41 protein-coding genes and 1 tRNA gene (1 of these 42 cut by a window edge) are annotated in these 46,092 nt (G+C 64.6%); 18 read left to right on the forward strand and 24 right to left on the reverse strand.

Annotated features, from left to right (window positions below; all coding sequences use genetic code 11):
* The 3 genes from ACN0YF_RS07505 to ACN0YF_RS07515 all read left to right on the forward strand — a co-directional run.
* Positions 1 to 1,140, forward strand: the 3' portion of a protein-coding gene (locus ACN0YF_RS07505) for a YfcC family protein (protein WP_417493901.1). It extends 252 nt beyond the left edge of the window; only the last 1,140 of its 1,392 coding nucleotides appear in the window; its start codon lies beyond the left edge, outside the window; it ends in the stop codon at positions 1,138 to 1,140.
* Positions 1,141 to 1,215: 75 nt separating this feature from the next.
* On the forward strand, positions 1,216 to 2,544 hold the full coding sequence (locus tag ACN0YF_RS07510) for a M20/M25/M40 family metallo-hydrolase (protein WP_417493902.1): 1,329 nt from the start codon (positions 1,216 to 1,218) through the stop codon (positions 2,542 to 2,544).
* 183 nt (positions 2,545 to 2,727) lie between these two features.
* Positions 2,728 to 3,609 (forward strand): LysR family transcriptional regulator, encoded by an 882-nt coding sequence (locus tag ACN0YF_RS07515; RefSeq protein ID WP_417482511.1) that lies wholly within the window; start codon positions 2,728 to 2,730, stop codon positions 3,607 to 3,609.
* Positions 3,610 to 3,694: 85 nt separating this feature from the next.
* Here the strand turns inward: ACN0YF_RS07515 and ACN0YF_RS07520 are convergent.
* Positions 3,695 to 3,770, reverse strand: a tRNA-Lys gene (locus tag ACN0YF_RS07520).
* 116 nt (positions 3,771 to 3,886) lie between these two features.
* Between ACN0YF_RS07520 and ACN0YF_RS07525 the strand changes: the two genes are divergently transcribed.
* A complete protein-coding gene (locus tag ACN0YF_RS07525) occupies positions 3,887 to 4,501 on the forward strand; it encodes a hypothetical protein (RefSeq protein ID WP_417482512.1) in 615 nt (204 codons plus the stop codon).
* Here ACN0YF_RS07525 and ACN0YF_RS07530 read toward each other — a convergent pair.
* From ACN0YF_RS07530 to queA, 4 genes are read right to left on the reverse strand one after another with little or no spacing between them, the layout of a single operon-like run.
* Positions 4,474 to 5,040 (reverse strand): GNAT family N-acetyltransferase, encoded by a 567-nt coding sequence (locus ACN0YF_RS07530; protein ID WP_417493903.1) that lies wholly within the window; start codon positions 5,038 to 5,040, stop codon positions 4,474 to 4,476. The genes ACN0YF_RS07525 and ACN0YF_RS07530 overlap by 28 nt on opposite strands.
* A 31-nt stretch (positions 5,041 to 5,071) precedes the next feature.
* Positions 5,072 to 5,611: a hypothetical protein gene (locus tag ACN0YF_RS07535; RefSeq protein ID WP_417493904.1), complete on the reverse strand. Its 540-nt coding sequence runs from the start codon at positions 5,609 to 5,611 to the stop codon at positions 5,072 to 5,074.
* Positions 5,592 to 6,737 (reverse strand): tRNA guanosine(34) transglycosylase Tgt, encoded by a 1,146-nt coding sequence (gene tgt, locus ACN0YF_RS07540; protein WP_417493905.1) that lies wholly within the window; start codon positions 6,735 to 6,737, stop codon positions 5,592 to 5,594. Before tgt ends, ACN0YF_RS07535 begins: the two co-directional genes overlap by 20 nt.
* Complete coding sequence (gene queA, locus ACN0YF_RS07545) at positions 6,734 to 7,792, reverse strand: tRNA preQ1(34) S-adenosylmethionine ribosyltransferase-isomerase QueA (RefSeq protein WP_417493906.1); 1,059 nt, start codon at positions 7,790 to 7,792, stop codon at positions 6,734 to 6,736. The genes tgt and queA overlap by 4 nt, the downstream gene beginning before the upstream one ends.
* Positions 7,793 to 7,928: 136 nt before the next feature.
* Between queA and ACN0YF_RS07550 the strand changes: the two genes are divergently transcribed.
* Positions 7,929 to 8,933 (forward strand): endonuclease/exonuclease/phosphatase family protein, encoded by a 1,005-nt coding sequence (locus tag ACN0YF_RS07550; RefSeq protein ID WP_417493907.1) that lies wholly within the window; start codon positions 7,929 to 7,931, stop codon positions 8,931 to 8,933.
* A 446-nt stretch (positions 8,934 to 9,379) separates the two neighbouring features.
* Here ACN0YF_RS07550 and ACN0YF_RS07555 read toward each other — a convergent pair whose 3' ends face one another.
* Entirely contained in the window at positions 9,380 to 10,609 is a 1,230-nt protein-coding gene (locus ACN0YF_RS07555; RefSeq protein ID WP_417493908.1) for a cytochrome C, read from the reverse strand.
* Between the two features lie 456 nt (positions 10,610 to 11,065).
* Here ACN0YF_RS07555 and ACN0YF_RS07560 point away from each other — a divergent pair, with 456 nt between their 5' ends.
* Positions 11,066 to 12,064: an endonuclease/exonuclease/phosphatase family protein gene (locus tag ACN0YF_RS07560; RefSeq protein ID WP_417493909.1), complete on the forward strand. Its 999-nt coding sequence runs from the start codon at positions 11,066 to 11,068 to the stop codon at positions 12,062 to 12,064.
* Positions 12,065 to 12,373: 309 nt separating this feature from the next.
* Here the strand turns inward: ACN0YF_RS07560 and ACN0YF_RS07565 are convergent, their stop codons facing one another.
* The 4 genes from ACN0YF_RS07565 to gyrA are packed head-to-tail and all read right to left on the reverse strand — an operon-like array spanning position 12,374 to position 17,080.
* Positions 12,374 to 12,826: a peptidylprolyl isomerase gene (locus tag ACN0YF_RS07565; RefSeq protein ID WP_417482519.1), complete on the reverse strand. Its 453-nt coding sequence runs from the start codon at positions 12,824 to 12,826 to the stop codon at positions 12,374 to 12,376.
* A gap of 5 nt (positions 12,827 to 12,831) precedes the next feature.
* Complete coding sequence (locus tag ACN0YF_RS07570; protein ID WP_417482520.1) at positions 12,832 to 13,791, reverse strand: peptidylprolyl isomerase; 960 nt, start codon at positions 13,789 to 13,791, stop codon at positions 12,832 to 12,834.
* The gene (gene coaD, locus ACN0YF_RS07575; RefSeq protein WP_417482521.1) at positions 13,788 to 14,279 is read right to left on the reverse strand and encodes a pantetheine-phosphate adenylyltransferase; all 492 of its coding nucleotides are present in this window, start codon (positions 14,277 to 14,279) and stop codon (positions 13,788 to 13,790) included. Before coaD ends, ACN0YF_RS07570 begins: the two co-directional genes overlap by 4 nt.
* A gap of 2 nt (positions 14,280 to 14,281) precedes the next feature.
* Positions 14,282 to 17,080, reverse strand: a complete 2,799-nt coding sequence (gyrA, locus tag ACN0YF_RS07580; protein ID WP_417482522.1) for a DNA gyrase subunit A — start codon at positions 17,078 to 17,080, stop codon at positions 14,282 to 14,284.
* 318 nt (positions 17,081 to 17,398) lie between these two features.
* Between gyrA and ACN0YF_RS07585 the strand changes: the two genes are divergently transcribed.
* Positions 17,399 to 18,682: an alkaline phosphatase family protein gene (locus ACN0YF_RS07585; protein WP_417493910.1), complete on the forward strand. Its 1,284-nt coding sequence runs from the start codon at positions 17,399 to 17,401 to the stop codon at positions 18,680 to 18,682.
* Positions 18,683 to 18,700: 18 nt separating this feature from the next.
* On the opposite strand, the gene ACN0YF_RS07590 is transcribed toward ACN0YF_RS07585, so the two are convergent.
* Entirely contained in the window at positions 18,701 to 19,111 is a 411-nt protein-coding gene (locus ACN0YF_RS07590) for a hypothetical protein (protein ID WP_417493911.1), read from the reverse strand.
* A gap of 507 nt (positions 19,112 to 19,618) precedes the next feature.
* Between ACN0YF_RS07590 and ACN0YF_RS07595 the strand changes: the two genes are divergently transcribed.
* Both ACN0YF_RS07595 and ACN0YF_RS07600 read left to right on the forward strand, forming a co-directional pair.
* Entirely contained in the window at positions 19,619 to 20,179 is a 561-nt protein-coding gene (locus ACN0YF_RS07595; RefSeq protein WP_417493912.1) for a superoxide dismutase family protein, read from the forward strand.
* Between the two features lie 57 nt (positions 20,180 to 20,236).
* Entirely contained in the window at positions 20,237 to 20,710 is a 474-nt protein-coding gene (locus ACN0YF_RS07600) for a hypothetical protein (RefSeq protein WP_417482526.1), read from the forward strand.
* A gap of 15 nt (positions 20,711 to 20,725) precedes the next feature.
* Here ACN0YF_RS07600 and ACN0YF_RS07605 read toward each other — a convergent pair whose 3' ends face one another.
* Positions 20,726 to 21,298 (reverse strand): winged helix-turn-helix domain-containing protein, encoded by a 573-nt coding sequence (locus ACN0YF_RS07605; RefSeq protein WP_417493913.1) that lies wholly within the window; start codon positions 21,296 to 21,298, stop codon positions 20,726 to 20,728.
* Positions 21,299 to 21,381: 83 nt separating this feature from the next.
* Between ACN0YF_RS07605 and ACN0YF_RS07610 the strand changes: the two genes are divergently transcribed.
* A complete protein-coding gene (locus ACN0YF_RS07610) occupies positions 21,382 to 22,824 on the forward strand; it encodes a serine hydrolase domain-containing protein (protein ID WP_417493914.1) in 1,443 nt (480 codons plus the stop codon).
* Here ACN0YF_RS07610 and ACN0YF_RS07615 read toward each other — a convergent pair.
* The 4 genes from ACN0YF_RS07615 to ssb are packed head-to-tail and all read right to left on the reverse strand — an operon-like array spanning position 22,821 to position 25,849.
* Complete coding sequence (locus tag ACN0YF_RS07615; RefSeq protein WP_417493915.1) at positions 22,821 to 23,294, reverse strand: DUF2269 family protein; 474 nt, start codon at positions 23,292 to 23,294, stop codon at positions 22,821 to 22,823. The two genes, ACN0YF_RS07610 and ACN0YF_RS07615, sit on opposite strands and share 4 nt — an antisense overlap.
* Complete coding sequence (locus ACN0YF_RS07620; RefSeq protein ID WP_417493916.1) at positions 23,294 to 24,589, reverse strand: NAD(P)H-binding protein; 1,296 nt, start codon at positions 24,587 to 24,589, stop codon at positions 23,294 to 23,296. Before ACN0YF_RS07620 ends, ACN0YF_RS07615 begins: the two co-directional genes overlap by 1 nt.
* A 48-nt stretch (positions 24,590 to 24,637) precedes the next feature.
* Positions 24,638 to 25,330, reverse strand: a complete 693-nt coding sequence (locus tag ACN0YF_RS07625; RefSeq protein WP_417482531.1) for a hypothetical protein — start codon at positions 25,328 to 25,330, stop codon at positions 24,638 to 24,640.
* A gap of 36 nt (positions 25,331 to 25,366) precedes the next feature.
* Positions 25,367 to 25,849 carry a single-stranded DNA-binding protein gene (ssb, locus tag ACN0YF_RS07630; protein ID WP_417491509.1) on the reverse strand — a complete coding sequence of 161 codons (483 nt, stop codon included), beginning with the start codon at positions 25,847 to 25,849 and terminating at the stop codon, positions 25,367 to 25,369.
* 267 nt (positions 25,850 to 26,116) lie between these two features.
* Between ssb and ACN0YF_RS07635 the strand changes: the two genes are divergently transcribed.
* The 3 genes from ACN0YF_RS07635 to uvrA all read left to right on the forward strand — a co-directional run bounded on the left by ACN0YF_RS07635 (position 26,117) and on the right by uvrA (position 30,391).
* Positions 26,117 to 26,635 carry a hypothetical protein gene (locus ACN0YF_RS07635; RefSeq protein WP_417493917.1) on the forward strand — a complete coding sequence of 173 codons (519 nt, stop codon included), beginning with the start codon at positions 26,117 to 26,119 and terminating at the stop codon, positions 26,633 to 26,635.
* Positions 26,636 to 26,639: 4 nt separating this feature from the next.
* Positions 26,640 to 27,365, forward strand: coding sequence for a hypothetical protein (locus ACN0YF_RS07640; RefSeq protein ID WP_417493918.1), 726 nt, complete (start codon positions 26,640 to 26,642; stop codon positions 27,363 to 27,365).
* 149 nt (positions 27,366 to 27,514) lie between these two features.
* A complete protein-coding gene (gene uvrA / locus ACN0YF_RS07645) occupies positions 27,515 to 30,391 on the forward strand; it encodes an excinuclease ABC subunit UvrA (protein ID WP_417493919.1) in 2,877 nt (958 codons plus the stop codon).
* Here the strand turns inward: uvrA and ACN0YF_RS07650 are convergent.
* The 7 genes from ACN0YF_RS07650 to ACN0YF_RS07680 all read right to left on the reverse strand — a co-directional run bounded on the left by ACN0YF_RS07650 (position 30,388) and on the right by ACN0YF_RS07680 (position 37,665).
* Positions 30,388 to 31,281, reverse strand: coding sequence for a hypothetical protein (locus ACN0YF_RS07650; protein WP_417493920.1), 894 nt, complete (start codon positions 31,279 to 31,281; stop codon positions 30,388 to 30,390). The two genes, uvrA and ACN0YF_RS07650, sit on opposite strands and share 4 nt — an antisense overlap.
* 56 nt (positions 31,282 to 31,337) lie before the next feature.
* The gene (locus ACN0YF_RS07655; RefSeq protein WP_417493921.1) at positions 31,338 to 32,237 is read right to left on the reverse strand and encodes a hypothetical protein; all 900 of its coding nucleotides are present in this window, start codon (positions 32,235 to 32,237) and stop codon (positions 31,338 to 31,340) included.
* 142 nt (positions 32,238 to 32,379) lie between these two features.
* Positions 32,380 to 33,375 carry a CPBP family intramembrane glutamic endopeptidase gene (locus ACN0YF_RS07660; protein ID WP_417493922.1) on the reverse strand — a complete coding sequence of 332 codons (996 nt, stop codon included), beginning with the start codon at positions 33,373 to 33,375 and terminating at the stop codon, positions 32,380 to 32,382.
* A gap of 135 nt (positions 33,376 to 33,510) precedes the next feature.
* Positions 33,511 to 34,464 carry a hypothetical protein gene (locus ACN0YF_RS07665; RefSeq protein ID WP_417493923.1) on the reverse strand — a complete coding sequence of 318 codons (954 nt, stop codon included), beginning with the start codon at positions 34,462 to 34,464 and terminating at the stop codon, positions 33,511 to 33,513.
* Between the two features lie 62 nt (positions 34,465 to 34,526).
* Positions 34,527 to 35,489, reverse strand: a complete 963-nt coding sequence (locus ACN0YF_RS07670) for a CPBP family intramembrane glutamic endopeptidase (RefSeq protein ID WP_417493924.1) — start codon at positions 35,487 to 35,489, stop codon at positions 34,527 to 34,529.
* A 125-nt stretch (positions 35,490 to 35,614) separates the two neighbouring features.
* Entirely contained in the window at positions 35,615 to 36,670 is a 1,056-nt protein-coding gene (locus tag ACN0YF_RS07675; RefSeq protein ID WP_417482539.1) for a hypothetical protein, read from the reverse strand.
* A 74-nt stretch (positions 36,671 to 36,744) separates the two neighbouring features.
* On the reverse strand, positions 36,745 to 37,665 hold the full coding sequence (locus ACN0YF_RS07680) for a hypothetical protein (RefSeq protein ID WP_417493925.1): 921 nt from the start codon (positions 37,663 to 37,665) through the stop codon (positions 36,745 to 36,747).
* Between the two features lie 144 nt (positions 37,666 to 37,809).
* Here ACN0YF_RS07680 and trmFO point away from each other — a divergent pair, with 144 nt between their 5' ends.
* The 3 genes from trmFO (at position 37,810) to ACN0YF_RS07695 (ending at position 43,264) form a co-directional block, all read left to right on the forward strand.
* Positions 37,810 to 39,204, forward strand: coding sequence for a methylenetetrahydrofolate--tRNA-(uracil(54)-C(5))-methyltransferase (FADH(2)-oxidizing) TrmFO (gene trmFO / locus ACN0YF_RS07685; protein WP_417493926.1), 1,395 nt, complete (start codon positions 37,810 to 37,812; stop codon positions 39,202 to 39,204).
* Between the two features lie 67 nt (positions 39,205 to 39,271).
* Positions 39,272 to 41,215, forward strand: a complete 1,944-nt coding sequence (locus ACN0YF_RS07690; RefSeq protein ID WP_417493927.1) for an alpha/beta fold hydrolase — start codon at positions 39,272 to 39,274, stop codon at positions 41,213 to 41,215.
* Between the two features lie 156 nt (positions 41,216 to 41,371).
* Complete coding sequence (locus ACN0YF_RS07695; protein ID WP_417493928.1) at positions 41,372 to 43,264, forward strand: alpha/beta hydrolase family protein; 1,893 nt, start codon at positions 41,372 to 41,374, stop codon at positions 43,262 to 43,264.
* On the opposite strand, the gene ACN0YF_RS07700 is transcribed toward ACN0YF_RS07695, so the two are convergent.
* Entirely contained in the window at positions 43,261 to 44,076 is an 816-nt protein-coding gene (locus tag ACN0YF_RS07700; protein WP_417493929.1) for a squalene/phytoene synthase family protein, read from the reverse strand. The two genes, ACN0YF_RS07695 and ACN0YF_RS07700, sit on opposite strands and share 4 nt — an antisense overlap.
* Positions 44,077 to 44,196: 120 nt before the next feature.
* Here ACN0YF_RS07700 and ACN0YF_RS07705 point away from each other — a divergent pair, with 120 nt between their 5' ends.
* Positions 44,197 to 44,802 carry a superoxide dismutase gene (locus tag ACN0YF_RS07705; RefSeq protein WP_417493930.1) on the forward strand — a complete coding sequence of 202 codons (606 nt, stop codon included), beginning with the start codon at positions 44,197 to 44,199 and terminating at the stop codon, positions 44,800 to 44,802.
* A gap of 81 nt (positions 44,803 to 44,883) precedes the next feature.
* On the forward strand, positions 44,884 to 46,092 hold a 1,209-nt coding region (locus ACN0YF_RS07710; RefSeq protein ID WP_417493931.1), incomplete at its 3' end, for a serine hydrolase domain-containing protein.

The raw sequence follows: 46,092 nt of genomic DNA on the forward strand, positions 1-46,092 counted from the left end.
GAAGGCCTGCAGCGCGCCGCCAATCTCATCTTCATGGTGCTGATCATTGGCGGACTGTTCGGCATTCTCGACCGCGCCGGCGTGGTGGAGAACGGCATCAACCGGCTGCTCCATGCCGTGAAAGGCAATGTCATGGTGCTGGTCGCAGCCCTGATGACGATCTTCTCGGCCGGCAGTGCCTTTCTCGGTCTCGCCTCGGAATATCTGATCGTCATCCCGGTGATGACAGCGCTGGCCATGCGCATCGGCCTCTCGCCCATCATCGGCTTCGCCATCGTCACCATCGCGGTCAAGGTCGGCTATCTCGCCTCGGTCACCAATCCGATCCCCCTGACCATCGCCCAGCCGCTGGTCGGGGTGCCGATCTTTTCCGGTGCCGGCTTGCGCCTCGCCTTCTATGCCGTCTTCCTCGCCGCCGGGATCGGCTTTCTGCTCTACCGCGTGCGCGGCATGACCAATGGCCAGGCCATCACCGTCAGCGATCATCCTGTCCCCGACATGAGCTGGCGCGAAGGCACCATGCTGGCCATCCTGGTCGCCGGGATCGGCATTATCCTCACCGGATCGACCCGCTGGGAATGGTCGCATCACGAGCTTTCAGCCTGCTATATCGCCATGAGCCTCGGGCTGGCCGTCGCCAGTGGCCTGTCGCCCAATGACAGCGCCGACGCCTTCATCTCCGGCATGAAGAAGGTTCTGCTTGCCAGCGCCCTGATCGGCGTCGCCATGGCCGTCACAGTGGTGCTGGAGGATGGCCGCATCCTCGACACCATCGTCCATGCCCTCAATGGCGCTGTCGGCGAGCATGGCTCCTATGTCACCGCGCTCTCGATGTTCGGCTCGCAGCTCCTGCTCGACTTCCTGATCCCCTCGACCTCAGGCCAGGCGGCCGTCACCATGCCGATCCTGGCGCCGCTGGCGCAATTGGCCGATGTCGGACCGCAAACCACCGTCATCGCCTTCCTGTTCGGCAATGGCATCACCAATATGCTGACCCCGACCTCGGGCACATTGCTCGCCTATCTCGCCGCCGGCCGCATTGACTGGCTCGACTGGGCGAAATTCATCGCCCCGCTCTGGGCCGGCTTTATCGTGATCGCCGGCCTGCTGCTCGCGATCGCGGTCTGGCTGGGCGCCTGAGACCGGTGGCGGGCGCTGGCCTGCCCCGCCATTCCCGTTATATTTGACCGCAAATCCGCCGCGTCAGGAGTTATCATGTCTGCCAGAACGATCCTCACCAGCCTTACCGCCCTCGCCCTGCTGGGCGGCTGTGCCAGCACCGGCTGGATGGCACCCCAGGCGGCACCGGTCGAGATGGCGGAGCCAGCCGATGACGGCATCGTCGCCGGCCTGCTGGCCGACAGCCGGGTCCAGACGGCTTTTGGCGAGATCGAGGCGATGCGCACGCTCAATAATGAGCGCCTGGTCGAACTGACGGAAATCCCCGCCCCGCCCTTCGCCGAACAGGCGCGCGGTGCTGACATGGCGGCACGGATGCGGGCCCTTGGCCTGACCGATGTGACCATCGACGCGGTCGGCAATGTCATCGCCCGCCGTCCCGGCACGGCCGGCAGCGAGGCGCGCAGCATCGCCATTGTCGCCCATCTCGACACCGTCTTCCCGGAGGGCACAGACGTCACCGTGCACCGCGAGGGCGATCTGTTTACGGCACCGGGCATTGGCGATAATTCGCGCGGGCTTGTGGTCCTGCTCAGCCTGATCGACGCCATGCAACGCGCCGGGATCGAAACCCGCGATGACCTCGTCTTCATCGCCTCGGTCGGCGAGGAAGGTCTGGGTGATCTGCGCGGCGTGCGTCATCTCTATGAGAATGACGCCTCCCCCTTTGCCAGCTTCATAGCGATTGATGGCGGCGATGCCGCGCGCCTGGTCGTCACCGCCGTTGGCTCGATCCGCTACCGGGTCACCTTCCGGGGCCCCGGCGGCCATTCCTACGGGCATTTCGGCCGCGCCCAGCCGCACCAGGCCCTGGCCGAAGCGATCCTGCGTTTCACCGAAGCCGCGACACCGATCACCCTGGACGGCACCAAGGCGACCTTCTCCTTCGGCCGTGTCGGCGGCGGCACCTCGGTCAATTCCATTCCCTTCGAGAGCTGGATGGAAGTCGATATGCGCTCGGCCAATCCGGAAAAGCTCGACGCCCTGCACCGGGCCTTCCTCAGCTCGGTCGATGCGGCACTGGAAGCGGCCAATGCGCGCCGCCGTCTGGGTGACGCCCTGACGGTGGATCTCGATCCCGTCGGCTCGCGGCCACCGGGCGAAGGTGATCTGGGCGCCCCCATCGTGCTGCACGCGATGGCGGCCATCCGGGCCATGGGCGAGGAGCCGGAACTGACCGCCTCCTCCACCGACGCCAATATCCCGATCTCACGCGGCATCCCGTCGGTGACGATGAGCCGCGGCGGCATCTCCCGCAATGCCCACGCGCCCAATGAAAGCTGGCAGGATGAAAACTCGCACGAGGCGATCCAGATGGCGCTGCTGGTCGCGCTGGCCGAGGCGGGACTGGTGAGCGGCGAGTAGCACCGCGGCAGCACCGGGGCGGCCGTCAAGCAGGGCAGCCCCTTCCGTTGAGTGTGCTCTTTTGCCTGCGGGAGGGGGCGCTCCGCCCGGCTTGAATTCTGATTGACAGGCGCACTGCGTTAATTCATTTTTGATTGATCAATATACCGATTTCGTTATCGGCTAATCATTTTTGGATATGCGATGACGCGCGACTTCGACTGGTCCCACCTGCAAACCTTTCTCTCTGTCGCCGAGCACGGCACCCTGTCCGGCGCAGCACGCGCCTCGGGCGGCAGCCAGCCGACCATGGGCCGGCATATCGCGGCGCTGGAAGAACAGCTCGGCGTGCGTCTGTTCGACCGCGCCGCGCACGGTCTGACGCTGACACCCACCGGCGCGGATCTCGTCGAACATGCCCGCTCCATGGCCAACGCCGCCAACCAGCTATCGCTGACCGCCAGCGGCCGCAGCGAGCGCATCGGCGGCACCATCCGGATCACGGCCAGCGAGATCGTATCGACCTATACCCTGCCCGCCATCCTGACCGCGCTTCACCGGGCCGAACCGGAAATCGAGATCGAGCTTGTGTCATCCGATCGCAGCGAAAACCTGCTGCAGCGCGAGGCCGATATCGCGATCCGCATGTACCGTCCGACCCAGGCTGACGTGTTCACGAAAAAGGTGGGTGATCTGCAACTCGCCATGTTCGCGGCGCATGACTATATCGCCCGACGCGGTGCACCGACGACACTGGAGGAATTCCGCAATCACGAAGTGATCGGCTATGACCGCAGCGAAATAATGCTGCGCGGCTTCGCCGAAGCCGGCCTCCAGGTCGACCGGCATTTCTTCGGCTTCCGGTGCGACAGCCAGGTCGTGGGCTGGCAAATGGTCATCGCCGGCTTCGGGATCGGCTTCAATCAGCTTGAAATCGGGCTCGCAGAACCGGCCGTGCAACGAATCGTAACCGATACGCCCATGCCCGCCCTGCCGATCTGGCTTACCGCACATTCCGAACTCAAGACCAGCCGCCGGGTCAGGCGCGTGTTTGATTTCCTCGCCGAAGCGCTGAAGACGCACTGAAGACGGCGCGAACACCGTCCGTCACCGCCCGGCCGGCAAGCAGGGGCTCGCCGGTGCGGCAATGGTCTGAATGTCTGAAGAGGAATGGTGAGCCCGCCGGGGCTCGAACCCGGGACCTACTGATTAAAAGTCAGTTGCTCTACCAGCTGAGCTACAGGCTCCTCATTTGAGGAGGGCCCTACCTATAGGGATGATTTCTGCCGGTCAATCGCGCCTTGCCTATGGATTTCAGCAATTGCGATACGGTTTTGCCATAATTGGCGGTAATATCGAATCCATGAGTGGAAAGATCAGTCTCCTGACATGCGTGCTGGCGGCGTTAGCGGTCAGTGCATGCTCCTCGACCCGGCAAGGCGCCGGGGTTTTTGCGCGCGACCAGACCAGCGTTGCTGTGGAAGATGCGATCGGATTGCCGCGCGATCGGCCCGGTCCGATCATGGTCGATGAGGGTGATGATACCGTGCCGACGCCCTATGGCGGCGAAGGCTCGCCGCGGCGCTGCTCGACGGTGGCCCGCGACATCGCGCGTCTGACCGTTGTACTCGGCCCCGATATCGAAGAGGTGGAACGCCGCGACGCCGAGGCCGAGGCGGAACATGACCACGAAGGCTGGATCGGCCAGGGCGCGCATTTCGCGTCCCAGGCCCCGGAGCTCGCCTCTGACGGCGCGCGCAGCCTGTATCACTCCACCATTGTCGGTCTCAATCCGGCGCGCCCGGTCATTCGCTTCATCGGCGGCGCGGGACGTATCGAAGACGATGCCCGCGAACGCCGCGACATGGCCCAGCGCCGCCGCGCCTATCTGCGAGGCATCTATGACGGTTTCGGCTGTCCGCCGGCACAGATGCGGCGCGCGTTCGAGACTTACGGTCTGGTGGAAGAGGCGGAGTAAGGCTCCGCCCCCGGCTGCTTCCAGAACAGCCGCGTATCGCAAGGCGCGCCATCGGGCATCAGGGCAAAGCCGGGAATGACACCAACAGGTGTCCAGCCGGCACGATGGTAGAGCCGGTCAGCCGGTGTACCCGGCACCGTGTCGAGGACGAGCAGGCTCTTGCCGGCCTCGACGGCCGCCGCTTCGACCGCGGCCAGCAAGCTCGCACCCAGGCCTTGCCGCCGGGCGCTGGAATGCACCAGCATCTTGGAGACATCGCCGCGATGCGGCTGGTTGTCGGGCTGGGCGAGCACCAGCTGGACCGAGCCGATGACGCGGCCGCCCGGCCCGTCTGTCGCTGCGAGCAGGATGCGCTCGCCGCCCTCGACGCTGGCGATGATGCCCTGCCAGAACTCAATCGCCCGCTGACGCGAGAGCGGCGCCATGAAACCGACCGAAGCGCCGCCTTCGACGATATCGATGAGCAGGTCACAGAACTCGTCCAGCCGGGCGGTGACCTCCGATGCCGACACTTTTCGAACGATGTGTGGTGGTGGCATGCTCGCGTCTCTTTCTCTCGCCGAGCCGAGCCTATCGCTCTGGCACTTGAAAAACACGCCCGCTCGGGCCCGATGCGACAATCGGCGCAATTCGATCCGACTCGCTCAATGGGGTGGCGATCAACTCGTCCGGGCAGGCGACAGCAGCCCAGGCCATGTCCACCCGATAGTGAGCACCCGGCACGAGAGTCTCCGAGTGAAGCGCCGGGAAATGTTCGCCTGGCAACAGCCGGATCGTCCTGTTGGGACGGGCAGATTCGGTGAGCACGATGAAGGATGGTCCGCCCAGAACAGTACCGGTCCGCAAAGGCATCGCATCCGCAATTTCAGGGTCGGCAGAACGCATCATCCGCGCGGCCCGGCTACGTTCATTCACCGCCGGCAGCGTCACGCACAGGGCCTCGGAAGACTGATTCACGAGCTCAAGCTTGGCACCGATAAGCGGCTCGCCAGTCTCGAAATGGACCGCACGCTCGAATCGCACCGTCTCGACCACGGGCGGCCCGTCCGGAAGGCTCTGGCAAGCGGCCGAAGCGCCTGCAAACAGCAGACTAATCGCTCGAAACTTCATCCTTGCGCCGCTGCCCCTCATCCCATTTCGCCCGAAACTCCCTGCGGAAAGCCTCATACTCGCCCGCCGCGATGGCGGCGCGGATGCGGGCCATCAAATGCTCGAAGTAAGCGATGTTATGCCAACTCATCAGCATGGCCGAGAGGTATTCGCCGGATTTGAACAGGTGATTGAGATAGGCCTTGGAATAGTCGCGGCTGGCGGGGCAATCGATTTCCGGTGCCAGCGGCGTGTCATCCTCGATGAATTCGGCACGCTTGATATTGATCGGGCCATAATCCGACCAGGCCTGGCCATGACGGCCGGAGCGGGTGGGCAGGACGCAATCAAACATGTCGACCCCGCGCGCCACCGCCTCGACCAGATCGATCGGCTTGCCGACACCCATCAGATAGCGCGGGCGTTCCACCGGCAGATGCGGCGTGGTGAAATCGAGCACTTCGCACATCTGCTCGAAGCCCTCACCGACGGCGAGGCCGCCGATTGCATAACCGTCAAAGCCGATTTCCTTGAGCCCTTCAGCTGATTGGCGGCGCAGATCTTCAAACACCGAGCCTTGAACAATGCCAAACAGGACCTGATCATCGCGGGTGCCGAACGCATCTTTCGAACGTTGGCCCCAGCGCAGGGAGAGTTCCAGCGAGGCCTTGGCCTCGGCGGGCGTGCAGCCGAAGGCGGTGCATTCATCGAGCTGCATCGAGATATCGGCGCCGAGCAGATCGGCCTGGATTTCGATGGAGCGTTCCGGCGTGAGATGATGTTTCGAGCCATCGATATGGCTTTGAAAGGTCACGCCCTCTTCGGTCATCTTGCGCAATTTGGACAGCGACCAGACCTGGAAGCCACCGCTATCGGTCAGGATCGGGCCTTTCCAGGTCGAGAATTTGTGCAGTCCGCCCAGGCGTTTGACCCGTTCGGCACCGGGGCGGAGCATGAGGTGATAGGTATTGCCCAGAATGATGTCGGCGCCGGTATCCCTGACCTGGTCCATATAGAGCGCCTTGACGGTGCCCGCCGTGCCGACCGGCATGAAGGCCGGGGTGCGGATATCGCCGCGCGGGGTTTTCAGCGTGCCGGTTCGGGCCTTGCCGTCTGTGGCGTGGATCTCATAGGAAAAGACGCTCATCGGGCGCGCTCCAACAGGCTGGTATCCCCGTAGGAATAGAAGCGATAGCCATCCGCAATCGCATGGGCATAGGCGCGCTGCATGGTCTCCAGCCCGGACAGGGCACTGACCAGCATGAAGAGCGTCGAGCGTGGCAGGTGGAAATTGGTCAAGAGCGCGTCGGTGATGCGGAAATCATAGCCCGGCGTGATGAAGATCTCGGTGTCGCGGCTGCCCGCTTCGATCCGGCCGACTTCCGGCGCCAGGCTCTCCAGGGTGCGCAGCGCCGTGGTGCCGACAGCGATGACGCGGCGGCCCTCGGCCTTCGCCCGATTGATCGCATCGGCGGCGTCCTGCGAGACGGTGCACCACTCGCCATGCATGAGATGATCATCGGTATCATCCGCCTTGACCGGCAGGAAGGTGCCCGCTCCGACATGCAGCGTCACATCACAGCGCTCGACGCCGCGCGCCGCCAGGGCCTCGAACAGGCGCGGTGTGAAATGCAGGCCGGCGGTCGGCGCGGCGACGCTGCCTTCCTCGCGGGCAAACAGGGTCTGGTAGTCCTCGACATCGGCGGCATCGACCTCACGCTTGCGCGCGATATAGGGCGGCAAGGGCGGCACGCCGGTGGCGGCAATGGCTTCATCGAGCGCGGCGCCCGAGCGGTCAAAGGCGAGAAGCGTGTCGCCACCTTCAGCCTTTTCAATCACTTCGGCGGAGAAGCTGCCAAACTCGATGCGGTCGCCAATCTTGAGCCGCTTGGCCGGGCGCACAAAGGCGCGCCAGCGATCAGCTGCGATGCGCTTGTGCAGATTGATCTCGGCACTCACCGCCCCGCCGCCACCGATCTCGCGCGCGGCGCGGGTGCCGGTCAGGGCTGCCGGGATGACCTTGGTGTCGTTGAACACCAGCAGATCGCCGGCCCGCAGCAGGTCGGGCAGGTCGAGCACCGTGCGGTCGGCGAGGGCGCCGGCGGCATCGACATGCAGCAGCCGGGCACTATCACGCGGCCGTGCCGGGCGCAGGGCAATGCTGGCCTCGGGGAGGTCGAAATCGAAATCATCTACTCGCATGGCGAGGGTCTAGAGCATTTTCAGCCAAAGTGGGAACCGGTTTTGCTGAAAACGCGGCCCCCGGATTATTCGGACACACCGCTTCGCAATCTTTGCTGTGTATGAGAGGCTGCAGACTGCCAAACGGATATTCGCCTTGCGTCACACGATTACCGCTATTCTCGCCACCGGCCTTCTGTGTGGACTGGCCTTCCTGTTGATGCTGGCACCGCTCTGGCGCGGATTCGACGCCCTGCGCGAGATCTGGCCCATCCTGCTGGTCATCGCGGCCCTCGCCGCGCTCAGCGTCCAGGCCAACCGGCATCGCGGCGCCCGCCTGCTCAGCCTCGCCGCCTTTGCCGTGGTCCTGCTGCCGGGCGTAGGCGAGACCTTGCATGCCTGGCGCGGCACGCCGGCCGATCCCGCCCCCGGCGCCTATGAGATTGCCATCGGCACGCATAATCTGTGGGGCCGCAATGCCTCGCCGATGCAGGCCGCCACGCTGTTGCCGCCACGCGCACCGGATGTGCTGGCACTGCAGGAGAGCTTCGGCAAGGCGCGCGAGACCGGTGAGGCCCTGGCGGCGCAATATGCCTTTGGTGCCCGGTGCCGCTCCAACCGCCTGCTGAGCAGTCTGCCCATTCTCGACTCCGGCTGTGTCGAACTGCCCCCGGCCGTGCTGGCGGCGGCGACGATCCCCTGCGACTGGGAAATGCCACCGGCCGTATGGGCACGCATCCAGCTGCCCGACGGCAGCGAGGCCGTCTTCGTCTCGGTGCATCTCACCTGGCCCTTCCCCGGCGCCACCCAGGACTGTCAGCGCCGCGGCCTGTCACGCGCCCTGGCGCAATGGCCGCAGGAGAGGCTGGTGGTGATGGGTGATTTCAACGCCGCAGCCCCCGCCTTCGCCCTCGCCCGTCTGGACCGCGACCTCGGCCTGACACGCCGCTCCATCGGCATCGCCACCTTCCCCGCCGAGGGCCGCTTCCAGCAGGCCGGCCTGGGCATCCCGCCCGTCCCGCCAATGCTGCTGGGGATTGATCATATCTTTGCGGGGGACGACTGGGAGACGGTTTCGATCGAGGCCGGACCGAATACGGGGTCTGATCATCGGCCCTTGCTGGCGACGCTGCGGCTGAGGGCGCCTGACGCGCAGCCGTGAGTCCCCGGCGATTGAGGGGCGCGGCGGGAATCCCGGTGCTGGCCATGATCGAGTCAGCCCTCCCGGCTGAACCGCCCTACCAAACGTCATCCTGACGCAGGTCAGGACCCAGTTTCAGACACGACGGGAATTGGTCAAGCGCCAGATTTCGAGGCGTCGCCGCTCTATGAACTGGGCCCTGACCTGCGTCAGGGTGACGATATTTGTGGGGCTTTTGAGGGAATTGTTCGCGGGCCTCTTCCCGAAGGAATGCGGCGAACATTGTCAGTGTTGGAATACATGGCCCCGCGCGGGGCCCCACCACGCCCTGAAAACCATGCCGAGACAAGTCCAGTCTGGCGCCCTGCTTGGCAAGGACTTCAGGGATAGCTTCGCCCGGCGCGGGCGAATTTTGACGGAGCCTGTTATCGTCAGGCGGTTAACGCCCGGAAACGGATACCCCCTCCTCACCGCCCCTCCACAGTTACCCGGGCAATATGATTGGTCCCGCTCTGATGGATCAGCAGAGCCTCGCCATCGCGAGTGGTGCGCATGTGGCGCAGAATCCCGGCATGGACCTGGCCGGAGGGGATGGGCCAGCTCTGGAAGCTCTCTGTTTCCGGGTCGAAGCGCACCAGCATGTCGGGCCTCACGCCGCTTTCATTATACCAGATCGCGCCGTCGAAGACGGCGATGGCATAGGGGTGCGAGCTGGGGCCGCTGGGCGAGGCCCATTCGCGGATATCGCCGGTGGCAGGGTCGTAGCGGCCGAGCCGTCCCAGCGCGGAATTGACCCACCAGATGATGCCATCGCTATCGATATCAAGGCGGCGCACGGTCGTGCCGGCATCCGGCAGGGCGATCTCCTCGACGGCCATCGTCTGCGGATCGACGCGCAGCAGGCAATTGGCGCCATTACAGGCGACCCAGACCGTGCCATCGGCGGCGATCTTCACCCCATAGGGCCGCGAGCGCTCACGCGGGCTGGTGACCAGGCGGACCTCGCCGCTTTGCGGGTCGAGACGGCCGATCATATTGCTGCCCTGGAGGGAGAACCAGAGGATGCCATCGGCGTCGAACTCGGCCGTGTGCGGATCGCGCGCGGCGTCATCGGGCATCGGATATTCGGTGATCTCGCCGGTCGCCGGATCGAAGCGGCCAATGGTGGCGTTGCGATTTCCGGTATACCAGGCATCGCCGTCCGGGCCGATCGTCACCGAATGCGGCCGCGCGCCGGCGGGCAGATCGAATTCCTCCATCGCCCCCGTTTCCGGATCGAGCCGGCCGAGAATATCCAGCCATTGCCCCACCCACCAGATACGGCCATCGGGGCCTTCCACCGGATCGCGCGAACGCTGCCCCAGGGTCGGCACCTGCCATTCCTCGAAGCGGATGGTGAGCGGCCCGTCGACCGGTGTCGCGGCGCGATTATCGTTCGGCGGGAAATGTTCGGCGAGATAGTCGAGGATTTCGGCCTGCATCTCGGGCGCGCCCGACAGGTCGATCATCGTCGAGGTGAGCGATTGCCAGTCCTCGCGCGAATAGCCCGATGTGCTCTGGACCGTGCGGATTGAGTGGCAGGCAGAGCAGACGGATTCGACCGTCTCGCGGGCCTCGCTGGCGGATTGCGCGAGGGCTGCAGCGGGATGGCATAGCGCGGCGGCGAGGATGAGAGCGGGAAGTGTATGGCGTGGCATGTCAGGGCTTTCGGCTATGGCATGGTCAGCTCAGTCTAGCGGAAGATTTGCGGTTTGGGAGCGGGAAATCGGTGGATGCCCTTGCGCCGGTGGCGGCGCTCAGCCGCCAAGCGCCACGAGCTCTATCTCCCGACAACACAAACCCATGTCATCCCTGACGGATGCCCCGCGAAGGCGGGGCGCAGATCAGGGACCCAGAACCTCCGTCGCCGCTCCAGCTTGATGGTTTCGGCCAATCACGCAGGCCGCCAGCCGTCGGGCGTCTGGGTCCCTGATCTACGCCCGGATCGCTGACGCGTCCGGGCATCCGTCAGGGATGACAAGGTTTGTTGAATTGGAGGAAAGCGAGCTCCCCCCTCCCCCGACTGCACGGCCAGAAAACCAGCACGCCAGCGCCGCAGTTTCGCCGCAGGGGGCGGAAAAACTCCTCGGCATTGAGGGACAGGGAGCGTGGGTGTGATCGAGTTGAATTGGGCGGTGTTGATCCACACTGCACTGGCCGTGCTTGGCCTGTTGGCGCTGTGCCTCTGGCTGGCGCCGCTGGGCCCGGCGTTTGATCTGTTCCGGCATGCCTGGCCGCTCTGGGTGATCGCGGCCCTGGCCGTGCTGGTCGTGACGGCTGGCACAGGGCATTGGCGCGAGGCCTCGCTGTGCGCGCTCCTGCTGGTGGCGATCATCCTGCCGGCGCGCGGCGAGATTGCCGCCTCGCTGCGTGCGGACTCCACGCTGCCGGACGGCGACCAGCTCACCCTCGTCACCCATAATCTGTGGGGCAAGGGCGATGAACGCGCCGAAGACATTGCCCAAATCCTCACCGCCGGCACGCCGGACCTGATTGCGCTGCAGGAAGTGCGCGGCGGCGGCCTCGCGGTCGCGGCAGCGCTGGCCGCGGACTACCCCCATGCCGCCGATTGCGGCGACGGCCCGACCCGGCTCCTGTCACGTCACCCCTTTGTGCGCACGGGCTGCCTCGATGGCTGGAAACCGGCGCATCGCCTGCCCTGGCTGCGGGTGATGCCCGCGGCCTGGGGCGAAATCGCGATGCCGGACGGGCAGCGCGTGGTGGTCGTGGCAGTCCACCTGCCCTGGCCGGAACCGCTCAACGACCAGGCCGGTGCGATCGAGGCACTGGCAGCCCTGTTCCAGGGCTTCGAGACCGACCGGCTGATCGTGCTGGGAGATTTCAACGCCGCCCCGCCCGCGCTCATCCACGAGCGCATGGCGCGGAGGTGGCGGCTGCAGCGCCGCACGCTCGGACTGGCAAGCTGGCCCAGCCAGAGCTTCACCCGCGCCTTCGGCCTGCCCCGCCTGCCCGTCCCGACCATGCTGGCCGGGATCGACCACGTCTATGCCGGCAGCGCGTGGCAGACGCAGAGCGTGCGCGTCCTGCCCGATACGGGATCGGATCACCGCCCGGTCCAGGCCCGGCTGATCCTGCGCGATGGGGCGGGCTGAACCGCAGCGCGCTTCAGCAAGTGGGGGAGACGCCGGCTCTCCCCTGGCGCGCACCAGAGGGACACGTCCCTGCTCGCGCAAACGCCCCAAAAAACGTCATCCTGACGATGGTCAGGGTGACGATATTTGTTGGGCTCCCGGGAGATAACTGTCCAACGCGCTCCCCCGGAGGGGCGTCGCGACTCCCGATGGATTAGTGCATTGCAAGTTTGGTGGTAAATGGCCCCGCGCCGGGCCACACCCCAGCCAACAAAAAGCCGCGACGCCCAAAGGCATCGCGGCTCTTCAATTCAGCACATGCGCCGGGGATCAGACCTCGACGATGCTCGCCTTGACGATCTTGCCGGGCTTTGCCGGTGGCTCGCCCTTGGGCAGTTTGTCTACATGTTCCATGCCGTCAATGACTTCGCCCCAGACGGTGTACTGGTTGTCGAGATAGGGCACGGCATCCAGGCAGATGAAGAACTGGCTGTCGCCGCTGTTCGGGTCGGATGAACGGGCCATCGACATCGTGCCGCGCACGTGTTTCTCGGCATTGAATTCGGCCGGGATCTTGGTGCCCGATCCGCCCATGCCATTGCCATTCGGGCAACCGCCCTGGGCGACGAAACCGTCGATCACGCGGTGGAAGTTGAGCCCGTCATAAAAGCCCTCCTTCACCAGTTCGGTGATGCGGGCGACGTGTTTGGGCGCCAGGTCGGGACGCAGTTTGATCGTCACATCACCCGTTTCGAGGGTGAATACGAGTTGTTCTTCAGCCATTGAATTTACTCCAGAATTCGTGTCGGCACGGGAATTTCGCAAACATCCGGCAGGGCGCCGGCGGCATTGCGCAGTGAATCGAGATAGGCGGTGAAAGCGGCCGACTCGGTGTCGACAACCTGGACCCGGGTGCGTTCGGCCTCGGGCAGATCAGCAGCGACGCGCATGGAATCGATCGTGTCCGGTACGAAGCCGGGATCCTGCCCCAGCGTGCCGGTGCGCAGCGCGTTGACGGCGTCCTGGCCTGCGCGGACGCGGCCCCAGACGGTGTAGGTAGCGTTGAGATGCTCGGCATTGCCGCGCGTGATGTAGAACTGGCTGCCGGCGCTGTTGGGATCATTGGTCCGCGCCATCGCCGCAGCACCGGTGCAGTGCAGCAGCCAGCTATTGACGCGGCCATCGCCGGTCAGGGCGGCGGCGGCGAGCGTCTGGGTGCCGGCCGGATAACCATGCCAGAAACCGGCCTTGGCCGATTGCGGAACGCTGGACGGGTTGATCACACGGTCCTGCAATTCGCTGATCGGAAGTTCGGCACCGCGGCGCACGGTGAATTCGGCGTTCACCGGTGGCAATTCAGCACGGTGATTGGGGTTGCCGCGCGCACCGCCACCCTGGGCCATGAAGCCGTCGAGGACACGGTGCCAGACGAGGAAATCATAGAATTGTTCCCGCGCCAGGGTCTTCATCCGCTCGACATGGTTGGGCGCAAATTCCGGGGCCATTTCGACAATCACGCGGCCATGCGGCGTCTCGATATAGAGGGTGTTTTCCGGATCGAGATCGCGCCAGGCGTCATCCGGAAATTCGAAGGCCGCAGCGCCAGCGGCGGCAGCGGGCGCGGCATCTTCCTGAACGAGAGTGACAATATCTGCATCGGCGGTCTGGCCGGTATCGGCCTCGCGCGCGCAGGCGGCGGTCGCCAGCCCGAGTGAGAGCACAAGGGAGAGTGAGAGATGTTTGATCACGCGAGACGCTCCTTCAAACGGCGTTCGATCGCCGGCGGCACGAAAGCCGAGATTTCACCGCCCAGCGAAGCGATTTCCTTCACCAGCCGGGACGAAATGGCCTGGTGGCGCGGATCCGCCATCAGGAAGACGGTCTCGATATCATCATTGAGCTGCTGATTCATCGCCACCATCTGGAATTCGTACTCGAAATCGGACACGGCCCGCAGTCCGCGCACGATCGACTGTGCCCCGACCTGCTCGGCGAAATGCATCAACAGGCCTTCGAACGGCCGCACCTCGACGATGGTATCGCCAGCGAGATCAGCCACCTGGGACTGAAGCATCTCGACCCGCTCATCGAGCGAGAACAGCGGCTGCTTGGCCGCATTGATCGCGACGCCGATGATCAGTCGGTCAACCAGTTTCACCGCACGCCCGATAATATCGAGATGACCATTGGTGAGAGGGTCAAACGTGCCGGGATAGAGTGCGGTGCGCGTTTCCATGATCAGCTTTCCGTCCCGTCGCCTGGTCCCTCACTGCCATTATCGACGTCAGGCGCCAGGCCATCCGCCTCGTCATGCTCGTCCTCATCGCCGGCATCCTGGATGCGCACGACGGCGACAACATTCTCGCCTTCATTGAGCCGTATCAGGCGCACACCGCGGGTCGAACGCCCGGCGATGCGCACGGTCTTGACCGGGAAGCGGATCAATTGACCGCCATCGGTGACAGCCATGATCTGGTCGCTGTCCTCGACGGCGAAGCTCGCCGCCAGTTCGACACCGCGCTTGAGATCGGTCGCGGCGACGCCCTGATTGCCACGCCCCATGACGCGGTAATCATAGGCGCTGGAGCGCTTGCCCATGCCATCGACACCAACGGTGAGGAGGAATTCCTCCGCAGCGCCGAGTTCGGCGATCCGTTCTGGCGACAGGGCAGCGATTTCGCCGTCCTCCTCGCCATCGCCGGCATCGGCCGTGACCGCGTCATCGCCCTCATCGCCCAGCGCCAGCCGCATCGCGGTGGCGTGTTTGAGATAGGCGCGCGCCTCCGGTGAGGTGACGTCGACATGGTTGAGGATGGCCATCGAGATCAGGCTGTCGCCCTCGGCCAGACGGATACCGCGCACACCGACCGAGGACCGGCCGGCAAAGATGCGGACATCATTGACCGGGAAGCGGATGGCGCGACCCTTGTCGGAGACCAGGAAGACATCATTGTCCTCGGTGCACAGACGCACGGCGACAATACTGTCATCCTCTTCCAGCTTCATCGCGATCTTGCCGTTGCGATTGACCTGGACGAAGTCGGACAGGCGGTTGCGGCGAACCGTGCCGCGACCGGTCGCGAACATCACATTCAGTTCGCTCCAGCTGTCCTCGTCTTCCGGCAGCGCCATGATCGAGGTGATCGTCTCACCCTGATCGAGCGGCAGGAGATTGATCATCGCCTTGCCGCGCGTATTCGGTGCGCCCAGTGGCAGACGCCAGGCCTTGGTCTTGTAGACCATGCCGCGATTGGAGAAGAAGAGCAGCGGTGCATGGGTCGAGGTCACGAACAGGGTCGTGATGAAGTCCTCGTCCTTGGTCGCCATGCCCGAACGGCCCTTGCCGCCGCGGCGCTGGGCCCGGTAGTCGGACAGGGCCGTACGCTTGGCATAGCCGCCATGGGTGACGGTGACGACCATCTCTTCGCGCGGGATGAGATCCTCGTCCTCGAAATCGAACTCGCCATCGATGAAGATGGAGCGGCGCGGCGTGCCGAAATTCTCGCGCACCTCGACCAGTTCCTCACGGATGATTTCGAGCACACGTTCACGCGAACGCAGGATATCAAGCAGGTCGGCGATCTGTTCGGCCAGCGTGCCGGCTTCATTGCCGAGCTCGTCGCGGCCCAGACCGGTCAGGCGGTTGAGGCGCAGTTCGAGGATGGCGCGGGCCTGTTCCTCGGTCAGTTTCAGCGTGCCGTCCGGCTGCAGCACCGAGCGCGGGTCGGCAACCAGGGTGACCAGCGGCGCCACATCATGGGCCGGCCAGGCGCGGGCCATCAGGCCTTCGCGGGCCGCGGCCGGATTCGGGGCGGCACGGATCAGGGCGATGACTTCATCGATATTGGCCACGGCCAGCGCCAGGCCGACGATGACATGCGCACGGTCACGCGCCTTGGCGAGATCATGCTTGGCGCGGCGGGCAACGACTTCTTCGCGGAAGCGCAGGAATTCCTTGAGGATATCCATGACGCCGAGCAATTGCGGACGGCCACGCACCAGCGAGAGCATATTGGCGCCAAAGCTCGTCTGCATCGGCGACCAGCGATAGAGCTGGTTGAGGATGACATCGGCATTGGCATCACGCTTGAGCTCGATCACGACACGCATGCCGGTGCGATCAGACTCGTCGCGCAGATCGGCAATGCCTTCGATCTTCTTGTCGCGAACCAGTTCCGCGATCTTTTCGATCATCGTCGCCTTGTTCACCTGGAACGGGATCTCGTGAACGATGATCGCCATGCGATCCTTGCGCACTTCCTCGATCGTGGTGAGCGCGCGCATGATGATCGAGCCACGCCCAGTCGCCACGGCGCTGCGCGCCCCGGCGCGGCCGAGAATCTGCCCGCCAGTCGGGAAGTCTGGACCGGGAATGTATTCGAGCAGTTCGTTTTCGCCGAGCAGCGGATTGTCGAGCAGGGCGAGCGTGCCATTGATCACTTCGACCAGATTGTGCGGCGGGATATTGGTCGCCATGCCGACAGCGATACCGCCAGCGCCATTGACCAGAAGGTTGGGGAAACGCGCCGGCAAAACCGCAGGCTCATGTTCCTGGCCGTCATAATTGTCCCGGAAATCGACTGTGGACTTGTCGATATCGGCGAGCAGTGCGCTGGCCGGCTTGTCCATGCGAACTTCGGTATAACGCATGGCGGCTGGCGGATCGCCATCGACCGAGCCGAAATTGCCCTGCCCGTCGAGCAGCGGCAGGCGCATCGACCAGGGCTGGGCCATGCGCACCAGCGAGTCGTAGACGGCCTGGTCGCCATGCGGGTGATACTTACCGATCACATCACCGACGACCCGCGCCGACTTGCGATAAGGCTTGTCAGGCGTGTAGCCGTTTTCGTGCATCGACCAGAGAATGCGCCGGTGCACCGGCTTGAGGCCATCACGCGAATCCGGGATGGCACGGCTCACGATCACGCTCATCGCGTAATCGAGATAGGAGGTGCGCATCTCGTCTTCGATGGCAATATTGCCAACGCCTTCCGGCAGGCCGGGCGGCGGGGTCAAAACGTCGTCGTGATCGCTCAAGGCGGCCCTCTCTCATTCGCGTCGCTGCCGGGCGAAAACCCCGCTGCGCAATGCAAAACGCCGCCTTGTATCGCGCACACAGAATCGGTGTGTGAATCAGGCGGCTTTCCTGTCACCAACACTTAACAATCGCAGGCCCGAAGGGCAAATGCGCTCGGCGGTAGCGCCGGCTGCCCGGGAGCGGCCCCGAGGCTGACAAGAAACTGTCTTGGACGGGTGCTAACCGGGGGTGGCTTGCCAATGCCCGCGCGGTGTCGAAACCTGCGCCTCGAACATATCAGCCCGGCGGGATTCGCCAGGCCAGACGGGACGACGATCATGACAAACCCTCGCCTGCTCCTTCGGGCACTCGCCGGCTTCGCGCTGCTCGCCCTCACCGCCTGCATCCACACGCCGGCCCCGCCGGCGGCGAGCGAGGAGCCGATCGTGCTGATGATCGGTCTCGACGGTCTGCGCCATGACGCGATCGACCGCTGGGATGCGCCCAATCTGCGTGCCCTCGCGGCACGTGGCGTGCGGCCGCAACGCATGTATCCGGTGATGCCGTCCAAGACCTTCACCAATTTCTATTCGCTGGCGACCGGTCTCTATCCGGAACATCACGGCATGATCTCCAACGCCCCCTATGACCGAGGCTATGACGAGGTTTTCTCGAACCGTGATGGCGGCCCGCAGGATCCGCGCTGGTGGGACGGCGAGCCGATCTGGATCACAGCCGAAAAGCAGGGCGCGCGCTCGGGCATCATGTTCTGGCTCGGCTCCGAGATCGAGCATGACGGCATCCGCCCCACGGTCTGGCACCCCTATGTCCACGAAATGCCCTATCAGGACCGTGTCGATGAAGTCCTGTCCTGGTTCGATGCACCAGCCGACGAGCAGCCGCGCCTCGCCGCGGTGTATTTCGACCATGTCGACACCATCACCCATGGCGCCGGCCCCTTCACGCCCGAGGAAGGCGAAGCGGTCGCCCGCGTCGATGCGCTGGTCGGCCAGCTGATTGACGGACTCACCGCGCGCGGCCTGATCGACCGGACCAATATCATCATCGTCTCCGATCACGGCATGGTGCCGGTCTCGATGGAACGCTCCGTCGCGCTCGACACGCTGGCCGATCTGGACGGGCTCTTCATTCCGGAATTTTCCGGCCGCCATGGCCCCGGGCTTGAGCCCTTCGTGATGGCCTATGGCGAGCCGGAGGCGGTTGACCGGGCCTATGCCGCGCTCAATGGCGCCAATGAACATGTTTCCGTCTACCGGCGCGGCGAGATGCCGGACACCTGGCATTTCGATCACCCCGATCGCGGCCCCGACCTGTTCATTCTCGCGGAGCCCGGCTGGCTGCTGACGCGCAGCGATGCCGACCTTTCCGGCCCCTGGCCCGCGGGCATGCACGGCACGCATGGCTATGACAATCGCGACGAGACCATGGGCGCGACCTTCATCGGCGCCGGCCCGATCTTCCCTGAGGGCACGCGTCCGGACGCCTTCGAAAACGTCAATGTCTATCTGATGATCGCCTGTGCGCTCGGACTGGAGCCGGCCGCGACCGACGGTGACCCGGCCCTCGTGGAGCAGATCACCGGCGGCCGCTGTCCGGCGTAGCAGAACTGGCGCTACGCGCTAATGGTTGGCGGCGAGGAATTCCGCGAGGCTGACGCGGTCGTCCTGATCCGTGTCCAGGTCGGTGAAGGCCTGGTCGACTCCGCTGCGCGCGCCGGCTTCCGCACTTTCCATCACGCCCTCGACAAATTCGGGGTCGAGCATATCCTCCTGCACCGACGGGCCAAATTGAGCCATGGCCTCGGTGATCGACCCCATCGCCTGGCTGCGAAGCCCCTCGCCCAGCAGGCCGTCCTCGGTCAGGCCGGCCGCGTGGTAGAGGTCAATCCGATTGAAATAGCCGTCACCATCGGAATCGAGCCGGGCGAAACTGCTTTCCGGATCCTCCCGGTTGGCGGTCGCCGGCTGGAGCGGCAGTAAGGTGCTGGCGGCCAGGCCGGCGGCGAGCAGAGCGGCGAGTGTGAGATTCATGGGGTACTCCGTGAGCTGGGTTGGCAAACGGGCCCAGGGGCGCCGGACGGGACGCACGGGATAGGTCTCCACGAATCTCCGGACCACCTCGCTGGCGGTCATGCCCTTTTCACGGCACGCCTCCATGAAGGCGCGCTTGGCGTCGAACCCAAGGCGAACCTCAAGGGATTCGGATTGTTTCTCGTGTCGTCCTGTCGTCATGGGTCACGCATCTCCACTTGTCTGGCCGGCGCGTCGGCCCGACCCGGACTCAAACTCCCATCCGCCGTCATGAAAACAAATCGCACGTCCCGATGCACGCATAACCGTGTCCGGACAGGATTAAATTGCTGAAATAATTACATCACTCTTCGACATCAGCCGCGCCTGGCACGTTGGATTTCCCGCCTTCATCCCGTCTCGCCCGGCGCAAACCGAACCCAGCGGGCACCGGCACTGGCCGATCAGGCTCTGGCGGCGTAGAGCTGAAGCCTGACAGAATTTGACCGCGACAAACTGGAGGCTCCCATGATCCCGCGCACCTTGCTCGCAACCACTTGCCTGTTGCTCCTGCCCGCCACGGCATGTAGCCAGCCCGAGACACCACAAACCGCGACCATCGAGACCGCCAGCGGCGAGCTGATCGTCCGTGACCGCTCCACCGCTGGCAGGGTCAGCCTGCTTCAGGGCGCCGAAGGCGTTGTCATCCGCATCGAGGCCGATGGCCTGCCCGAGGGGGCCCGCAACCAGTGGCATGGCGCGCATCTTCACAGTGTCGGCGATTGCTCGGCAGAGAACTTCACCTCCTCGGCCGGCCATATCAACCCCTCCGCCCGCCAGCACGGTCTCTTGAACCCCGAAGGCCCCGACAATGCCGATCTGCCCAATCTCTGGGTCGATACGAATGGTTCGATCCGGGCCGAAGTCTATACGACGCGTGTGAGCCTTGCCGGCTCCGCCACCCTGCCCGCCCTGCTCGACTCGGACGGTTCGGCCCTGGTGATCCATGCCGCCAGCGATGACCTGTCGAGCCAGCCGATCGGCGGCGCCGGTGCGCGCATTGCCTGTGCGGTCATCACCGCGCCCTAGCGTGCGGCGGAAAAACACCGCACACTTGCCGCCTGATCAATATGGGGGATCAAGATCATGCACATGAAACTGTGTTCGGCCCTGGCGCTTCTCGCCGCCTCGGCCGCACCGGCACTCGCCGACGAAGCCTGGACGACCAATCTGGGCCCGGTCATCTATGACGACGAAATCGGCGAGTACGCCATTTTCCTCCATTATGACGGGACCGTTCCGCACCACACCTTCATTCGTGGCCTTGCCGGGAACTTCAATAATCGCGGTCATTTCACCGGTTATTGGAGCGAGCAGGAAGATGTGGGGTCAAACAGTCCCGCCTGCGAGGTCGCCATCATTGATGAGTTCGGCACTGCCACCCATCACTGGGGCCGTGTGGACATCACCTTCCTGCAGCCTGGCTTCCCGACCGAGTGGGATGCGCAGATCGGGTACTGCTATGAAGCGCCATCGCAAAGCTGGAATGGCCGCATCGACGACAGTTTCGATTATGATGGTTTCGGGCCGCAAGCGCCGTCCAGCCCCAAGGGGCATTAGGCACGCCAGCGCCTGTCAGCGATCGGTCGCTGACAGGTCCGCGCCCTCGCTCGCCGCCGGCGAATCGAGGTTCAGAATCTCGAATTCACGCTCGACAATACGGGTTCCAAACGCCGCATAGAGGGCAGCGGCGATCAGCGCCGCCACGATGAAGCCGGCGATGAAACTGCTGCGGTCGAGGCTGGCAATGAGGTCACCGATCGAGACGTGTGGCCGTTCGCGCGCCGGCAGTCCGGCCAGCGGGGCCGGCGGCGCATCAATCGCCAGCCGGTAGCCGACGCGTGGCAGGGTCTGGATCAGGTCGGAGCGGCCGAGCAGGCGGCGCAGACGCGAGATCGCCTGGTTGAGCGCCTCATCCGAACCGTCCTCATCCCACACGCTTTCGAGAAATTCGTCACGCGTCACCGGCGCCCCGGCGCGCCGCACCAGGAGGTCGAGCACGCCGGCCAGTCGCGGCTCGAGGCGATGAGTACGGCCACCGATTTCCAGCACGCAATTGCGCAGATCACAGACCGCATCGCCAATCCTCACACTCGCGGAGGACGGGGAGCGACGGGTGGAAACAGGGCTGGCAATATTCATCATCATCTTTCGAAAACGTTTTCGTCAGGACAGTGTGGCCGGGCTCTCCTAGGCCTCACCTCCTAACACAAAACAGGAAGGCCCTGCCCATGAAAGCTTTTTCATCTCCCCTCGCGATTGCGCGGCTCGCCCTCGCGGTGACAATCGTGTCGCCCCTGGTCGCCCCCATTGCCGGCGCCCAGACCGATCGCGCCCAGCAGGCGCGGCTCGAGGCCCGCTTCGATGAACTCGCCGAGGCCGGCTTCACCGGCTTTGCCGCCATCGCCCATGAGGGCGAGATCATCTTCGCCCGCGGCGCCGGCCTCGCCGATCCGGAGACGAACCGCCCCTTCACCCTCGATACCCAGTTCGATATCGGCTCGATCACCAAGAGCTATACCGGCATGGCGATCGCCAGGCTGATCGATGAGGGCCGCCTCTCCGCCGACGCGACGCTGGCCGATTTCTTCCCCGGCGTGCCCGCCGACAAGGCGGGCATCACGGTGTTGCAAATGCTCACCCATACGGCGGGCCTGCCCGATGCCGTTGGTGATGATTTTTCGGATGAGGGCTGGGAGAGCGTCCGCGACAAGACTTTCGCCGCCGAGCTGTTGCACGCGCCGGGCTCGGCCTACCGCTATTCCAATCTCGGCTTCACCTTCCTGGCCGCCATCATCGAGACCATCACCGGCCAATCCTATGAGGATTATCTGGTCAACGAGATCCTGGTCCCGGCCGGCATCGAGCACACCGGCTACCAGTCGGTCTATGATGATGCGCTGGCCGCCCGCAACCGCCATGGCGAAGCGGTGATCGACGCCTCCTGGGGCGGCCATGCCCCCAACTGGAACCTGATGGGCAATGGCGGGCTGGTCTCGACCCCGCGCGACATGCTCGCCTGGGAAACGGCCTATCAGAACGCCACGATCATCTCGCCGCGGGCCCGCGACCTGGCCTTCGCGCCCTATATCCGTGAGGGCGAGGGCGCACCGTCCTTCTACGGGTTCGGCCTTGTGGTCGAATATGATCCGGTGATCGGCCGAATCTACTGGCACAATGGCGGCAACCGGTCCTTCAACTCGCACTGGCGCGTGCTGGCGGACCAGGGCTATGCGCTCTTCGCCACCACCAATCAGCGCGGGGTCTCTGCCGATACGGCCATCGAGGCGCTGGTCGCGGCGCTGACGGGCCAGGAATTCGAGGTCCAGCGCCCGCTCGAGATCAGCGCCGATCCCGTGGCCCTGCCCGACACGGCCGGCGGTCGCGTCGCTGCGGAATTCCTCGCCATGATCGCCAGCGATGATGAGAGCGTCTGGCGCGATTATGTCCTCAACCGGATGAGCGATGAAATGCGGGCCTTCGCACCGATGGAGGGACATCTGGAGATGATGCGCCAGATCCACCAGGACTTTATGGACGCTCAGATCGCCGCCGTGTTCGAGAGCGAAAACGCGATCCGGCTGGGCCTGCGCGATCCGCTGACCGGCGATGTCATCCCGGTGGTGATTGAATATGCCGCCGACGGTTCGGTCACCGGCCTGCTGCTCGGCTAGTTCCAGCCCGGCCGCGCCACCATCAGGCCGAAGATCGCGATCAGGGCGATAAAGGCTGGCCAGCCGAGAATGAACCAGATCCGCATCAGGCGGTGAACGCGGTCGGGGACAGCCTCCCCGGCCGCAACCGCGTCCGTCATCAGCCGGCGCACCTTGAGCTGGATCCACACCACCGGCAGCCAGCAGGCCCCGATGAAAAGGTAGAGCCCGTAGCTGATCAGGAGCCATGGCGCCGTCAGGGGCCAGCCAGCCAGATGCGCCAGTGCGATACCGGTCAGGGGCTGGGCGATGACGGCGGTGGTGGTGAAGACCCAGTCGGCGAGCACCACATGTTTCGCCGCCAGCGCGAAGCCCGGCACATCACCGGAGCGCCAGGCCATCAGCATGAAGAAGGCAATCGCCGCGCCGGACCCGAACAACACGCCGGAGGAGAGGATGTGGGTGGTCTTGACGATCCAGTACAGCTCCATCAGCGCTCATCCTCGGTGGCCGCGATCATCAGGGCGAGCGCCATCATCGGGAAGACTTTCAGGATCGGCCCCAGCGCGTCGGCCCACAGGCCCGGCAGGGTGAGGCTCAGCGCGAGGATATAGGCGAAGGTGCCGGCGATCATGATCGCCGCGATCCAGCGCACCCGCCATTTGGCCACCATGGCCAGCCCCATGGCGATGTCGAAGGCTGAACCGAACCAGAGCAGGAAAGCCTGCATCGCCGGGCTGTAGCCGGCGGCCTGCAGCACGGAATAGGCGTGGTCATGAGCGATCGTCAGGGAAAGGATCCCCGTCGCCAGCCAGTAGAGCCCCAGCACCCAGCGCGCGATCGGACGGGCAAAGCCGAGACGGGCATGCCAGCGATCCTGCAGGCCGGCCGGCGCGCTGGCGAGATACTCGTCAAAGCCACGCGGCGTGTGGCCCGTCGCGGCGAGCCAGGCCGAGGGATCGCCCTCGACATCGAAATCGAGTTGTTTCAGCGCCGTCGTGCGCATCGAGGTGCGCACGCCGATCCAGCCGAGCAGGTCGCCAAAGGCGAAGGCCGGCGCTGCCAGCCAGCGCGGCACATGCCAGATCCGCGTCTTGCCGAAACCGAGCCAGTGGCGATAGCCGCGCACCAGCTCGTCCATGCTGACCCGTTGCGGGCCGCCGACATCCCAGCTCACCCGCGACGGCGCACCGGGCTGCAGCAATTCACTGACCGCCGCGCCCAGATCCTCGGCACCGATCGGGCGGAAGACCTGCTCACCGCCGACCAGCGGCGTGAGCCAGGGAATACCGCACAGCGCCCGCACCAGGGCGGTGCCGCCATAGACATTACGCGCGATTACCAGCGAGGGACGCAGGATCACCCAGTCGAGATCGAGTGCCTCGAGCGCTGCCTCGCCATCCTGCTTGTCACGGGCATAGGCCGAGCCGGAGGCCTCGTCGGCGCCGACGGCGGAGATGTGGATCACCCGCCTCACCCCGGCCTGTTCGCAGGCCTGGAACAGGGCTGCGGCGCCGTCGACATGGGCGGCGCGGCTATTGTCGCCGAGCCCGTCCTGCAGCACGCCGACGCAATTGATCACCGCATCCACACCGTCCAGGCGTGGCTGCCAGTCGGCAACGCTGTCATGGCGGAAATCGCAGGCGATCCAGTCGAAATCGGGGGCGCGGCGGGCCGCTTGCACGATATCACGCCCGGCGGCCAGCACATGATGGCCCGATGCGTGAAGCTGCGCGGCGAGATGCGATCCGATAAACCCGGATGCGCCCGTGATCAGGATATTCATCGCCCCGCGATCCCTCTCGGCCGCCTGCGGGCCGCCGCCATGCCCTGCCTATTGCTGTGCGGCCTGCGAGCCTTCACGCAAGCGCGCCAGATTGGCGCTCATATTATTGCTGATCGCCGCGCGCAGCGACGGCCAGACACCCTCGACCTTGAGCCATTCCTCACCCGGCATGGCAGCCGAATTGACCGCCGCCAGATAGGCGGCATTGCCGAAGGAACAGGCCCACCAGGGCGATGCCTGGCTGGTGAAGATCTCGTCCGACGCGACCACCGCGGCAAGCGCGGCCTCGAGCCGGGCCGGATCGGAGCTCATCAACTGGTGAACCGCCGGTCCGGCCTGTTCGGAGGCGGCGGCGACAACGCCGAGCGCCGTCGGATCGACACAGCGCGAGGCGTCATAGATCGAGCGTGCCCGGGCGAGGAAATAGGCCTGCAGCGCCCGGTCCGGGTCGGTATCGACGATCATGCGCGCGTATTCGAACAGGAAGATCGGCTGATTGACATCACGCCGCTCCCACAATTGCTGCGCGATGGCCGGAGCCTGTTCCGGGTCCGCACCACGCAGCGCCGCCAGTGTCACAAGCACATTGCCCCAAGCCGCATCACCGATGACGTAGCGGGATTCCGTGCCGTCCCCCTCCACCGCCATGATTTCGGGGTGGCGCATATTGGCATTCTCGCCCTGCGCCCAGGCGGGCGCGGCCAGCACGAGGCCAAGCAGAAACAGGACCATGTGACGCATTTTCATCTCCTCGCCCCCCGGCCGCAGCGTTGCCGCCTAGAACGGGATTTCGTCATCCATGTCGGCGCTGCGGAAATCTTCCTTCGGCGCATCGACCGAACGTTGCGGTGAACGCTCGCTGGAGTCGAAGCTGCCGCCACCGCCGCCATAGGAACCGCCGCCCTCGCCCTTGGAATCGAGCATTTGCAATTCGCCGCGATATTTCTGAAGCACGATCTCGGTATTGTATTTGTCGACGCCGTTCTGGTCAGTCCATTTGCGGGTCTGCAGCGCGCCTTCGATATAAACCTTGGCGCCCTTCTTGAGATAATTGTCGGCGACCTTGGCGAGCTGGTCGTTGAAAATCACGACGCTGTGCCATTCGGTCTTCTCGCGGCGTTCGCCGGAGGTCTTGTCGCGCCAGCTTTCCGAGGTCGCGATGCGCAAATTGCACACCGGATCGCCATTCGGCAGACGCCGGGTCTCGGGATCCTTGCCCAGATTACCAACCAGAATGACCTTGTTTACAGATCCCGCCATCGCCCATTCTCCATGTTTTTGTTGCACGGCTTGTGCGCCGGGCCAATTTGTTCACATTCTGTTCCACAGGTCAATTCTGCCCGCGAGTCGGGGCGATTTGAACGGAGTGGCGGCACAGAGTCCAGTCAGGCACGCCGCGCACCGTGGACGGAATACAGGCGGTGCCATCCTTCGCTGTCCACCCCTCGCAAGGCCGGTGGGAGAAACAACTTGTGGTCGCCGTCATGGACAGGCTAATTTGGGGGCACTTTTCAAAGGGGAACCACCATGTACAAATTTTTGATCGTGGCGCTTTGCGCCGCGGGGATGACGGCATGCGCATCGACGCCCAATCCGATCGCCGCAGAAACCCGGGCCAGCACCTATGTCACCGGGGCCGATCTGGTCTGGTCGGTCGACGATGCCGACGAGCAGGATGACAACGGCAATTACGCAGCCGGCCGGGAAGACCTGCTGGCACGGCTGGAAGCCGCTGTCGAAACCGAGTTTGCCCATTCACCCGCCGGCTCGCAGCCGGTCAGCTTCTCGATCGACATCAAGCGCTATAATCGCGTCAACGCACTGACCGGCAATATCATCGGCGGCAGCAATATGGTCATCGCCGACGTGTCCGTGATCGATGAGGACGGCAATGTGCTGGGCGTCTATGAGGATGTCACCGGCTACCACGCCAGCGGTGCCGGCATTATCGGCGCCATCGCCCAGGCGGCCATCCAGCCGGATATCGTCGGCATCATGAGCAATTCCTTCGTCGCCGATCTGCGGCGCCGGTTCGATCGGGACTAGACGCGTGAAACGTCTGGTTCTCGGGCTCACCCTCGCAGGTGTCGCGGCTTGTGCCGCGACACCTACGGGGCCCCTCAACCCCGACCTGTTCACGGTCAGCGGCCGCTACGCCCTGCCCCGTGCCGATACAGCCCGCTTTGCCGGCAGCCTGCGGGTTTCCGGCGTTGAACTGGCCCACGGCCTCGAGGCCTTCGATTACGATGCGATCGAATTCGACCAGACCGTCACGGCGGCGATTGGAAAATCGCTCGACAATTACGGTTATGGCGGCAACGAGTCCGACGCACGGGTCGACCTGGACGTCCGCCTGTCACCGATTGAAATCGACCGCACGGACGAAGCGATCACGGCCCATGTCTCGCTCGACTTCCAGCCGACCGACAGCGATCCGTCCCTGCAATGCGCCGCCTACACATCGAATGCGCAATTCCACGCCCTGACCCCGGTCCATTCTGGCGGTGGCCAGCGCGCGGTCGGCGTGATCGCCGGTATCGGGCTGGCCTTTGTCGGCGTTGATGCCAGCACATTTGTCGTCGACCAGTTCACCAATGCCAGCCAGAACAATGCCGCGATCAATGCCGAGCTCGGCCATGCCCGCGGCGAAGGTGTGGCACCGCATGGCGAGCAGGCGGCCATCCGCTTCGCATCCACCTATGCCATCCAGCTGGCGATCGCCGATTACATCGCCCATCTGGGAGCCTGCGACGGCGCCGACACCCGGCCGCTCTGACGGTTTGAACCGTCAGGGCGTAGCCGCCAGCCGCCCTCCCGCCACCGCTATGTCAGCATGCCACCGTTCTGCCGCTGGACGCGCAGGCCCTTGTTCTCTAAATGTTCAGAACAACACCCGCCCGCAAATTGGCAGACGAAAGACGATCCATGGCCCTCGACACCATCCGCGTGCGCGGTGCGCGCGAACATAATCTCAAGAACGTCTCTGTCGACCTGCCGCGCGACAAGCTGATCGTGTTCACCGGCCTTTCGGGCTCGGGCAAGTCCTCGCTGGCGTTTGACACCATCTATGCCGAGGGCCAGCGGCGCTATGTCGAGAGCCTTTCGGCCTATGCGCGCCAATTCCTCGAGCTGATGTCGAAGCCGGACATGGATGCGATCGAGGGCCTGTCGCCGGCGATCTCGATCGAGCAGAAGACCACCTCGAAGAATCCGCGCTCCACGGTCGGCACCGTCACCGAGATTTACGACTATATGCGCCTGCTCTGGGCCCGCGTCGGCGTGCCCTATTCGCCGGCGACCGGCCTGCCGATCCGCTCCCAGACCGTCAGCCAGATGGTCGACAAGCTGATGGCGCTGGATGAAGGCGCCCGCCTCTATCTGCTGGCGCCGGTCGTGCGGGGCCGCAAGGGCGAATACCGCAAGGAGTTTGCCGACTGGCTCAAGGCAGGCTTCCAGCGCGTCAAGGTGAATGGCGAATTCTACACGCTGGAAGAAGCGCCCGCCCTCGACAAGAAATTCAAGCACGATATCGATGTCGTGGTCGACCGGCTGGTGATCAAGCCGGGCCTGGAAGACCGCCTCGCCGACAGCCTGGAAACCGCGCTTCGCCTGGCCGACGGTCTCGCCATTGCCGAATTTGCCGACCAGAGCGACGAGAAGGGCAATCCGGAACGCCTGGTGTTTTCAGAGAAATTCGCCTGTCCGGTCTCCGGCTTCACCATTTCCGAGATCGAGCCGCGCCTCTTCTCCTTCAACAACCCGTTCGGCGCCTGCCCGGCCTGTGACGGGCTTGGCCAGTCACTCAAATTCGACGAGGACCTCGTCGTCCCCGATCGCGACAAATCCCTCACCGACGGCGCCATCGCGCCCTGGAGCCGCGCCACCTCCAAGCTCTACCAGCAGACCCTGCAGGCGCTGGCGGAACATTTCGGCGGCGACATGTTCAAGCCCTGGCGCGAGCTGCCGGAGGCGTTCCGCAAGGTCATCCTGTTCGGCACCAAGGACGACATCACCTTCGTCTATGAGGACGGGCTGAGAAAATTCGAGACCAGGAAACCCTTCGAGGGCGTCATCCCCAATCTTGAGCGGCGCTGGCGCGAGACCGATTCAAGCTGGGTGCGCGAGGATCTGGGGCGTTTCCAGTCTTCCCAGCCCTGCGAGACCTGTCATGGCCGCCGACTGAAGCCGGAAGCGCTGTGCGTCAAGATCGCCGACCACGACATCGCCCAGGCCGGCACCATGCCGATCCGCGTCGCACGGGACTGGTTCGGCGCCATCGAGAAGACGCTCTCGGCCAAGGACCAGCAGATCGCCGAACGCATTCTCAAGGAAATCCGCGAGCGGCTGAAATTCCTCGTCGATGTCGGGCTGGACTATCTCACGCTGGACCGCGCCTCGGGCACCCTGTCCGGCGGCGAGAGCCAGCGCATCCGCCTCGCCAGCCAGATCGGCTCCGGCCTGACCGGCGTGCTCTACGTCCTCGACGAGCCCTCGATCGGCCTGCACCAGCGCGACAATACCCGCCTCTTGGAAAGCCTGCGCGGCCTGCGCGATCTCGGCAATACGGTGATCATTGTCGAGCATGACGAAGAGGCGATCATGACGGCCGATCATGTCGTCGATCTGGGACCTGCGGCGGGTGTCCATGGCGGGGAGATCATTGCCGAGGGCACGCCGGACGACATCCTCGCCAGTGAAGCCAGCCTGACCGGCCAGTATCTGCGCGGCACGCGCCGGATCGAGATCCCGGTCAAGCGGCGCAAGATCGACCGGAAGCGCACCATCCGCGTCGTCGATGCGACCGGAAACAACCTGAAAAAGATCACCGCCGATTTCCCGCTCGGCGTGATGACCTGCGTCACCGGTGTGTCCGGCGGCGGCAAGTCGACCCTGACGATCGAAACGCTCTACAAGGCCGCCGCCCGCAAGCTCAACAAGGCCCAGACCGTTCCCGGCCCGCATGAGCGGGTTGAGGGGCTGGATCAGCTCGACAAGATCATCGATATCGACCAGTCGCCGATCGGGCGCACGCCGCGCTCCAATCCGGCCACCTATACCGGTGCCTTCACCCCGATCCGCGAATGGTTTGCCCAGCTGCCGGACTCCAAGACCCGAGGCTACAAGCCCGGCCGCTTCTCCTTCAACGTCAAGGGCGGGCGCTGCGAGGCCTGCCAGGGCGATGGCGTGGTGAAGATCGAGATGCACTTCCTGCCGGACGTCTATGTCCCCTGCGATGTCTGCCATGGCGCCCGCTTCAATCGCGAGACGCTGGAGGTCAAATTCAAGGGAAAATCCATCGCCGACGTGCTCGACATGACGGTCGAGGAAGGCGCCGACTTCTTCAAGGCCGTCCCCGCCGTGCGCGACAAGATGGAAACGCTCAAGCGCGTCGGGCTGGGTTATATCAAGATCGGCCAACCCGCGACCCAGCTCTCTGGCGGCGAGGCCCAGCGGGTCAAACTCTCCAAGGAGCTGGCCAAGCGCGCCACCGGCAAGACGCTCTATATCCTCGACGAGCCGACCACGGGTCTGCATTTCGAGGATATCCGCAAGCTGCTCGAAGTCCTGCACGAGCTGGTCGAGACCGGCAATACCGTGGTGGTGATCGAGCATAATCTCGACGTCATCAAGACCGCCGACTGGCTGATCGATCTCGGCCCGGAAGGCGGCGATGGCGGCGGCGAGATCGTCGCCGTCGGCACGCCGGAGACAGTGGCCAAGGTCGAGGCGAGCTGGACCGGGCGTTATCTGGCGCCAATGCTGGAGAAGGAAAAGGCGCGGCGGAAAGCGGCGCGGGTCTAGGGGGCTGGCGGGGCGGTGTGGTCTGGCTCGGCTGAATGCCGATGGAATTCCGGGCCGGCCTTGCGCGGCCGCCGTTCATGACGCCACACCATGTAACAGCCGGGCCCGAGCGAGAAGACGAGAATCGCCGTCAGGACGGGGCCGCCAATCCCGATGGCCAGAAGGACGGCCGGAAGCGACAGCATTCCGCCGGACGTTGCAGCAAGACTGCCCGCTCCAATCATCGACAGGATGCCGCCAAGCGTGAAAAGCGCTGCAAGCGAGATCACGGAGTTGACCGCCATGCTCGTCAGTGCGGGCCAAAAGACAAGTTCCGTTACCCGCCAGGCCTCGAACACAACAACCCGGCGCACGGAAACCGAATAGGCGGCGAGCGGCGCGATCCTCACGCTGACCCAGGTTGAAAGCGGCACCAGCAAGAGGCCCAGCACCGGAATCCGCGCCAGCGCGCGGACCGGGATCGCAATCAACCAGAATGCGAGCTGCCACAGCACCACCGAAGCGATCAACCGGCCTTCATCCGGGCCCAGACGCAAGGGCATTCCCGATGCAACTTCGTCCCGGACCAATGCCCGCAACCACATCGTCCAGACTGCCAGCAGGCTGAGCAGGAAGAACACGGCGAGGATGGCAGTCCAGCTGGTGGGGCGAAACCTTGGCTGCATGAGATCTGAGACTGGCTGTACGATCTCGATCGACTGGAGCGCCGCCGCCAGAAGCACGACAGGAAACAGCGACCAGAGAAAAAGTCGAACCGCCTGGCGCGGCCGGGCCCGGCAATAGAGCGGGACGTAGAAGACCGCCGTCTGGATCGAAAACGGTAACTTCGTACTCGACATCTGATGCCCGGACCTCATCTGGAATGCCTCCCGTCTGCCCCGATATGCCATGGCATTCTGGCACCGATGCCGGAGACGGCAGCGCAATGATGCAGGCCGATGCGAGTTTAGCCGCCGGTTTCACCCCTGCCAACGCCCGGGGCGGGTGCGGCAGCGGGCACCGCCGCTTCCCGTTTATGCCCATCCCGGCCGGCCAATGCCGCTGTCGGACCGACCAGCAGGAAAACCAGCACGGTTTGCAGCGGGATCAAGAGCCAGACTGCACTGCCCTCGGGGTAGGTCGTCAGCACCGCGACAAATGCCGGATCCTGCCAAGAATAGACATCGGCGAGCGTGATGACCCGCCCGATCAGCTGCTGAGGCAGCATCGCGATTGGCACGGCAAGCAACACGCTGCAGAGCGCCAGATGCGCCCAGAACAGCTGCATCCCTGCGCCCTTCGAGGCACGCCAGCCTCCGAGACGAAATTTGCGGTCCCGTATCGTGAGGGCAAAGCTGACGAAGAATCGCCCGAACACATAAAGCATGGCGGCGACACAGATCAGGAGGCCAATCATGATCAGCTCCGGGGCGAGCGCGCCAACCAGGCTGTCTGCGCTCGCCCTGGCAAGCTGCGCGATCAGCAACAGGATCATTCCGGCACTCACCAGCCCGATCAACCAGATCAGGAGATAGAGTCCGAGCAGGCGTAACTCGTCGAGACCGAGCTGCAGCGGCACATGCAGGCCCGGCTCATCGCGGAGATAGGCACGGTAGGCACCGGCGAGCAGGACGCAGTTGAACACCGCCGAGCCAGCCAACATGGCCAGAAAGGTGCCGATATCGGCGTGATGGGCCGACCCGAAATTCGAAAGGAATGCCGCGCTTTGCCCGGACATCACCCACAGGTAATTGCCGTAGGTCAGCAGCGACGCCGCAGCGATATAGGCGACCGTGCGCCCCGGCCGCCTGCCCAGCGTGCGGACGCCATGGATCAGCGCATCGAGAAAACGGAAGCGATCGGTCACGAAACCCCCAAGGCTCTGCCCTCAAGTCTGGCACATCCGCCTGCAGGCGCAAAGCATGGACGCGCAACCTGAACTCCTGCCCCGGCGGAGCGGGCCGGCGCAATCAGGCTGAGCTTCGTCACCCTCCCGATGCGCCCGGGTTTCAGGGATTCCGGGCAAACCTGACGGGTTGCCGCCTCACGAGCTGGAGCAGGCCGAGCCCGACCAAAGCGAATACGATCGCGTCTGCCAGATCATACCCCGTCAGGGGGAGCCCGCCATCTTCCGGCATGCCGGAGGTCACATCGAGCGTTACACTCAGGATCTGCGACAACGATCCCGCCTCCGGGTCACTCAATCGGGGAAGCGAACTGCCCAGCATCAGCCACAAATTGAATCCGGCATGCATCCCTATCGCCCCGAACAGGGATTTCTGCACCATCGCCAACAAGCAAAAGGCGACGCCGGAAAAGCCCATCGCGATCATCCAGAAACTGCCATAGGCAAGCCCGCCCCCGAACAGGTGGTAATGATAGGAGGCAAACAGCGCGCTGCTCAGCAGGATGCCCGGCGCCGCTCCCCAGCGCGCGGAAATCGCGGACAACAGCCATCCCCGAAAGACAACTTCCTCGGCTGCGGCGTAGATCGCGACCGCGGCGACGAAACAGGCGAGACGGACCAGATCAGCCGGCCCCAGACTGACAAGACTGCCAATGGCCTGAAATATCCACCAGCCGCCGCCATTGCCGGCGGGCGCTCCGGCGAACCAGCTGGCCATGTCGCCCAGGACTCCGATCGCCAGACAAATCCCGATCCCGGCCAGCAGACCCTGCCCGACCTGGCGGCGCCACTGCGGGTCGACCAGCCCCAGTGAGGCAAGGCTCCGCCGTTCGAACCGGAGCCCCCAGGCGGTGAAGACTGCGATGGCGGTTATGGCGAGCAGGACCGTCCACATCATTTCGACAGCCAGGGTGATGGTGGCCACCCCATTTGGCAATGCCGCAAGCCAGACAATCGTCGCCACGAAGACGACGCCCCCAAGGCCGAACATCAGCAGCAGGGGAGTGGCCCATCCCCAACTGCGCCGGGCGGTCGCCGGGACGCCATAGACCCACTCACCCTGGCGAAATACGCCCGACAATACGCTGATGACTTTCAAAACCTTGCGTCCATACCTGTACCATTCCCCCGTCGTGGCGGACGCTGCCTGCCACCTCTCCCTGATCCGGAACGCCAGCAGAAGAAAGTCGGCCGGTCCGGACGCGCGCCCGGCTAGCCCGACGCGGTGCCTGGCTCAGGCATCAGCCTCGGCGGCGGGCGGCGGCGCCGTGTCCGTCCCGGCGGCCGCACGCTTTCGCGCGTCCCAGTTGGCGACGGCAGCGGTCGGGCCGTAGAGCAGGAAAAGCAGCGTGGTCTGCAGCGGCACGGCGATGATCAGCCAATGGCCATAGGGATTGATCATCGAGGCCGCCATCTGGTCCGTGTCCGGCATGACGCCCGGCTGGGTGACCCCGGAAAGCGCCGTTTCCATCAGCCCGGGCGCGAGCAGGAACTGGCTGGTCATCATCACGATGTAGATCACGACATGCGCCCAGAGGAGCTGCATGCCGGCCCCTTTCGACGCCGTCCAGCCATCAAGGCTGATCTTGCGATCGCGAATAACCAGGGCGAAACCGACACTGGCGCGGCCCATGATATAGCCCAGCACGAGCATCATCGGGATCATCACGAAGATGCCGACAAGCCCGCCGATCAGGCCCGCCTGGGACGGATCGCCACCGCCGGAACCCAGCAGGGGCGCGAGCAGGAGGGTGAAGACGAGGATGAGAATGAACATGGCGATGGCAGCCGCGATCATGACACCAACCATCATGCCGAGCAGGATCAGGTAGAAGCCGAATGTGCGGAACTCGTCCGCACCGAACTGGAGCGGCAGGCTGAGCGCGGGCTGCTCGCGGACATAGACGCGGTAGGCGCCGGCGATCAGCACACAGCCGGCAATCATGGACACGCCCATAATTGCCGCGAAATACCCGCCATAACTGGAGAAATCGCCCTGGGCCATGTCCATGGTCGCGTTCATATAGCCGGTGAAGAAGGCGATCCCGGCATCAGACTGGGCCCAGAAATAATAGCCAAAGCTCAGCAGTGTGACGACGCCGATATAGGACAGCGCCCGTGCCGGCCGCCAAAACAGCGTGCGGATGCCATAGGTCAGCGCGTCAAAAAAACGAAAACGTTCGGTCATGATTCCCCCCCAGGTTCTGGACGCAGTCTGCACCTCGCGCCGAAAACGCACAATGCCCCGACTCAACCCGGCGTGGAATCTCCTGCGGCGCCCGCCGTATCCGTTTCCGGTGCGGCAACGGGCACCGCAAAGTTCGCGAACTGTCCGCGCGCCAACAACACAGCCACCCCCGCCCCCAGCACCAGGCTCGTCACCACGCTCGCCTCTGGCCCGAACACGCCGCCGGTCAGCCACCAGGCGGCATCGGCTGTGTCGGCGAGATCAATGATGACGGGATCGACCGGCACGTGTTGCCCGCTGACCGGCAGGCCGACGCCCGAGGCCAGCAGCCAGTTCCACGCCGCATGCCAGCCGCACACGCCCCAGAGCGAGCCTTCCTTCGCCGCGTAGAGGCTGAGAAAGACACCGACCAGCAGGATATTGGCGAGGCCGAACATCAATTCCCGCGACCAGGCGATATTGCCGCCATGAACGAAGGCGAACAGGATTGAATTGATCGTGATCGCCAGCCAGATGCCATGGCGCGAGGCGATCAGGCCCATCAGCCAGCCGCGAAAGAATAATTCCTCGGTCGAGCCCTGGATTATGAATCCTGCCAGCAGCCACATGACCGGGATCAGGCTGGCCAGGGCGAGGCTGCCGCCCGCCTCGATGCGATAGCCGCCGGCGAGCCAGATGATCGCGACGACGATGACGACAAAGCCGAGACCGAGGCCATAGCCGCGCAGGAAACGTGTGGAGAAAGCGCCGTTGAGCCCAAGCGTCGCAAGGCCGCGGCGCTCGAAGAAACGCGTCCACAGCAACAGCAGGATCGCCGAGGCACCGAAACCGGCAAACAGGAAATAGGCCATGCCGGCCCAGTCCATTTCGCCCGGCACGGGGCTGACCAGGCCAAGCAGCACGCCCGGGATCACGCCCAGGACCTGGCCTGCGCCCATGATAACCACGAGCAGAATGATCGCTGCCAGTGTCCAGGTGCGGCGCTGGCGCGCCTCTCTCGGTGCGTAGATTTCGCGTCCAGCCATTTCGCGCCCCAATCCGACTCAATCGATGCCTCAGGTTGGCCGCTACCCTTTCCCACGGCAAGCCAAAGCAAAACGGCCCGCCGTGGAACCGGCGGGCCGTCCTGTTATTGGCAAGGCGCGGCGACCTAGCCTTCGGTCGGCGAGGCCCCGGCAGGATGGTCGGCGGTCAGGGTCGGGGAATCGGTTTCCTCGATATCGCCGCCGGCGCGGTAGCGCACAGCATTGTAGGCGCCGACGCCGTGCCACATGCCCTCGAACACGATCTGCATCGCATAGCCCAGCACCACACCGGTCAGGAGGCCGACGACAACACCGGGATTGCCGAGCGTCTCCTGCAGCATGGCGAAGACCTCTTCAGGCATGAGTTCAGTACCGCCTTCGGCGATCTGTGCGAACTCCACCACCAGCGGCATCAGGGCACCCAGGAAGACGAGCTGGATCAGCGTGCCGAGCACGGTGGTCAGAACAAGGATCAGGCCGGCGACGACGAGATAGCTCAGCGCCAGGTGCCAGAACACACCCTTGCTCGCCGTCCAGCTCTCGAAGAAACGGACCTTGCGGTCGACCATGGTCAGGCCCGGAGCCGAAGCGAGCCGGATACAGAAGACCAGCACGATGACGGCGATGGCCAGAATGCCGACAAAGGCGATCAGCCCGGTCATCAGACCGCCGGTCATCGAACCATCACTGCCGGCAAACACGCCGGCCGCCACCAGTCCAACCACGACGGCCGCCATCGCGATGCCGAGATAGGCGGCGATACCGACGACGATATAGAGCAGGTTGACGCCGAGCAGGCGCAATTCATCGCCACCGAAACGGAAAGGGATCACGGAGGCGATCTCGCCACGCGTCAGCAGACGCAGCCAGGCGCCCTGGAACATCAACGCCGCAATGATGCCGAGCAGACCGATCAGCGGAATGGACGCCATGAACGGGCCCATCATGGCCAGCATTTCCTGTTCAAGTTCGGCCTCGGTCAGGCCGCCGGGCGCTTCGTGCATCGCCATCTCGAACAGGCCCATATAGGCCGGACCGAGCAGCGAAAGCGCGAGCGCAGCAAGCGCCGCGGCCACAAGGGCCTGGCACACGGCGATCCAGATCACGCCCAGCGGATTCTCGCCGAAACGCTTGAAAAAGTAGAAAATGCATTCCCCGATATCGAAAGCCTTGCCTGTCATGTCGTTCCCCTCTGCGACTGCTCGCATGTTAGGCACACATCATGACGAATTGGCAATCAAACACCAGAGGGAAGCTAGGCCAACGCGTCCCCTGCCACGGGCGTCGCGGTGCGGTTGCGATAGATATAGGCATAGAGGCCCGAGAATACCGGGATATTGATGAAGGCCATCAAGCCGTTCCAGCGCAGGTATTCCTCGGCCGCGGCCAGGGCCGGAGCATTGATCTGGTCGGCCCCGACCGGCACCGGCACATAGAGCGGCCGCGATCCGAGCATGGCGCAGATCAGCTCATACAATCCGGCCTCCAGCGCCAGCAAGGGCAGTGAGGTCAGCAGAAGCGCCGCGGCGATCCGCAAGGCATTGCCATTGCTCAGCGACCAGGCGCTCAGCACCATGATCTTGCGATTGGCGATGGTCGCCGGCAGCGCCAGCACCAGCCGCGCCGAAAGCCAGATCAGCAGCGCCGCCGCCGCCAGGCCGACCACGCCGGCCACCGCCCAGTCGGCAGTGCCGAGATAGGCCATCGCATCGGCCAGTTCGAGGCCTTCCGCCTCGGGGTCGATCCCGGCCCGGCTCATCGCGCCGGCCGCAATTGAACCAAGGACCACGGCCCAGAACATGAAGGCCATGATGAAGACGAGCAGGGTCAGCGCCGAGACCAGCAGGCCGACGATGAAGATACGCCCCTCATCGGCACCGGCCTTGAGACCGTGCCAGCCACTGTAATCGCCCAGCACCGCCATGCGCAGACAGGCCGCCGACAGCGCCAGACTGGCGACAACGGTGACCAGCGACAGCAGGAAGAAGCCCATCGACAGCGCCGGATTGCCCGTCGCATCGCCCAGCGCCTGCATCAGCACCAGCTGCGCGATATAGGCCAGCGTATAGGGCGCCGCCGCGACCAGGGCGCGCTGCCAGTGGGAGATCAGGAAGGCATAGCCAGCCAGCGTGCTGCGCAGGATCGGGACGGGTGTCGCGGTGGGGGTCGGGTTCATGCCAGGCTCCGTGACGGGGGCTGTGTTCAAGACCCCCGATCTGGACGTGCCGGGCCGTGAAGGCAAGTTACGGGGTGCAGCTGGGCGCAGATGGCAAGGCCCCACTGCCCCCAAATGCTTGACTTGCACCCGCCCCCGCTCGATATGCCGCGCATGACCCAAAGCGCTCTCAAACCTGTCCACATCATCGGCGGCGGCATGGCCGGCTCCGAAGCGGCCTGGCAACTTGTCTCGCAAGGCGTGCCCGTCATCCTGCACGAGATGCGCGGGGTGAAGGAAACCGAGGCCCACAAGACTGACGGGCTGGCCGAGCTGGTCTGTTCCAACTCCTTCCGCTCCGACGACGCCCAGACCAATGCGGTCGGGCTGTTGCATGAGGAAATGCGGCGCTGCAATTCGATCATCCTGGCCGAGGGCGATAATCACCGTCTGCCGGCCGGCGGTGCCCTCGCCGTCGATCGCGACGCCTTTTCCGCCGCCGTCACCAAGCGCCTGAGCGAGCACCCGCTGGTGACGATCTCGCGTGAGGAAATCACCGGTCTGCCGCCGGAAGACTGGGACAGCGTCATCATCGCCACCGGGCCCTTGACGTCGGAGAGCCTGTCGGAAGCCATCCTCAAGGAGACCGGCGAAGACGAACTGGCCTTCTTCGACGCCATCGCGCCGGTCATCCATCGCGACAGCGTCAATATGGACAAGGCCTGGTTCCAGTCGCGCTATGACAAGGGCGAGACCCTGGCCGACCAGACCGCCTATCTCAATTGTCCGATGGACAAGGAACAATACGACGCCTTCATCGACGCGCTGATTGCCGGCGAGAAGACCGAGTTCAAGGAATGGGAAGGCACGCCCTATTTCGAAGGCTGCCTGCCGATCGAAGTGATGGCCGAGCGCGGCCGCGAGACCTTGCGTCACGGGCCGATGAAACCGGTCGGGCTGACCAATCCCCACAATCCCACCGTCAAGGCCTATGCCATCGTGCAATTGCGCCAGGACAATGCGCTGGGCACGCTGTTCAACATGGTCGGTTTCCAGACCAAGCTGAAATACGGCGTCCAGACCGAAATCTTCCGCCTCATCCCCGGCCTGGAAGAGGCGCAGTTTGCACGCCTCGGCGGCATTCACCGCAATACCTTCCTCAACTCGCCGCGCCTGCTCGACGATCAGCTGCGCCTGAAATCCCAGCCGCGCCTGCGCTTTGCCGGACAGTTGATCGGCGTTGAAGGCTATGTCGAAAGCGCCTCGATGGGCCTGCTGGCCGGTCGCTATGCTGCCGCCGAACGTCTCGGCAAGACGCTGGCGCCGCCGCCGGAAACCACGGCCATGGGCGCCCTGATCCGCCATGTCACCGGCGGGCATCTCGATGCCGGCAAGGGCAGTTTCCAGCCGATGAATGTCAATTTCGGCCTCTTCCCGCCCATCACCCAGCCGACCCAGGACGCCGACGGCAACCGCATCCGCGGCAAGGCCAAGACACCGGCGCGCAAGACAGCGATGTCAGCAAGGGCGCTGGATGATCTGGCGGCCTGGCTGAGTTAGCCGCCTCATTTCAACTTGAAATAGCCGCGCAGACGGTGTGAACTTCCCGGCAGATCGGGGGGATTTCATGTTCAGATCAGTTTTGGCTGGCCTTGCGGCCACACTTTTCACCTGTGGCAGCAGCCTGGCGCAGAACGAGGCACCACCCGCGCTCGAACTGTTCGCGCAGATGCCGCAGATGGACATGGTCACCCTGTCCCCGAACGGGCAGCGGATCGCCTTTCTCAGCAATCTTGAAGGCCGCCGCATCCTGGTCGTACGCGAGTTGGCCGGAGGCGAAGAACAGCTCGCCAATGTCAGCGAGATCCGGCCCGAATCCATGCTCTGGGCCAGTGACCGCACGCTGCTGCTCTCGGCAAGCGAGGCGGCCAATTCCCGGCGCGTACACGGCGTCATCGATTTTTCCGCCGTTCTGGCCTTCGATGTCGAGGATGGGCTTGAATTTCGCCAATTGCTGCGCGGGTCGCGGCGGACCGGGGCCAATCTCCGGCTCGGCCGCATTCTCGGCATCAGTGCCGAGGACGGTTTTGCGCTGATCCCGGCCTGGGACGAGGGCGGAAATTACGATCTGCTCGCCGCCAACCCCGCCCGGCGGGGCGAGCGCGTCGAGGCCAATGGCAGCACGATTACCCGGGACTGGATCATCGACCGCCAGGGCAATGCCGTCGCGCGGGTCGATTATTCCGATGCCCGCAATACCCAGCGCATCATGGTGCAGCGCGGGGATGACTGGGCCCCCATCCTTGAAGAAGAGGATGCGGAGCGGCCGGTCTATTCCGCCCAGGGGCTGGTCGAGGACGGATCGCTGGCGATCCGTGTGAGATATAATCGCAGCGAGGGGGCATCGACCAGCGGGCTCTACGCCGTCTCGCTCGAGACCGGCCAGATCACCCGGCAGCTGTTTCGCAATGACCAGTACGATATCGGCACCGTGCTGACCGACCCCAATACCAATCTGGTTGTCGGCGTCGCCTATAGCGACGTGTTCGACGAGCACGTCTGGTTTGACGAGGAATTGGCAGCGCGGCAGGCGATGCTGGAGGCCGGTTTTGGCGGCGTTTCCGTGCGGATCGAAAGCTGGTCGCGTGATCGCGGCCGGTTCGTGATCTCGACTGAAGCGGCGGATCGGCCACGGGTCTATTATCTCTACGATGTCGCCAGCAACAATGTCGAAGCCATCGGCAGCGCCTATGGCCCGCTGGCGCTGGGCGGCCTGCGTCCGCGCCTGCACATCCACTACCCGGCGCGTGATGGCACCCAGATCCCCGGCTATCTGACCACGCCGGAGGGCGACGGCCCCTTCCCCACCGTCATTCTGCCCCATGGCGGCCCGTCCAGCCGTGACAGGGGCGGATTTGACTATCTCGCGCACTTCCTCGCCTCGCGTGGCTATGCCGTGCTGCAGCCGGATTTCCGCGGTTCGGACGGCTATGGCCGGGAGTGGGAAGTGGCCGGTTATGGCGAGTGGGGAACCGGGCTGATGCAGCATGATGTCACCGACGGCGCCCTCGCCCTGGTCCAGGCCAATATCGCCGATCCCGACCGGCTCTGCATCGTCGGCTTCAGCTATGGCGGCTATGCCGCGCTGGCCGGGGCGGCCTTCACGCCCGACCTCTACCGCTGCGCCGCCGCCATCGCCCCTGTCACCGATCTACCGGGATTGATCCGCTATGACATCGATCGCCATGGCAGCCTGCACTGGAGCGTGGCCTATTGGAACGAGGCCATGCATGGGGTTGATGAAGCACGGCGCAGCGCCCGGCTCCGCGCCATCTCGCCCGCCTATCATGCCGACCAGATACTCATCCCGATCCTGTTGATGCATGGCCGCGATGACAGCGTCGTCCCGATCGAGCAGAGCCGCGACATGCGCGATGCCCTGCGCCGCAACCGGGCCGATCTGGAATACATTGAAATGAACGACAGCGATCACTGGCTGAGCAATGCCGGGACGCGCACCCGCGTGCTCACAGAGCTGGAGCGCTTTCTGGGCGAGCATATCGGGGATTAGCCGGGCTCAGCCTCCGATCGGAGACACCGGGCAACGGACCAGAACAGTGCGCGCTGGCGCGGTTCGAACGGATTGGGCCAGATTGACAAAGGTACAATCCGCGATTGTGATGCGATCAAGCAGCAAGCGTGGGGCTTGCGGATGCGGGGGGATTCCATGTTTCGCTTTCTGTACGCGCTCGCAGCGCTGTCTTTCATGCTGCCCGCTGTCGACGCACAATCCGCGCCGCCGCCCATCAGCGCCTTCGCCCGCAACCCGCAGATCGCCCTGCCATCCATCTCGCCGAATGGCCGCCGGATTGCCATGCTTTCAGAAGCGGCCGGCCAGCAGATCATTGCCGTCATCTCCCGCGACGGTGAGCCACCGGCCGGCGCCAACGTGTCCGCGGTCCGGGTCCAGCGGCTGCTCTGGGCGAGTGACGATATTCTGATCATCATTGCGTCTGTCGCCCGTGAACGCGGTCAGTGGGGCGCTGTCGACTACACGCAAATTCATGCGCTCGACCTCAACCGGCCTGATCGGCTGCGCGAGCTCGATGGCTACCCGGTCGGCCGGGTGCCTGACAGCGGTGATCTTGTGGTGTGGGGGCGAACCGGAGGACGAGGCCTGTCGACGATGGACCCGGCAACCGGCCTGTTCCTGACCATCGACCAGACCAATGAACCCGTTTTCGATTATGCCCTCGACGCCGCCGGCACGCCCATCGCACGAACCAGCTACCGGGTCGTCAGTCAGCGCTACATCCTGGAAACCCGCAGCGGCGAGTTCTGGAGCGTGGTCGATGAGCGCCAGGAAGAACAACTGACAACCAGAATGTGGGGACTGCTCGCGGGGACCGATGACGAGCTGGTTTTCTCGGAACGTCCAGCGCGGGGCGGACAGCGCCTCTATACAGTTTCGCTCGAAACAGGGCAGCGCTTGCGCACCTTGTACGAAAACGAAGATTTCGACTTCGAGCAACTGTTGCGCGACTATTACACCAACACGATTATCGGCTTCACCATCGATGAGGACATGCCGCGCGACGTCTGGTTCGATGAGGATTTCGTAGCGATCCAGGGCGTTCTGGACGGTGCCATTCCCGATGCTTTCGTGTCCATCCAGTCCTGGTCAACCGACCGGACGCAATTCACCGTCGCCGCTTTCCGCGAGAACCGGCCCCCGGAATACTTCCTGTTCGATGCCACCAGCATGTCGCTCGCCGCGCTCGGGCCTGCCTATCCGGAGCTGGCATCTGTCGCCCTGCCTCAGCGTCTGTCGGTGCGCTACCGCGCCAGTGACGGGACATCCATCCCGGCCTATCTGACCCTCCCGGAGAGCGAGGGGCCACATCCGCTCATCGTCCTGCCCCATGGCGGTCCGGCGTCCCGGGATACGGGTGGATTTGACTATATCGCCCATTTCTTCGCGACGCGCGGCTATCTCGTCCTGCAGCCCAATTTCCGGGGCTCCGGCGGGTATGGCGCGGCCTGGGAAGAAGCCGGCTGGGGCGAATGGGGCACGGGGATCATGCAGAGCGATATCACTGACGGCCTCAATGCCATGGTCCAGGCCGGGTATGCGATGCCGGGCCGCGCCTGCATTGTCGGGGCGAGCTATGGCGGTTATGCGGCCCTGGCCGGCGCCACCTTCACGCCCGATGCCTACCAGTGTGCCGCCGCCATCGCGCCATTGAGCGACCTCTGGCTCATTGTTCGCAATGCCGATGCTTGGGGCGGGATCGCAACTCCCTATTCCCGGCGTATCGCCCAGCAGTTCACCGGGACGACACAACTGCCTGATCGCGCGGCCGTCCGCCGGATCTCGCCGGTCGACCACGTCGAAAATGTCCAGATTCCGGTCCTGCTCATCCATGGCCGCGAGGACAGTGTCGTCGATGACGAGCACAGCGCCGTCATGAACCGCGCGCTGAGCCGCGCGGGCAAGGATGTGACCTATGTCCACATTTCCGATCTCGACCACTGGCTCACATCAGCGGCCATGCGGGCCCGGGTCCTGAGCGAGCTGGAAAACTTCATCGGCGAGCATATCGGCGACGGCGCGAACTAACGCCCCGTCAGCGACAGCCAGCTGAGCCGCGCCTGCCGCGCCAGGAGCGCGCGCTCGGGCGGGACTTCGAACGGGTTCTTCGGCAGACGCTCCAGATAGCCCGGCGTCAGTACGACATAGCCAGCCGCCGGCACGGCCTCGACCGGCAGCGCACCGGCGGCGCGGAAGGCGCGCGCCGCATCTTCGGCGATGGCGCGCACCGGCTGGATTGCGGCCTTCGCCTTATCAGGACCAAGACCCTGGGCGAGCATGGCGGGCGTGCCCCCCAGCTCGGTGAGATAGTCGCCGGCGACCGGGGCGCGGCCGATGCGGGCACGCCAGGCGAAGGCGCGCAGCAGGCCCGTCAGGCCCCAGGCGCGGCCGGCATCGATGATCTGGCGCTCCGGCAAGTCACCCTCGCAAAGCAGGAGCGCCAGACGCACCAGGCGCACCGAAGTCCGGTCGACATAATCGATCAGGGCGTCGAGATCAGGATGCGGCGCGGCGCTGATATCATCGAAACGGGCATCGATCAGATCGATCAGCTCGGTCTCAGGCAGAATCGCCGTCAACGGTGCCAGCGCCTCGGTGACGGCATGACGGCGCACCTTGGGGGTTTCAAGATAGAGGTCGCTGATCGCCTCGCGCCACCAGGTCAGTTTCATCTCGCCGATCAGGCTCTCGCTGGTGGCATCGGCAATACGGGCGATCTCATGGTTCAGCGCGTAGAGTGCGAACAGGCGCGCGCGCAGTCCGGCGGGCGCAAACAAGGCCGCCAGACGCCGGTCCGGGTCGGATTTTTGCAGTAAAACCGATAAATCCTCGGCGCTCATGCGCTCCTCCGGTGGACATTGGTGGCCAGAGGCCCATATGCATTCATATCATTGAGCGGCGCAGACGCCCGCCCCCCGCGCACCTGTTTTGTCACACACGCAATCGACGGAGAACGTCCCATGAGCTTCACCCTTCCCGCCCTGCCCTATGCCAAGGACGCCCTGGCGCCGCACATCTCCGCCGAGACGCTCGACTTCCACCATGGCAAGCACCACGCCGCCTATGTCACCAACCTCAACAAGCTGCTGGACGGCCATGAGCTGGCCGGCAAGTCCCTCGAGGACGTCGTCAAGGCCAGCGCCGGCAAGGCCGACATGGCCGGCATTTTCAACAATGCGGCCCAGGTCTGGAACCACACCTTCTACTGGAACTCGATGGCTCCGAATGGCGGCGGCGCACCTGCCGGTGAGCTGGCCACGATGATCGACCGTGATTTCGGCTCCTTCGACGCCTTCAAGACCGCCTTCGCGACGGCCGGCGCGACCCAGTTCGGCTCCGGCTGGGCCTGGCTTGTGCTGAAAGACGGCAAGCTTGAAATCCGCAAGACCGCCAATGCCGAAACCCCGATCACCGAGGCCGGCGTGACGCCGCTGCTGACGATGGATGTATGGGAGCATGCCTATTACGTCGATTTCCGAAATCGCCGTCCGGACTATATCTCCACCTTCCTGGGCGATCTGGTCAACTGGGATTTTGCTGCCGCCAATCTGGCCGCCGCAAAATAGTCTGCTGGGCGTCTCGCCAAGCGAGCTTTCCCGTCTTAGGCTTCCCCTCGGTTGATCGATAAGAATACCGAGGGGAATTCCATGGCATTGCGTTCCTTCCTTGCCGGGCTCGCTTTTGCGGGCCTGGCGGCCTGCAGTCCGGATCCGGCCGCCCAGACCGTCAGCGAAGCTCCGGCAGCGCTTGAAACAGCGGCCATACAGGCCCCGGATTTCACCCCGGTCGACAATCCGGCCGCGCTGGGCTTTGACCCGGCCGGCCTGGCCGCGCTGGACCAGCAGCTCGAGGCGCTGACCGCCGCCGGTGCCCGCCCCGGCTATGCCGCCATCATCTCCCGCGGCACCCGGGTCGCCTTTGTCTCCGAAGCCGGGCAGATCGATCTGGAAACCGGCGAAGCCTTCACCATCGACAGCCCTGTGCGCATCGCCTCGATGTCCAAGCCGGTGACGGCGGTGGCGGTGATGATGCTGGTCGAAGCGGGCCAGATCGGGCTTGATGATCCGGTCTCCGACTATATTCCCGAGTTTGCCAATGTGCAGGTTGCCGTCAGCCCGATGGCCAATGCCGAGGGCGTCATCGAGACCCGCGCACCGGTGCGTCCGATCACGATCCGCCATTTGCTCACCCACACCGCCGGCCTGGGCTATATCTTCGACAATCAGACCGATCTCGGCCGGCTCTATCTGGAAAACTCGCTCTATTCCGGCAGCGGCGATCTTCAGGCGCGGATGCAGCAGCTCGCCGCCCTGCCCCTCTATACAGATCCGGGCACGCGCTGGATCTACTCCTATTCCCTCGACGTACTCGGCCGCGTGGTCGAGGTCGCGTCGGGCGAGCCCTTCGAGGTGTTCATGGAGACCCGCCTGTTCGAACCGCTCGGCATGAGCTCGACCGGCTTCTTCTATGAGGATGTCGATTTCGACGAGGCCGACATGTCACCGCTCTACGTCCATGACGAGACCGGCGCCATGGTGCCCTTCGAGCAGGCCAATCCGGACTGGGCCTCGGGCGGCGGCGGCCTGGTCTCGACGGCGTCGGACTATATCCGCTTTGCGATGATGCTCGCCAGTGGCGGCTCGCTCGGGGAAGTGCAAATCCTCTCGCCCGAGAGCGTGCGTGAAATGACCTCGCCGCAAGTGCCGACCGAACAGCTCGGCGATGACTGGGGTGCGCGCGGCTTTGGCTTCGGCGGGTCGGTAGTCCTGTCGCCGGCCGAGGGCCAGGAGGCGGTCGGCGTCACCGGCGATTATGCCTGGAGCGGCCTGTTCGACACGGATTTCTTCATCAGCCCC

The organism is Maricaulis sp. (assembly GCF_048270265.1).
Lineage (GTDB): Bacteria > Pseudomonadota > Alphaproteobacteria > Caulobacterales > Maricaulaceae > Maricaulis.

Excerpts from the sequence above, each read along its gene's own strand:
- ACN0YF_RS07510 (WP_417493902.1), top strand. The coding sequence starts at position 1,216 with ATGTCTGCCAGAACGATCCTCACCAGCCTTACCGCCCTCGCCCTGCTG.
- ACN0YF_RS07515 (WP_417482511.1), top strand. The coding sequence starts at position 2,728 with ATGACGCGCGACTTCGACTGGTCCCACCTGCAAACCTTTCTCTCTGTC.
- ACN0YF_RS07525 (WP_417482512.1), top strand. The coding sequence starts at position 3,887 with ATGAGTGGAAAGATCAGTCTCCTGACATGCGTGCTGGCGGCGTTAGCG.
- ACN0YF_RS07530 (WP_417493903.1), bottom strand. The coding sequence starts at position 5,040 with ATGCCACCACCACACATCGTTCGAAAAGTGTCGGCATCGGAGGTCACC.
- ACN0YF_RS07535 (WP_417493904.1), bottom strand. The coding sequence starts at position 5,611 with ATGAAGTTTCGAGCGATTAGTCTGCTGTTTGCAGGCGCTTCGGCCGCT.
- tgt (WP_417493905.1), bottom strand. The coding sequence starts at position 6,737 with ATGAGCGTCTTTTCCTATGAGATCCACGCCACAGACGGCAAGGCCCGA.
- queA (WP_417493906.1), bottom strand. The coding sequence starts at position 7,792 with ATGCGAGTAGATGATTTCGATTTCGACCTCCCCGAGGCCAGCATTGCC.
- ACN0YF_RS07555 (WP_417493908.1), bottom strand. The coding sequence starts at position 10,609 with ATGCCACGCCATACACTTCCCGCTCTCATCCTCGCCGCCGCGCTATGC.
- ACN0YF_RS07565 (WP_417482519.1), bottom strand. The coding sequence starts at position 12,826 with ATGGCTGAAGAACAACTCGTATTCACCCTCGAAACGGGTGATGTGACG.
- coaD (WP_417482521.1), bottom strand. The coding sequence starts at position 14,279 with ATGGAAACGCGCACCGCACTCTATCCCGGCACGTTTGACCCTCTCACC.
- ACN0YF_RS07585 (WP_417493910.1), top strand. The coding sequence starts at position 17,399 with ATGACAAACCCTCGCCTGCTCCTTCGGGCACTCGCCGGCTTCGCGCTG.
- ACN0YF_RS07590 (WP_417493911.1), bottom strand. The coding sequence starts at position 19,111 with ATGAATCTCACACTCGCCGCTCTGCTCGCCGCCGGCCTGGCCGCCAGC.
- ACN0YF_RS07595 (WP_417493912.1), top strand. The coding sequence starts at position 19,619 with ATGATCCCGCGCACCTTGCTCGCAACCACTTGCCTGTTGCTCCTGCCC.
- ACN0YF_RS07600 (WP_417482526.1), top strand. The coding sequence starts at position 20,237 with ATGCACATGAAACTGTGTTCGGCCCTGGCGCTTCTCGCCGCCTCGGCC.
- ACN0YF_RS07605 (WP_417493913.1), bottom strand. The coding sequence starts at position 21,298 with ATGATGATGAATATTGCCAGCCCTGTTTCCACCCGTCGCTCCCCGTCC.
- ACN0YF_RS07610 (WP_417493914.1), top strand. The coding sequence starts at position 21,382 with ATGAAAGCTTTTTCATCTCCCCTCGCGATTGCGCGGCTCGCCCTCGCG.
- ACN0YF_RS07615 (WP_417493915.1), bottom strand. The coding sequence starts at position 23,294 with ATGGAGCTGTACTGGATCGTCAAGACCACCCACATCCTCTCCTCCGGC.
- ACN0YF_RS07620 (WP_417493916.1), bottom strand. The coding sequence starts at position 24,589 with ATGAATATCCTGATCACGGGCGCATCCGGGTTTATCGGATCGCATCTC.
- ACN0YF_RS07625 (WP_417482531.1), bottom strand. The coding sequence starts at position 25,330 with ATGCGTCACATGGTCCTGTTTCTGCTTGGCCTCGTGCTGGCCGCGCCC.
- ssb (WP_417491509.1), bottom strand. The coding sequence starts at position 25,849 with ATGGCGGGATCTGTAAACAAGGTCATTCTGGTTGGTAATCTGGGCAAG.
- ACN0YF_RS07635 (WP_417493917.1), top strand. The coding sequence starts at position 26,117 with ATGTACAAATTTTTGATCGTGGCGCTTTGCGCCGCGGGGATGACGGCA.
- uvrA (WP_417493919.1), top strand. The coding sequence starts at position 27,515 with ATGGCCCTCGACACCATCCGCGTGCGCGGTGCGCGCGAACATAATCTC.
- ACN0YF_RS07650 (WP_417493920.1), bottom strand. The coding sequence starts at position 31,281 with ATGGCATATCGGGGCAGACGGGAGGCATTCCAGATGAGGTCCGGGCAT.
- ACN0YF_RS07665 (WP_417493923.1), bottom strand. The coding sequence starts at position 34,464 with ATGACCGAACGTTTTCGTTTTTTTGACGCGCTGACCTATGGCATCCGC.
- ACN0YF_RS07670 (WP_417493924.1), bottom strand. The coding sequence starts at position 35,489 with ATGGCTGGACGCGAAATCTACGCACCGAGAGAGGCGCGCCAGCGCCGC.
- ACN0YF_RS07675 (WP_417482539.1), bottom strand. The coding sequence starts at position 36,670 with ATGACAGGCAAGGCTTTCGATATCGGGGAATGCATTTTCTACTTTTTC.
- ACN0YF_RS07680 (WP_417493925.1), bottom strand. The coding sequence starts at position 37,665 with ATGAACCCGACCCCCACCGCGACACCCGTCCCGATCCTGCGCAGCACG.
- trmFO (WP_417493926.1), top strand. The coding sequence starts at position 37,810 with ATGCCGCGCATGACCCAAAGCGCTCTCAAACCTGTCCACATCATCGGC.
- ACN0YF_RS07690 (WP_417493927.1), top strand. The coding sequence starts at position 39,272 with ATGTTCAGATCAGTTTTGGCTGGCCTTGCGGCCACACTTTTCACCTGT.
- ACN0YF_RS07695 (WP_417493928.1), top strand. The coding sequence starts at position 41,372 with ATGTTTCGCTTTCTGTACGCGCTCGCAGCGCTGTCTTTCATGCTGCCC.
- ACN0YF_RS07700 (WP_417493929.1), bottom strand. The coding sequence starts at position 44,076 with ATGAGCGCCGAGGATTTATCGGTTTTACTGCAAAAATCCGACCCGGAC.
- ACN0YF_RS07705 (WP_417493930.1), top strand. The coding sequence starts at position 44,197 with ATGAGCTTCACCCTTCCCGCCCTGCCCTATGCCAAGGACGCCCTGGCG.